Origin of the sequence: Sphingomonas folli, assembly GCF_019429525.1 — a bacterium.
In the GTDB taxonomy this organism is placed as follows: domain Bacteria; phylum Pseudomonadota; class Alphaproteobacteria; order Sphingomonadales; family Sphingomonadaceae; genus Sphingomonas; species Sphingomonas folii.
In genome coordinates this window covers 166,581-214,545 of sequence record NZ_JAHXZL010000009.1, presented here as the reverse complement: position 1 = coordinate 214,545, position 47,965 = coordinate 166,581, and the positions used below count along the sequence as shown (strand labels likewise).

Annotated in this window: 47 protein-coding genes (1 of these 47 running past the window's edge); 23 read left to right on the top strand and 24 right to left on the bottom strand. The window is 73.5% G+C overall.

Annotation, left to right across the window (positions count from 1 at the left end; genetic code table 11):
- Together KZ813_RS14870 and KZ813_RS14865 are read left to right on the top strand one after the other, a co-directional pair.
- On the top strand, window positions 1-384 hold a 384-nt coding region (locus KZ813_RS14870; protein ID WP_219755753.1), incomplete at its 5' end, for an anti-sigma factor domain-containing protein.
- Between the two features lie 125 nt (window positions 385-509).
- Window positions 510-1,946: an NAD-dependent succinate-semialdehyde dehydrogenase gene (locus KZ813_RS14865; RefSeq protein WP_219755752.1), complete on the top strand. Its 1,437-nt coding sequence runs from the start codon at window positions 510-512 to the stop codon at window positions 1,944-1,946.
- A gap of 99 nt (window positions 1,947-2,045) precedes the next feature.
- Here KZ813_RS14865 and KZ813_RS14860 read toward each other — a convergent pair whose 3' ends face one another.
- From KZ813_RS14860 to KZ813_RS14850, 3 genes are all read right to left on the bottom strand, one after another.
- Window positions 2,046-2,930, bottom strand: a complete 885-nt coding sequence (locus tag KZ813_RS14860) for a MipA/OmpV family protein (RefSeq protein ID WP_258046809.1) — start codon at window positions 2,928-2,930, stop codon at window positions 2,046-2,048.
- Between the two features lie 72 nt (window positions 2,931-3,002).
- Window positions 3,003-3,323: a DUF2141 domain-containing protein gene (locus KZ813_RS14855; protein WP_308461903.1), complete on the bottom strand. Its 321-nt coding sequence runs from the start codon at window positions 3,321-3,323 to the stop codon at window positions 3,003-3,005.
- A complete protein-coding gene (locus KZ813_RS14850) occupies window positions 3,298-4,164 on the bottom strand; it encodes a sterol desaturase family protein (RefSeq protein ID WP_219755751.1) in 867 nt (288 codons plus the stop codon). Before KZ813_RS14850 ends, KZ813_RS14855 begins: the two co-directional genes overlap by 26 nt.
- 46 nt (window positions 4,165-4,210) lie before the next feature.
- Here KZ813_RS14850 and KZ813_RS14845 point away from each other — a divergent pair, with 46 nt between their 5' ends.
- Complete coding sequence (locus tag KZ813_RS14845; RefSeq protein ID WP_219755750.1) at window positions 4,211-5,032, top strand: inositol monophosphatase family protein; 822 nt, start codon at window positions 4,211-4,213, stop codon at window positions 5,030-5,032.
- A gap of 231 nt (window positions 5,033-5,263) precedes the next feature.
- Here the strand turns inward: KZ813_RS14845 and KZ813_RS14840 are convergent, their stop codons facing one another.
- Both KZ813_RS14840 and tsaD read right to left on the bottom strand, forming a co-directional pair.
- On the bottom strand, window positions 5,264-6,241 hold the full coding sequence (locus KZ813_RS14840; RefSeq protein WP_219755749.1) for an NAD(P)H-dependent glycerol-3-phosphate dehydrogenase: 978 nt from the start codon (window positions 6,239-6,241) through the stop codon (window positions 5,264-5,266).
- Window positions 6,238-7,263, bottom strand: coding sequence for a tRNA (adenosine(37)-N6)-threonylcarbamoyltransferase complex transferase subunit TsaD (gene tsaD / locus KZ813_RS14835; RefSeq protein ID WP_219755748.1), 1,026 nt, complete (start codon window positions 7,261-7,263; stop codon window positions 6,238-6,240). The genes KZ813_RS14840 and tsaD overlap by 4 nt, the downstream gene beginning before the upstream one ends.
- A 177-nt stretch (window positions 7,264-7,440) precedes the next feature.
- Here tsaD and hemC point away from each other — a divergent pair, with 177 nt between their 5' ends.
- From hemC to KZ813_RS14820, 3 genes are read left to right on the top strand one after another with little or no spacing between them, the layout of a single operon-like run.
- Window positions 7,441-8,343, top strand: coding sequence for a hydroxymethylbilane synthase (gene hemC / locus KZ813_RS14830; RefSeq protein WP_258046808.1), 903 nt, complete (start codon window positions 7,441-7,443; stop codon window positions 8,341-8,343).
- 6 nt (window positions 8,344-8,349) lie between these two features.
- On the top strand, window positions 8,350-9,009 hold the full coding sequence (locus KZ813_RS14825) for a uroporphyrinogen-III synthase (RefSeq protein WP_219755746.1): 660 nt from the start codon (window positions 8,350-8,352) through the stop codon (window positions 9,007-9,009).
- A 43-nt stretch (window positions 9,010-9,052) separates the two neighbouring features.
- The gene (locus KZ813_RS14820; RefSeq protein WP_219755745.1) at window positions 9,053-9,883 is read left to right on the top strand and encodes a hypothetical protein; all 831 of its coding nucleotides are present in this window, start codon (window positions 9,053-9,055) and stop codon (window positions 9,881-9,883) included.
- 106 nt (window positions 9,884-9,989) lie between these two features.
- On the opposite strand, the gene KZ813_RS14815 is transcribed toward KZ813_RS14820, so the two are convergent.
- Complete coding sequence (locus tag KZ813_RS14815) at window positions 9,990-11,597, bottom strand: lysine--tRNA ligase (protein WP_219755744.1); 1,608 nt, start codon at window positions 11,595-11,597, stop codon at window positions 9,990-9,992.
- A 50-nt stretch (window positions 11,598-11,647) separates the two neighbouring features.
- Here KZ813_RS14815 and KZ813_RS14810 point away from each other — a divergent pair, with 50 nt between their 5' ends.
- The 4 genes from KZ813_RS14810 (at window position 11,648) to KZ813_RS14795 (ending at window position 18,648) form a co-directional block, all read left to right on the top strand.
- Entirely contained in the window at window positions 11,648-12,175 is a 528-nt protein-coding gene (locus tag KZ813_RS14810) for a sterol desaturase family protein (protein ID WP_219755743.1), read from the top strand.
- A 432-nt stretch (window positions 12,176-12,607) separates the two neighbouring features.
- Window positions 12,608-13,864 (top strand): efflux RND transporter periplasmic adaptor subunit, encoded by a 1,257-nt coding sequence (locus KZ813_RS14805; protein ID WP_219755742.1) that lies wholly within the window; start codon window positions 12,608-12,610, stop codon window positions 13,862-13,864.
- A 177-nt stretch (window positions 13,865-14,041) separates the two neighbouring features.
- Entirely contained in the window at window positions 14,042-17,224 is a 3,183-nt protein-coding gene (locus KZ813_RS14800) for an efflux RND transporter permease subunit (RefSeq protein WP_219755741.1), read from the top strand.
- 26 nt (window positions 17,225-17,250) lie between these two features.
- Complete coding sequence (locus KZ813_RS14795; protein WP_219755740.1) at window positions 17,251-18,648, top strand: efflux transporter outer membrane subunit; 1,398 nt, start codon at window positions 17,251-17,253, stop codon at window positions 18,646-18,648.
- Between the two features lie 23 nt (window positions 18,649-18,671).
- Here KZ813_RS14795 and KZ813_RS14790 read toward each other — a convergent pair whose 3' ends face one another.
- The 3 genes from KZ813_RS14790 to thrC all read right to left on the bottom strand — a co-directional run bounded on the left by KZ813_RS14790 (window position 18,672) and on the right by thrC (window position 21,962).
- Complete coding sequence (locus KZ813_RS14790) at window positions 18,672-19,100, bottom strand: DUF1810 domain-containing protein (RefSeq protein ID WP_219755739.1); 429 nt, start codon at window positions 19,098-19,100, stop codon at window positions 18,672-18,674.
- A 586-nt stretch (window positions 19,101-19,686) separates the two neighbouring features.
- Window positions 19,687-20,556 (bottom strand): RsmD family RNA methyltransferase, encoded by an 870-nt coding sequence (locus KZ813_RS14785; protein ID WP_219755738.1) that lies wholly within the window; start codon window positions 20,554-20,556, stop codon window positions 19,687-19,689.
- Between the two features lie 8 nt (window positions 20,557-20,564).
- Window positions 20,565-21,962: a threonine synthase gene (thrC, locus tag KZ813_RS14780; RefSeq protein ID WP_219755737.1), complete on the bottom strand. Its 1,398-nt coding sequence runs from the start codon at window positions 21,960-21,962 to the stop codon at window positions 20,565-20,567.
- Between the two features lie 98 nt (window positions 21,963-22,060).
- Here thrC and KZ813_RS14775 point away from each other — a divergent pair, with 98 nt between their 5' ends.
- On the top strand, window positions 22,061-23,287 hold the full coding sequence (locus tag KZ813_RS14775; RefSeq protein ID WP_219755736.1) for an SAM-dependent methyltransferase: 1,227 nt from the start codon (window positions 22,061-22,063) through the stop codon (window positions 23,285-23,287).
- 106 nt (window positions 23,288-23,393) lie between these two features.
- Here KZ813_RS14775 and KZ813_RS14770 read toward each other — a convergent pair whose 3' ends face one another.
- Complete coding sequence (locus KZ813_RS14770; protein ID WP_219755775.1) at window positions 23,394-23,828, bottom strand: EF-hand domain-containing protein; 435 nt, start codon at window positions 23,826-23,828, stop codon at window positions 23,394-23,396.
- Between the two features lie 119 nt (window positions 23,829-23,947).
- Between KZ813_RS14770 and KZ813_RS14765 the strand changes: the two genes are divergently transcribed.
- On the top strand, window positions 23,948-25,165 hold the full coding sequence (locus KZ813_RS14765) for an argininosuccinate synthase (protein WP_219755735.1): 1,218 nt from the start codon (window positions 23,948-23,950) through the stop codon (window positions 25,163-25,165).
- Window positions 25,166-25,288: 123 nt separating this feature from the next.
- On the opposite strand, the gene KZ813_RS14760 is transcribed toward KZ813_RS14765, so the two are convergent.
- Both KZ813_RS14760 and KZ813_RS14755 read right to left on the bottom strand, forming a co-directional pair.
- Window positions 25,289-26,326, bottom strand: a complete 1,038-nt coding sequence (locus KZ813_RS14760) for a GGDEF domain-containing protein (protein WP_219755734.1) — start codon at window positions 26,324-26,326, stop codon at window positions 25,289-25,291.
- 163 nt (window positions 26,327-26,489) lie between these two features.
- Window positions 26,490-27,035 carry a peroxiredoxin gene (locus KZ813_RS14755; protein WP_219755733.1) on the bottom strand — a complete coding sequence of 182 codons (546 nt, stop codon included), beginning with the start codon at window positions 27,033-27,035 and terminating at the stop codon, window positions 26,490-26,492.
- Between the two features lie 237 nt (window positions 27,036-27,272).
- Between KZ813_RS14755 and crtY the strand changes: the two genes are divergently transcribed.
- Window positions 27,273-28,433 carry a lycopene beta-cyclase CrtY gene (gene crtY / locus KZ813_RS14750; RefSeq protein WP_219755732.1) on the top strand — a complete coding sequence of 387 codons (1,161 nt, stop codon included), beginning with the start codon at window positions 27,273-27,275 and terminating at the stop codon, window positions 28,431-28,433.
- On the top strand, window positions 28,430-29,902 hold the full coding sequence (locus tag KZ813_RS14745; protein WP_219755731.1) for a phytoene desaturase: 1,473 nt from the start codon (window positions 28,430-28,432) through the stop codon (window positions 29,900-29,902). Before crtY ends, KZ813_RS14745 begins: the two co-directional genes overlap by 4 nt.
- A gap of 333 nt (window positions 29,903-30,235) precedes the next feature.
- Here the strand turns inward: KZ813_RS14745 and KZ813_RS14740 are convergent, their stop codons facing one another.
- The gene (locus tag KZ813_RS14740; protein ID WP_219755730.1) at window positions 30,236-30,580 is read right to left on the bottom strand and encodes a hypothetical protein; all 345 of its coding nucleotides are present in this window, start codon (window positions 30,578-30,580) and stop codon (window positions 30,236-30,238) included.
- A gap of 108 nt (window positions 30,581-30,688) precedes the next feature.
- Between KZ813_RS14740 and KZ813_RS14735 the strand changes: the two genes are divergently transcribed.
- From KZ813_RS14735 to KZ813_RS14720, 4 genes are all read left to right on the top strand, one after another.
- Entirely contained in the window at window positions 30,689-31,090 is a 402-nt protein-coding gene (locus tag KZ813_RS14735) for a hypothetical protein (RefSeq protein ID WP_219755729.1), read from the top strand.
- Between the two features lie 58 nt (window positions 31,091-31,148).
- Window positions 31,149-31,730, top strand: a complete 582-nt coding sequence (locus KZ813_RS14730) for an LOG family protein (RefSeq protein ID WP_219755728.1) — start codon at window positions 31,149-31,151, stop codon at window positions 31,728-31,730.
- 10 nt (window positions 31,731-31,740) lie between these two features.
- Window positions 31,741-32,676: a phytoene/squalene synthase family protein gene (locus KZ813_RS14725; protein WP_219755727.1), complete on the top strand. Its 936-nt coding sequence runs from the start codon at window positions 31,741-31,743 to the stop codon at window positions 32,674-32,676.
- Window positions 32,677-32,892: 216 nt separating this feature from the next.
- Window positions 32,893-33,276 carry a hypothetical protein gene (locus KZ813_RS14720; RefSeq protein WP_219755726.1) on the top strand — a complete coding sequence of 128 codons (384 nt, stop codon included), beginning with the start codon at window positions 32,893-32,895 and terminating at the stop codon, window positions 33,274-33,276.
- Window positions 33,277-33,300: 24 nt separating this feature from the next.
- Here KZ813_RS14720 and KZ813_RS14715 read toward each other — a convergent pair whose 3' ends face one another.
- From KZ813_RS14715 to KZ813_RS14705, 3 genes are read right to left on the bottom strand one after another with little or no spacing between them, the layout of a single operon-like run.
- On the bottom strand, window positions 33,301-33,675 hold the full coding sequence (locus KZ813_RS14715) for a Rap1a/Tai family immunity protein (protein WP_308461902.1): 375 nt from the start codon (window positions 33,673-33,675) through the stop codon (window positions 33,301-33,303).
- Window positions 33,672-34,568: a hypothetical protein gene (locus KZ813_RS14710; RefSeq protein WP_258046807.1), complete on the bottom strand. Its 897-nt coding sequence runs from the start codon at window positions 34,566-34,568 to the stop codon at window positions 33,672-33,674. The genes KZ813_RS14715 and KZ813_RS14710 overlap by 4 nt, the downstream gene beginning before the upstream one ends.
- A gap of 14 nt (window positions 34,569-34,582) precedes the next feature.
- Window positions 34,583-34,894: a hypothetical protein gene (locus KZ813_RS14705; protein ID WP_219755725.1), complete on the bottom strand. Its 312-nt coding sequence runs from the start codon at window positions 34,892-34,894 to the stop codon at window positions 34,583-34,585.
- A gap of 248 nt (window positions 34,895-35,142) precedes the next feature.
- Between KZ813_RS14705 and KZ813_RS14700 the strand changes: the two genes are divergently transcribed.
- Together KZ813_RS14700 and KZ813_RS14695 are read left to right on the top strand one after the other, a co-directional pair.
- The gene (locus tag KZ813_RS14700) at window positions 35,143-36,501 is read left to right on the top strand and encodes a TldD/PmbA family protein (protein ID WP_219755724.1); all 1,359 of its coding nucleotides are present in this window, start codon (window positions 35,143-35,145) and stop codon (window positions 36,499-36,501) included.
- Entirely contained in the window at window positions 36,494-37,288 is a 795-nt protein-coding gene (locus KZ813_RS14695) for a 3'(2'),5'-bisphosphate nucleotidase CysQ (protein ID WP_219755723.1), read from the top strand. Before KZ813_RS14700 ends, KZ813_RS14695 begins: the two co-directional genes overlap by 8 nt.
- 184 nt (window positions 37,289-37,472) lie before the next feature.
- Here KZ813_RS14695 and KZ813_RS14690 read toward each other — a convergent pair whose 3' ends face one another.
- The 4 genes from KZ813_RS14690 to gnd are packed head-to-tail and all read right to left on the bottom strand — an operon-like array spanning window position 37,473 to window position 40,373.
- Window positions 37,473-37,799 (bottom strand): hypothetical protein, encoded by a 327-nt coding sequence (locus KZ813_RS14690; protein ID WP_219755722.1) that lies wholly within the window; start codon window positions 37,797-37,799, stop codon window positions 37,473-37,475.
- A gap of 25 nt (window positions 37,800-37,824) precedes the next feature.
- Window positions 37,825-38,577 (bottom strand): HAD-IIB family hydrolase, encoded by a 753-nt coding sequence (locus KZ813_RS14685; protein ID WP_219755721.1) that lies wholly within the window; start codon window positions 38,575-38,577, stop codon window positions 37,825-37,827.
- Window positions 38,578-39,384 carry a Cof-type HAD-IIB family hydrolase gene (locus KZ813_RS14680; RefSeq protein ID WP_219755720.1) on the bottom strand — a complete coding sequence of 269 codons (807 nt, stop codon included), beginning with the start codon at window positions 39,382-39,384 and terminating at the stop codon, window positions 38,578-38,580.
- Window positions 39,384-40,373: a phosphogluconate dehydrogenase (NAD(+)-dependent, decarboxylating) gene (gene gnd, locus KZ813_RS14675; protein ID WP_219755719.1), complete on the bottom strand. Its 990-nt coding sequence runs from the start codon at window positions 40,371-40,373 to the stop codon at window positions 39,384-39,386. Before gnd ends, KZ813_RS14680 begins: the two co-directional genes overlap by 1 nt.
- Before the next feature lie 93 nt (window positions 40,374-40,466).
- Between gnd and wecB the strand changes: the two genes are divergently transcribed.
- Together wecB and KZ813_RS14665 are read left to right on the top strand one after the other, a co-directional pair.
- On the top strand, window positions 40,467-41,600 hold the full coding sequence (gene wecB / locus KZ813_RS14670; protein WP_219755718.1) for a non-hydrolyzing UDP-N-acetylglucosamine 2-epimerase: 1,134 nt from the start codon (window positions 40,467-40,469) through the stop codon (window positions 41,598-41,600).
- Between the two features lie 163 nt (window positions 41,601-41,763).
- Window positions 41,764-42,543, top strand: a complete 780-nt coding sequence (locus KZ813_RS14665) for a sulfite exporter TauE/SafE family protein (protein WP_219755717.1) — start codon at window positions 41,764-41,766, stop codon at window positions 42,541-42,543.
- 172 nt (window positions 42,544-42,715) lie between these two features.
- Here KZ813_RS14665 and KZ813_RS14660 read toward each other — a convergent pair whose 3' ends face one another.
- The 4 genes from KZ813_RS14660 to KZ813_RS14645 all read right to left on the bottom strand — a co-directional run bounded on the left by KZ813_RS14660 (window position 42,716) and on the right by KZ813_RS14645 (window position 46,787).
- Window positions 42,716-43,516 (bottom strand): glutaminyl-peptide cyclotransferase, encoded by an 801-nt coding sequence (locus KZ813_RS14660; protein ID WP_219755716.1) that lies wholly within the window; start codon window positions 43,514-43,516, stop codon window positions 42,716-42,718.
- 77 nt (window positions 43,517-43,593) lie between these two features.
- Window positions 43,594-43,935 (bottom strand): ferredoxin FdxA, encoded by a 342-nt coding sequence (fdxA, locus tag KZ813_RS14655; RefSeq protein ID WP_183922656.1) that lies wholly within the window; start codon window positions 43,933-43,935, stop codon window positions 43,594-43,596.
- A 54-nt stretch (window positions 43,936-43,989) separates the two neighbouring features.
- Window positions 43,990-44,280: an RNA-binding S4 domain-containing protein gene (locus KZ813_RS14650; RefSeq protein WP_219755772.1), complete on the bottom strand. Its 291-nt coding sequence runs from the start codon at window positions 44,278-44,280 to the stop codon at window positions 43,990-43,992.
- Between the two features lie 14 nt (window positions 44,281-44,294).
- Window positions 44,295-46,787 (bottom strand): helicase-related protein, encoded by a 2,493-nt coding sequence (locus KZ813_RS14645; RefSeq protein WP_219755715.1) that lies wholly within the window; start codon window positions 46,785-46,787, stop codon window positions 44,295-44,297.
- A 203-nt stretch (window positions 46,788-46,990) separates the two neighbouring features.
- Between KZ813_RS14645 and KZ813_RS14640 the strand changes: the two genes are divergently transcribed.
- A protein-coding gene (locus KZ813_RS14640; protein ID WP_219755714.1) for a M23 family metallopeptidase crosses the window boundary here: on the top strand, window positions 46,991-47,965 show its 5' portion. 495 nt of this gene lie beyond the right edge of the window; only the first 975 of its 1,470 coding nucleotides appear in the window; its start codon is at window positions 46,991-46,993; its stop codon lies beyond the right edge, outside the window.

Here is a 47,965-nt window from a genome sequence, read left to right as displayed (position 1 = left end):
CCCCCCTGCCCGGCGCCGGCGCCGGCGCGCCCCGCCCCCGCCCCGCTGCTCGCCGCGCTCACCGTGCCGGCCGGGGCCGAGGCACCCGGCCGCGCGCCGCTGGCCGCCGCGGTCGATCGCGCCAGCGGCGAGGTGCGGATCGCCGCCGCCGCGGTGCCGCGCGGTCGCAGCGCCGAGCTGTGGGCGATCGCCGAGGGCGGCGCGCCGGTCGCGCTCGGGCTGCTCGACTCGGGGCGGCCGACCCGGCTGGTGGTCGCGCCGCCGCGGCGCGCGCTGCTGCGCGCGGGGACGACGCTGGCGGTGTCGATCGAGCCGCCGGGCGGGTCGCCCGGCGCGGCGCCGAGCGGGCCGGTGGTCGCCGCGGGCGCGCTGGCGGAAGGCTGAGGACGGCCTGAGGACGGGCTGCGGCGGGAGCCGGCGGGGCGAGCCGCGCGGGGGACGAGGCGGCCTGACCTGGGCGCGCCGCGGCGCTATAGCGCGCCTATCCCCTCACGCGGACGGAAGCGACCATGACCGACTCCCCCTACGACACCCCGCTCGGCCTCTATATCGCGGGCGAGTGGATCACCGCCGGGCGCGACACCCAGGAGGTGCTCAACCCCGCCGACGGTCGCGCCGTCGGCCACGTGCCGCTCGCCACCGCGGCCGATCTCGACCGCGCGCTGGAGGCGGCGGAGCGCGGCTTCCGCGCGTGGCGCGCCACCGCCCCGCAGGAGCGCGCCGCGGTGCTGTCGCGCACCGCCGCGCTGGTACGCGAGCGCGCCGACCAGCTCGCGCGGCTCGCCACGCTGGAGGAGGGCAAGCCCTTCGCCGAGGCCAAGGGCGAGGTGCTCGCCACCGCGGCGCTGCTCGACTTCCACGCCGGCGAGGCGGTGCGGATCTACGGCCGGGTCCTGCCGCGCCCCAGCGGCACGCGCTCGCTGGTGCTGCACCAGCCGGTCGGGCCGGTCGCCGCCTTCTGCGCCTGGAATTTTCCGGTGATGAACCCGGTGCGCAAGCTGTCCCCCGCGATCGCGGCGGGCTGCTCGGTGATCCTCAAGCCGAGCGAGGAGACCCCCGGCGCGGCGGTGGCGATCCTGCGCTGCTTCCAGGACGCGGGGCTGCCCGGCGACGTCGCGCAGCTGGTCTTCGGCGTCCCCGACGCGGTGTCGCGCCACCTGCTCGCCTCGCCGGTGACGCGCAAGCTGAGCTTCACCGGCTCGGTGCCGGTCGGCAAGCACCTGCTGAAGCTCGCCGCCGACACGGTGATGAAGAGCACGATGGAGCTCGGCGGGCACGGCCCGGTGCTGGTGTTCGACGACTGCGACCTGGAGCGCACGCTCGACACGCTGGTCACACACAAGTTCCGCAACGCCGGCCAGGTCTGCGTGGCGCCGACGCGCTTCCACGTCCAGCAGGGCATCTACGAGCGATTCGCCGAAGGCTTCGCCGAGCGCACCAGGGCGCTGAGGCTCGGCAACGGGCTCGACAAGGCGACGCAGATGGGGCCGATGGCCAATCCCCGCCGCCCCGAGGCGATCGCCGGGTTGGTCGAGCAGGCGGTCGGCGCCGGCGCCAGACTGCTCACCGGCGGCGCGCGCGGCGAGGGCGAGGGATTCTTCTTCACCCCGACCGTGCTGGCCGACGTGCCGCTGTCGAGCAGCGCGATGAACGAGGAGCCGTTCGGCCCGGTGGCGCTGATCGGCGCGTTCGCCGGCGTCGACGACGCGATCGCCGAGGCCAACCGGCTACCCTATGGCCTGGGCGCCTATTGCTTCACCGAGAACGGCCGCCTGCAGAACCGGCTCGGCGACGAGATCGAGGCGGGTATGGTCGCGATCAACACCGTCCGGCTGAGCTGGGGCGACGCGCCGTTCGGCGGCGTCAAGGACAGCGGTTTCGGGTCGGAGGACGGCCCCGAGGGCATCGCGGCGCACCTCATCACCAAGGCGGTGCATATCGCCTGAGGCGCGCCGTCGGTGCTCCCGCTCACACGGGGGCACCGACGGCGTCGCGCGCGTCCGCTGGCGCTCTGGGCCCCCGCGTCCGCGGGAGCACGGCGGCCGTCAGAAGGTGTAGCCGATTCCCAGCGCGGCGAGCCACTGGTTGCGCGAGCCCGCCACCGACACCACCGGCGTGTCGCCGAAGTCGTTGAGCATGCGCTTGTAGGTCACCCCGCCGATCGCCTTCCAGCCGCGCAGCAGGTTGCCGGTGAGCGAGTAGGTGCCCGCGATCCCGACGGTGTAATGCTTCCACCCGCCGCGGGTGCGATATTGCGGCAGCCCGCTCGCGACCGACTGCGCCGCGTCGACGTCGAAATAGGTCCGCGCGAAGCCGCGTTCGACCTTCTCGGCCGAGGCGAACAGCCCCACCCCCGCCTTGAGGCTGAGCGGGGTGAAATAGTTCACCGACGGGCTCCAGATGCCGCTGTCGTGCACGCCACTGACGTCGTGACGATAGCTCAGCGAGGCCGAGAGCTTGTCGTACGGGCTGGTGAGCACGCCGGTCTTGCCCAGGCCGACATAGCCGCCGAGCTCGATCGCGGTGTCGCGCTCGCCGAGCGCGCGGACGCGCGCGTCGTCGATCGACTTGTTGTTGCTACGGTTGAAGTTGACCACGCCGATCGGCCCGGCCTGGATGTCCCAGCTCGGTCCGCTCGGGTTGGGGACGAGATCGACCGAGGCGCGGTTGCCCAGCACCGTGAACGAGAAATTGTGGAACGACCCGATCGCCGCCGGTCCCGGGACGAGGCGATAGTCGTTCGAGCCCTCATAGTCAGGGAGATACGCGCCCGCGACCGCGACGGTGACCGTGTCGCCGACAGCGCCCGGGTCGGGCGTCGGGTTGGGCTCGGCCGGGACGCTCTGCGCCTGGGCGACGGCCGCCGGCGCGGAGAGCAGCCCGCCGCCGGCGAGCGCGGCGGCGAGGACCGCGTGGTGAAGGACGCGCAAGATGGTGAACCCCTGATGTTCTGATGCTCGGCGCGTAACTGACCGGGATCAATTTGGCTCCGCGGCAGCCCCTTAGAGGATGTAGTGCATCTTCACCTGTTGCGCTTCTGCATCACTCGCCAGCGTGAAGCGCGCCGCCTTGAAGCGCGGCGGCCCGAAGCGGATCGCGGGGTTGTTGGAGAAGCCGAAGCCCTCCTTGGGGATGCCCGCGAAGGTGTCGAGCTTGGCGTTGCCGTTCTCGTCGTGGATCACCGCCACGGCATAGTCGCCGCGCGGCAGCGCCGCGAAGCGCAGGCCGTGCTGCCCGGCGGGGATCGACCGAGTCACCGCGTCGCGGTCGTCGACGCAGCGCGGGAAGTTCGCCGGGTCAGCGGTGAGGCACACCCGGATCATGCCCTTGTCCGAGCGCAGCTGCGCGATCGACACGTCGAGCGAGCCCACCGGTGCCGCGCTCACCAGCGGCGCCACCGCCAACGCCGCGAGCAACGCGCGCGCGCGCCTGCTGGTGCGCGCGCGTGAAGTCGCCCAGCCCGCCGTCCGTGCCGCAGAGACGATCCCAGAAACGGAAGTATAGCCCATAGTTGCACCCGTATCGCTCATGATGCCGCTGGTGGTGGCTGGCCGTGATGAGCCAGCCGCCGAGGCGCCCCCCCCACATGAACTTCGGGAAGATCTCCCAACCCATATGGTTGGTTACCCCCATAACCGTCATGATCGTCAGCACCAGACCGAGTGCGGCGACATGGATCGGAATCACGAGCACCAGTAGCGGAATGGCAACAGCCCCGCTCACCGCCTCGATCGGGTGGAAGGCCATCGCCGCCCAGGCGGTCGGCGGGCGGCTGGCATGGTGGACCGCATGCGCCAGCTTGAACACGCGCGGGCGGTGCATCCAGCGGTGGGTCCAGTAAAACCAGGCGTCGTGCGCGACGAGGTACAGCAGCACCGACACGGGCAGGTACCAGAGCGGATAGGCGTGGACGTCCTCGTAGATCCGAGTCCAGCCGTGCGCCTGCCAGCCCCAGGCGAGGATACCCGCGGGCACGCCGTAGATCGCGGCGGAGGCGAGGCTCCACGCGATCTCGCGGCGGATCTGCGGGTCGAGCCCGCTGTAGAGGTCGCGGTGGCGCCACCGAGTCGCCAGTGCGAAGCCGCCGCTGGCGAGCAGGTAGCGCCCCCCGACGATGAGGGTCATCGCCAGCGCCGACAGCGAGATAGCCACGATCGCGTCCATGACCGGGGCTTCTAGCCTAGCGCCGCCGCGCGCGATAGGCAGGGCCATGCCCGTCCGACCCGATGATATCGCGCTCGCCCACCGCCTCGCCGACGCCGCGGGCGCGGTGATCCGCCCCTATTTCCGCCGGCCCGCCGGGCTGGAGCTCAAGGAGGACCGCTCGCCCGTCACCCGCGCCGACCGCGAGGCCGAGGAGGCGATGCGCCGCCTGCTCGACGCCGAACGCTCGGGCGACGGCATCGTCGGCGAGGAGCACGGCGTGAAGGAGGGCGTCACCGGGCGGCAGTGGGTGCTCGACCCGATCGACGGCACGCGCAGCTTCACCGCGGGGCGCGCGATCTTCGGCACGCTGATCGCGCTGGTGGAGGACGGCTGGCCGATCCTCGGCATCATCGACCAGCCGGTGCAGCGCGAGCGCTGGATCGGCGTCACCGGCCAGCCGACGCTCCTCAACGGCGCGCCCGCGCGCACCCGCGCCTGCGCCGCGCTGGAGGGCGCGATCGTCGCCACCACCAGCCCGCACCTCTTCGCCGAGGGCGACGTGCCGCATTATCTGGCGCTGGTGGCGGCGGCGAGCGGCGGCGCGCCGCGGCAAGGGCCGGTCTATGGCGGCGACTGCTACAATTACGGGCTGCTCGCGAGCGGGCATCTCGACGTGGTGTGCGAATCGGGGCTGCAGCTCTACGATTTCGCCGCGCTGGTGCCGGTGGTGGAGGGCGCGGGCGGGCGGATGTGCGACTGGAACGGCGAGCCGCTGACCAGCGCCAGCGCGGGCCACGTTCTCGCGATCGGCGACCCCGCGCGCGCCGACGACGTGCTCGAGGCGCTGCACGGCGCGCAGGGGCACGAGCAGGGGCACGAGCACTAGCGTGAGGCGTAGGATGCAGGCTGGATCAATCCACCAACGATCCTCCCCTGCCAGCGGAGGTGGCGCGCCGAAGGCGCGGCGGAGGGGTATCGCGGCTGGCGATCGTCGACGCGCTCACCGCGGGTGACACCCCTCCGTCGGGCCTGCGGCCTGACACCTCCCCTGCCAGCGGAGGATCGATGAGCTTCTTCGCCGCAGCTCACTATCCTTCCCGAGAGCGCCGCCCCCGCCTCACCCCTCGTCGCGCAGCGGCCGCGCGAGCAGCGCGTCGATCACCGCGCGCACCGGGGCGCCGTCGAGCAGCGCGCAGACCGCCGCGGTGATCGGCATGTCCACGCCCGCCGCTTCCGCCGCCTCGCGCAGCACCGGCGCGGTATAGGCGCCCTCCGCCACGGTGCGGCGCTCGGTCAGCAGCGCGCGCGCCGGCTCGCCGCGGCCGATCCCCGCGCCCAGCGAGAAGTTGCGCGACGCCGTCGACGAGCAGGTCAGCACCAGGTCGCCGAGCCCCGACAGGCCTGCGAGCGTCTCGGCGCGTGCGCCCTTGGCGAGGCCGAAGCGGGTCATCTCGGCGAAACCGCGCGCGATCAGCGCGGCGCGCGCGTTCTGCCCGAGCCCCGCGCCCTCGACCACGCCGCAGGCGATCGCGAGCACGTTCTTGACCGCGCCGCCGATCTCGGCGCCGATCACGTCGGCGCTGGCATAGGGGCGGAAGTGCGGCGCCGCGATCAGGTCCGCGACCAGCGCGCGCGCCGCGGCGTCCTCGCCCGCCAATGTCACCGCGGTGGGCAGCCCGCGCGCGACCTCGTGCGCGAAGGTCGGGCCCGACAGCACCAGCACCGCCGACCCCGGGTGCTCGGCCGCGGCCACCTCGCTCATCAGCAGGTGGCTGCTCGCCTCGATCCCCTTGGAGCACACCACGAGCGGCTGCGCGTTGGCGGGGAGCATCGCCAGCACCGGGCGCATCGCCTGCGCCGGCGTGACCATCAGATTGACCTCGGCCTCGGCCACCCAGGCGAGATCGGCGGTGGCGCGGATCCGCGGCGACAGCGGCGCGTCGGGCAGGTAGGCGGCGTTCTCGCGGCCGGCGTTGATCGCCGCGACGAGGGCGGGATCGCGCGCCCACAGCCGCACCTCATGCCCGTTGCTCGCCGCCACCTGCGCCAGCGCGGTGCCCCAGGCGCCCGCGCCGACCACGCCGATGGTGCTCACGCCTTCACCCCCGCGCCGCGCACCTTCTCCGCCGCCGGGTCGAGCGGCCAGCGCGCGCGCGCGGCGACGTCGAGCGGGTCGGTCAGCCCGGCGGCGAGGCGCTCGGCGCCCGCCCAGGCGATCATCGCGGCATTGTCGGTGCACAGCCACGCCGGGGGCGCGACGAAGCGCAGCCCGCGCTCGCCCGCGAGCTCCTCCAGTGCCGCGCGCACCGCGCCGTTGGCGGCGACCCCGCCCGCCACCACCAGCGCGCTGGCCTCCGCGGCGCGGTCCATGGCGCGGCGCGTGCGGTCGACGAGGCAGTCGACCACCGCCGCCTGGAAGCTCGCCGCCACGTCCGCCGCGGGGTGGAGCGGTGCCATCCGCGCCACCGCCGCCTTCAGCCCGGCGAAGGAGAAATGCGGCTCGGCCGAGCCCCTGAGCGGGCGCGGCAGCGGCACCGCGCGCGGGTCGCCGGCGCGCGCGGCCGCCTCCACCGCGGGGCCGCCGGGGAAGCCGAGCCCGAGGATCTTGGCGGTCTTGTCGAACGCCTCGCCCGCGGCGTCGTCGATCGTGGTGGCGAGCCGGCGGTAGCGCGCCACGCCCTCCACCAGCAGCAGCTGGCAATGCCCGCCCGAGACGAGCAGCAGGAGATAGGGGAACCGAAGGTCGGCGTCGGCGAGCCGCGGGCTCAGCGCGTGGCCCTCGAGATGGTTGACCGCGATCAGCGGCTTGCCCGCGGCGTGCGCCAGCGCCTTGCCGGTGACCAGCCCGACCATCACGCCGCCGATCAGCCCCGGCCCCGCGGTGGCCGCGACCGCGTCGACGTCGGCGAGCGTCACGCCCGCGTCGCCCAGCGCCGCGGCGACGAGCGGCTCGAGCGCCTCGACGTGCGCGCGCGCCGCGATCTCGGGCACCACCCCGCCGAAGGGCCGGTGCGCCGCCTCCTGCCCGGCGAGGCGATGCGCCAGCACCCGGCGATCGCCGGTGACGAGCGCGGCGGCGGTCTCGTCGCACGAGGATTCGAGCCCGAGGATCAGCATGCGCGCGCTCTAGCCGCTGCGCGCGCCCTTGTCGAAGGTGTCGAAGGTGTCGAAGGTGTCGAAGGCGGCGTATCAGAGGACGATGTATACCGCGGCTCGTCGCGATCCGCTTGTGAAGCCGGGGCGGCTTCCCCTAACGAGCGCTTCGTCGAAGCTGCCGCCCGGATCACCGCTCCCTTGCCCACCGTCTTCAAGCTCGGCACCCGCGGCTCGCCGCTGGCGCTCACCCAGGCGGGGATGGTGCGCGACGCGCTGCGCGCGGCGCACGGCTGGGACACGATCGAGATCGTCGTGATCCGCACCACCGGCGACCGGGTGCAGGACCGCGCGCTCGCCGAGATCGGCGGCAAGGCGCTGTGGACCCGCGAGCTCGACCGCGCGCTGCTGGCGGGCGAGGTCGATGCCTGCGTCCACTCGATGAAGGACGTCGAGACGCTGCGCCCCGCCGCGATCGCGGTCGCGGCGATGCTGCCGCGCGCCGACGTGCGCGACCGGCTGATCGGCGCGACCAGCGTCGCCGCTCTGCCCGAGAACGCCACGGTAGGCACCAGCAGCCCGCGCCGCGCCGCGCAGCTGCGCCGGCTGCGCCCCGACCTGCGCCCGGTGCTGTTCCGCGGCAACGTCGACACGCGGCTGGGCAAGCTGGCCGCGGGCGAGGTCGACGCGACGCTGCTGGCGGCGGCGGGTCTCGAGCGGCTCGGTCGCCACGACACCGGCGCGGCGATCCCGCTCGACCAGCTGCTGCCCGCCCCGGCCCAGGGCGCGGTCGGGGTCGAGACCCGCGCCGAGGGCGCCGCCTATGACGCGGTCGCCGCGATCGACGACGCCGCGACTCACCGCGCGGTCGACGCCGAGCGCGCGCTCCTCGCGGCGCTCGCCGCCGACTGCCACTCGCCGGTCGCGGCGCTGGCGGTGTACGACGGGGACACGCTGCGGCTGCGCGCCGAGCTGCTCAGCCCCGACGGCGCCGAGCAGGTCGCGGGCGAGGCGCGCGGCGACGACCCGGTGGCGCTGGGCGCGCGGCTCGCCGCCGAGCTGCTCGGGCGCGCGCCGCCCGCGATCCGCGCGCTGTTCGGCTGAGCCGCGATGCCGCGCGCCGCGCTGGTGCTCCGCCCCGAGCCGGGCAACGCGCACACCCGCGCCGCGCTCGCCGCCGCCGGGATCGAGGCGCGCGCGCTGCCGCTGTTCCGCGTCGAGCCGCGCGCCTGGGACGTGCCCGACCCGCGCGACTATGACGCGCTGCTGATCACCAGCGCCAACGCGGTGCGCCACGCCGGCGCGGGGCTGGCGCGGCTCGCCGCGCTGCCGGTGGTGGCGGTCGGCGCGGCGACCGCGCGCGCGGCGCGCGCGGCGGGGCTGACCGTGGCGCTGGTCGGCGACGGCGACGCCCTCGCGGCGGTCGCGCAGGCGGGCGCCTACCCGCGGCTGCTCCACCTCGCCGGGCGCGACCGCGCCGGTCGGCTCGCGCTGCCCGCGGTCACGGTCTATGCCAGCGTCGCGGTGTCCCCGCCGGCGGAGGCGCTGGCGGACGCGGTCGACTCGGTGGTGCTGCTCCACTCGCCGCGCGCCGCCGGCCGCTTCGCCGCGCTCGCCGCCGCGCTGCCGCGCGACCGCGTCCGGCTGGCCGCGCTGAGCGACGCGGTGCTCGCGGCGGCGGGCTCGGGCTGGCAGGCGACCGCGACCGCGCGCGCGACGACCGACCTCGCGCTGGTGGAATGCGCCGCGGGGCTCGCGATTGACCCGTGACCCGCGCGCGGGGATAAGGATGCTCGACGGCGAGGAAGCGCGAGTGAGCGACGGGATGGACACGGCGCAGGACGCGCAGCGATCGCGGATGGGGCCGGTGCTGGTGATCGCGCTGATCGCCTTCGCGGTCGGCCTGGGGCTGATGGCCTATGCCTCGCGCAACGCCCCCGGCCTGTTCGGCCGCGCCGCCGCGCCCGCCGCGGCGCCGACGGTCGCGGCCGCGCCGATCACGCCCGACGTCGCCACGCTGGCGATGCGCGAGGCCGCGCTGGCCGCGCAGCTCGCCAATCTCGAGGCGCGCGCGGCGCGGATCGACGGCGCGAGCGCGCAGGCGGAGAGCAACGCCGGCCGCGCCGAGGCGATCCTGATCACCTTCGCGGCGCGGCGCGCGCTCGATCGCGGCGTCGGGCTCGGCTATCTCGAGGGCGAGCTGCGCCGCCGCTTCGGCGCGGCCTTCCCGCGCGAGGTCAACGGCGTGATCCGCGACTCGCGCTCACCGGTGACGCTGGAGGACCTGCGCGAGGGCCTCAACGCCGCGGCGCCGACGCTGCTCGCGCAGAAGAGCGACTGGTGGGCCGGGATCGGCAGCGAGCTCCGCAGCCTGGTGGTGGTGCATCGCGCCGGCACGCCCTCGCCGCTGCCCTCCGACCGGTTGGCGCGGGCGCGGCGCCAGCTCGGCACGGGCAACGTCGAGACCGCGCTGGCCGAGGTCGAGCGGCTGCCCGGCGCGGGCGAGGCGGGCAATTGGACCGCGGCGGCGCGTCGCTACGTCGCGGCGCGCGCCGCGCTCGACACGCTGGAGTCGGCGGCGATCACGGGCGCCGCGACCGCGGCCGCGAGCGTGGCGCGCGCGGAGATGGCGCCGGCGGGGTAGTCGGGCGAGATGGGCAGCATCTCACCCACGCCCTTCCGGCGCCCCGCGCCTCCCTCCCGCTCCCGGCGAGCGAGGGAATGGGACGTGAGGGTGACCGACGCCGCAGCTAGGCCCGCGCCAGCGCCTCCGCGATCAGCGTGCGGCTGTTCTCCACCCCGTACAGCGCGATGAAGCTGCCCATGCGCGGCCCCTGGCTGGTGCCGAGCAGCGTCTCGTACAGCGCCTTGAACCAGTCGCGCAGCTCGGCGAAGCCGCCGGCGTCGCCGAACGAGGACTTGCCGATCTCGTAGACGATGTTCTGCACGTCCTCCGCGCTCGCCCCCGGCGGCAGCGCGGCGAGCTCGGCGTCGAGCCGCTCGAGCGCGGGCACCTCGACCCCCACCGGCGCGCGGCGGTGGAGCGTCGGCGCCACGAAGTCGCGCGCGTAGGCAAGCGCGTGGCCGATCAGCCGGTCGAGCGCGGGATAGGTCGCGGGCGAGGCGTCGGGCACGTAGTTGCCGAGATAGCCCCACACCTGCTCGCGCGTGGCGTCACCGCCCATCACGCCGACCAGGTTGAGCAGCAGCCCGAAGGTGACCGGCAGCGTCTCCGCGGGCACCTTCCCGTCGTGGATATGGTGGACGGGGTTGCCGAGCCGCTGCGCGATCGGCTGCGTGGGATAGTTGCCGCGGAACTGCCAGTAATCGTCGACCGCGCGCGGGATCACGCCGAAGTGCAGCGCCTTGGCCTTCTTGGGCTCGCGATAGGCGAAGAAGGCGAGGCTCTCCTCGGGGCCGTAGCTGAGCCACTGGTCGAGGCTGAGCCCGTTGCCCTTCGACTTGGAGATCTTCTCGCCCTTCTCGTCGAGGAACATCTCATAGTTGAAGCCCTCGGGCGGTCGGCCGCCGAGCACGCGCGCGATCTTCGACGATTGCACCACCGAGTCGATCAGGTCCTTGCCCGCCATCTCATAGTCGACCCCGAGCGCGACCCAGCGCATTGCCCAGTCGACCTTCCACTGCAGCTTGGCCTGGCCGCCCAGCACCGACTGGACGATCCGCTCGCCGCTCGAGTCGATGAAGGCGATCGTCCCCGCCGCGGCGTCGACCACCTCGACGGGCACCTGGAGGACCACGCCGGTGGTCGGGCTGACCGGCAGCACCGGCGAGTAGGTGGCGCGGCGCTCGGCGCGGAGCGTCGGCAGCATCACGTCCATGATGCCCTGATAGTGGCGCAGGACGCCCTTGAGCGCCTCGTCGAAGCGACCGCCGGTATAATAATCGGTCGAGGAGACGAACTCGTAGTCGAACCCGAAGCGGTCGAGGAATTGCCGCAGCATGGCGTTGTTGTGCGCGGCGAAGCTGTCGAACTTGCCGAACGGGTCGGGGATGCGCGTCAGCGGCTTGCCGAGATGCTCGGCCAGCATCGCGCCGTTGGGCACGTTGTCGGGCACCTTACGCAGCCCGTCCATGTCGTCGCTGAAGGCGATCAGCCGCGTCGTCTGGTCGGACAGCGCGTGGAAGGCGTTTCGCACCATCGTCGTGCGCAGCACCTCGTTGAACGTGCCGATGTGCGGTAGCCCCGAGGGGCCGTAGCCGGTCTCGAACAGGATCGGCGCACCGCCTGGCTTGCCATCGGGCCAGCGCTTGAGCAGCTTGCGCGCCTCCTCGTAGGGCCAGGCCTTGGACTCGAGGGCGGCGGACGTGAGCTCGGCGGAGCGAAGATCGTCGGTCATGGTGCGCTGCGACGTAGCGAGACGCGCGCGCGATGGCTATATCGTCGCGCATGTCCTGGTGGGCCGCCCTTCTCCTGTTCCTCGTCACCGTCGCGCTGATGGAGGGCTTCGCGTACGTGATGCACCGCTGGGTGATGCACGGCCCGGGCTGGTTCCTGCACGCCAGCCACCATCGCGCGCGCCCCGGCAACTGGGAGCTCAACGACCTCTACGCCGCGATCTTCGCGGTGCCGTCCTTCGTGATGATCCTGGGCGGGGTGCAGCTCGGCTGGTGGCCGGGGTTCACCTGGATCGGCGCGGGGATCGCGGCCTATGGCGCGATCTACTTCGGCTTCCACGACGTCATCGTGCACAAGCGGCTGCCGACGCGCTACCTGCCCAAGTCGGCCTATATGAAGCGGATCATCCAGGCGCACCGGCTCCACCACGTGGTCGAGACCAAGCACGGCACGGTGAGCTTCGGTTTCCTCGTCGCGCCCAGGCCCGAGGCGCTCAAGGCCGAGCTCAAGCGCCGCGGCCGCGCCGGGGTGCGGCGCTCGACCGGCGCGGAGCTGGTCCCCGAGCGCGCCGACGGCTGAGCAGCGCCGCGGGCTCGTGACGGGCTCGTGAGGGGGCGCAAACGTTCGCGTTCCCAAGCCGCGCATTAGGTCTCGACAAAGAAAACTACCGCGCGGTACAAAAAAGCCGGTTGACCCCTGTCGGGTCGCTTTCTATACCAGACGGTATCGAAACGACGGTGGCCGCGTGCCCCCGTGCGATCGACGGAGCCGCCATGGATCCTCTTTCCATCCTTGAGTTCGCCGCGTCCTGACCGGGACCGGCGTCGCGTAACGATCTTTCCTCCAGCCGCTCGCCGGGCGCCCGCCCGCGCGACCGGACACGTCCGCCCTCGCCCGACGCGCCGCGTACCCGCGCGCCGGAACGCGGCCGGCCGCCCATCGCACAGGATTTGTCTTCATGGCCGATCGCGCCTGCCTGATCCGTCTCCCTGCCGTCGAGGAGACGCGCGCATGAACATGCACACCACCATCGACCCGGCCGGCTCGGTCGAGACCGCGCCCGCGCCGCGCGCCGGCACCGCGCGGCGTGCCGCCTGGATCGGTGTCCCGCTCGTCGCGGTGATCGGCGCGGCGACGCTGCTCCACCGCGAGCAGCCCGCGGTCGCGGCGCCGCCGGCGCCCACCGTCACCGTCGCGCAGCCGCTCCAGCGCACCGTCGCCGAGTGGGACGATTACGTCGGCCGCTTCGAGCCGAGCCGCTCGGTCGAGGTGCGCCCGCGCGTGTCGGGCGCGATCAGCGCGGTGCATTTCACCGACGGCGCCACGGTCCGCGCCGGGCAGCTGCTCTTCACCATCGACCAGCGGCCCTTCGCCGCCGCGCTCGCCGAGGCGCAGGCGGGCGTCGCCACCGCGCGCAGCGACCTGCTGCTCGCGCGCGCCAACCTCGACCGCGCCGGGCGGCTCGTCGCCGAGGACGCGGTCTCCAAGGGCGAGCTCGACCAGCTCAACGCGCGCGTCCGCGCGGCCGGCGCGCAGCTCGCCGCGGCCGAGGCGCGGGTCCGCGCGCGGTCGCTCGACATGGAGTTCACCCAGGTGCGCGCGCCGATCGCGGGGCGCGTCTCGGACCGGCGCATCGATCCCGGCAACCTCGTCGCGGGCGGCGACACCAGCGGGACCTTGCTGACCACGATCAACGCGCTCGACCCGATCTACTTCGCCTTCGACGGCTCGGAGGCGCTCTTCCTCAAGAACAAGCGCGCGCGCGCCGCGGGCGTCTCCGCGCCCGACGTCGACGTGCGGCTGCAGGACGAGGGCGACTATCGCTGGCACGGCCGGCTCGACTTCACCGACAACGGGCTCGACTCGCGCTCGGGCACGATCCGCAGCCGCGCGGTGCTGCGCAACCCGGACCAGTTCCTGACCCCGGGCATGTTCGGTAACATGCGGCTCGCCTCCGGCGCGACCACCCGCGCGCTGCTCGTGCCCGACGCCGCGGTGCAGACCGACCAGGCGCGCAAGACGCTGCTGACGGTCGGTGCCGATGGCACGGTCGTGGCCAAGCCGGTGACGCTCGGGCCCGTGCTCGCCGGCCTGCGCATCGTGCGCGGCGGGCTCGCGCCCGGCGACCGGGTGGTGATCAGCGGCACGCAGATGGCGATGCCGGGCACCAAGGTGCAGGTCCGCGCGGGCACGATCGCCCCGGCGAGCGGCGGCGACGCCCCGCCCGGCGCGGCGCCGATCACCGGCGAGGCGACGTTCACGTCCTAGCGTAAGACAACTCACCCTCAGCCTTCCGGCGCTAGGCGCCTCCCTCCCTCTCCCGCTGGGAGAGGGAAGGGGCCCGCCCGGCGCGGCCGGTGGGAAGGGTGAGGGCGACCCGACCAGACGATCCCATCCGCTGCCCCGCAGCGGCCCCCATCCATCCTCGTACCCGGGGAGCCTGCCATGCGCCTCTCGCGCTTCTTCATCACCCGCCCGATCTTCGCGGGCGTCATCGCGGTGATCATCACCATCGTCGGCGCGATCGCCTATTGGGGCCTCCCCGTCGCGCAATATCCCGACATCGTGCCCCCCACGGTGACGGTCACCGCCAATTATCCCGGCGCCTCGGCCGAGACCGTGGCGGAGACCGTCGCCGCGCCGATCGAGCAGGAGATCAACGGCGTCGACGACATGCTGTACCAGTCGAGCCAGTCGACCGGCGACGGCAACCTGACGATCACCGTCACCTTCAAGATCGGCACCAACCTCGACGCGGCGCAGGTGCTCGTCCAGAACCGCGTCGCCGTGGCGGTGCCGCGGTTGCCCGAGGAGGTGCAGCGGCTCGGCGTGGTGACGCGCAAGACCAGCCCCGACTTCCTCATGGTCGTCAACCTGATCTCGCCCGACAAGTCGCTCGATCGCGGCTATATCTCCAACTACGCGCTGACCCAGGTGCGCGACCGCCTGGCGCGCATCGACGGGGTCGGCGACGTCCGCCTGTTCGGCAGCCGCGACTATGCGATGCGGGTGTGGATCGATCCCGGCCGCGCCGCCGCGCTCGACCTCACCGCGGGCGACATCGTCGCGGCGCTGCGCGCGCAGAACGTCCAGGTCGCGGCGGGCTCGCTCGGCCAGCCGCCCTATGGCAACGGCAACGCCTTCCAGCTCAACGTCGAGACCCAGGGCCGGCTGGTCGACCCGCAGCAGTTCGCCGACGTGGTGATCCGCACCGACGCCGGCGGCCGCCAGGTGCGCGTGCGCGACGTCGCGCGGGTCGAGCTCGGCGCGCAGGACTATAATTCCAACACCTATCTCTCGGGCCAGCCGACCGTGATCGCGGCGGTGTTCCAGCGCCCCGGCTCGAACGCGCTCGCCGCCGCCGAGAAGGTGACCGCCGAGATGGAGGCGATGTCCAAGTCCTTCCCCAAGGGCCTCGAATATCGCGTCATCTACAACCCCACCGAGTTCATCGCCCAGTCGGTCGACGCGGTGATCCACACCCTGTTCGAGGCGATGGTGCTCGTCGTGCTCGTCATCCTGGTGTTCCTCCAGAAGTGGCGCGCCGCGATCATCCCGATCGTCGCCATCCCGGTCTCGCTGGTCGGCACCTTCGCGGTGCTCGCCGCGGTCGGCTACTCGCTCAACACGCTCTCGCTGTTCGGGCTGGTGCTGGCGATCGGCATCGTGGTCGACGACGCGATCGTCGTGGTCGAGAACGTCGAGCGCAACCTGGCGGAGGGGCTCTCCCCGCTCGAGGCCGCCAAGGTGTCGATGGACGAGGTGTCGGGCGCACTGGTCGCGATCGTGCTGGTGCTGTGCGCGGTGTTCGTGCCGACGCTGTTCCTCACCGGCCTCTCGGGCGCCTTCTACCAGCAGTTCGCGGTGACGATCGCCACCGCCACGGTGATCTCGCTGGTGGTGTCGCTGACGCTGTCGCCCGCGCTCGCCGCTTTGCTGCTGCGCCCGCACGAGGCGCATGACTCGGGCAATCGCGTGACCCGCGCGCTGCGCTCGGCCGGCGACTCGTTCAACCGCGGCTTCGAGCGGCTGAGCCTCCGGTACGCCGACCTCACCGCCCGGCTGGTGCGCGCGCCCAGGCGGATGATGGCGGTCTATGCCGGGCTCATCGCCGCGACCGTGGCGCTGTTCTGGGCGACGCCGACCGGCTTCATCCCGGCGCAGGACCAGGGCTATTTCCTCACCGTGGTGCAGCTGCCCGCGGGCGCCTCGGTCGAACGCACCGACGCGGTGGTGCAGAAGGTCGCCAAGCGCATCCTGCCGCTCGCGGGCGTGAAGGGCGTCGTGATGCTCGCGGGCTTCGACGGCCCGTCGCAGACGCTCGCGCCCAACACCGCCGCGGCCTATGTCCCGCTCCAGTCCTTCGCCGAGCGCGAGAAGCTGGGCGTCACCTTCGCCGGCATCATGCAGAAGACGCGCGAGGTCACCGGCGACATCGACGAGGCGCGCATCCTCGTCGTGCCCCCGCCGCTGATCCAGGGCATCGGCTCGGCCGGCGGCTACCGGCTGATGGTGCAGGACCGCCAGGGCGCCGGCTATCAGGCGCTCGGCGCGGAGGCGGGCAAGCTGATCGGCGCCGCCAACCAGACCGAGGGGCTGGCGCAGGTCTATACCTTCTTCAACACCGCCACGCCGCGCATCTTCGCCGACGTCGACCGCGCCAAGTCGGACCTGCTCGGCGTGCCCCCGGCGCGCGTGTTCGAGGCGCTCCAGGTCTATCTCGGCAGCGCCTTCGTGAACGACTTCAACCTGATCGGGCGCACCTACCGCGTCACCGCCCAGGCCGACGCGCCGTTCCGCTCGACCCCGGCGGACATCGCCAACCTCAAGACCCGCTCGGCCTCGGGCGCGATGGTGCCGATCGGCTCGGTCGCGACCTTCCAGGACCGCACCGGCCCGTACCGCGTGACGCGCTACAACCTCTACCCCGCGGTCGAGGTCGACGGCGACACCGCGCCCGGTTACTCCTCGGGCCGCTCGCTGGTGACGATGGAGAAGCTGGCGCACGACACGCTCCCCTCGGGCTATGGCGCCGAGTGGACCGGGATCGCCTTCCAGCAGAAAGCGGCGGGCAACACCGCCGGGATCGTCTTCGCGCTGGCGGTGGTGTTCGTCTTCCTGGTGCTCGCCGCGCAGTACGAGAGCCTGCTGCTGCCGCTCTCGATCGTGCTGATCGTGCCGATGTGCCTGCTCGCCGCGATGGCGGGGGTGAACCTGCGCGGCATGGACAACAACGTCCTCACCCAGATCGGGCTGGTCGTGCTGATCGCGCTCGCCGCCAAGAACGCGATCCTGGTGGTCGAGTTCGCCAAGCAGGCGGAGGAGCGCGACGGGCTCAGCCCGGTCGAGGCCGCGGTGCAGGCGGCGCAGGTGCGGCTGCGGCCGATCCTGATGACCAGCTTCGCCTTCATCCTCGGCACCGTGCCGCTGCTGATCGCGACGGGCGCGGGCGCCGAGCTGCGCCAGGCGCTGGGCACCGCGGTGTTCTTCGGGATGATCGGGGTGACCGGCTTCGGGCTGATCTTCACGCCGACCTTCTACGTGGTGTGCCGCGCGCTCGGCGCGCGGCTCGCCCGCCGCCGGCCCGGGCGCCGCGACGACGACGCCGCGCTCCAGCCCGCCGAGTGACCCCAGTTACGGAATCGAGAGAGACGATGATCAAGCATTGGCTCGCCGCCACCGCCACGCTGGCGCTCGCCGCCTGCGCCGCGGGTCCCGACTATCGCGCCCCCGCCACCGCCGCGAGCGCCGCCGCCCCCTTCCTCGGCGCGGGCGGGCCGACGCTCGCCGCCGCGCCCGACGATCACTGGTGGCGGCTGTACGACGACCCCGTGCTCGACCAGCTGGTCGAGTCGGCGCTCGCCGCCAACACCGACGTGCGAGTCGCCACCGCCCGGCTCGAGCGTGCGCGCGCGTCGCTCCGCGAGGTGCGCAACGATCGTACCCCGCAGGCGACGCTCGGCGCCAGCGGCACCTACAACCGCTTCTCGCAGGCGCAGCGCCCGCCCGGCGTGAGCGGCGAGACCTGGCTGATCGACGGCGGGCTCGACGTCTCCTACGAGGTCGACCTGTTCGGCCGCGTCTCGCGCGGGGTCGAGGCGGCGCGCGGCGACGTCGCGGCGGCCGCGGCCGACGCCGACGCGGTCCGCGTCGCGGTCGTGGCGGACACCACGCGCGCTTATGCCGACGCCGCCGCGTCGGCCGCGCGGATCGCGGTGGCGGAGCGGATCGTCGCGCTGCTCGACCGCCAGGTCGGCACCACCGAGCGCCGCGCCGAGGCGGGGCTGACCACGCCGCTCGACACCGCGCGGATCGCCGCGCTGCGCGACCAGCGCCGCGCCGACATCCCGTCGCTCGTCGCCGAGCGGCAGGCCGCTTTGTTCCGGCTCGCGACGCTGACCGGGCGCACCCCGCAGGAGCTGCCCCCGGTGGCGGGCGGGCGCGCCACCGCGCTGCGGATCGAGCAGGCCATCCCCGTGGGCGACGGCGCGGTGCTGCTCGCGCGCCGCCCCGACGTGCGCGCCGCCGAGCGCCGCCTCGCCGCCGCCACCGCGCGGATCGGGGTGGCCACCGCGGACCTCTACCCGCGAATCACTTTGGGCGGCTCGATCGGCCAGACGAGCACCGGCTTCGGCAACCTGTTCGGCGCGGGGCCGCTCAACTTCCTGCTCGGGCCGCTGCTCAACTGGGCGGTCAACCCGGGCAAGGCGCGCGCGCGAGTCGCCGGCGCCGAGGCGGACACGCGCGCGGCGCTCGCCACCTTCGACGGCGCCGTGCTGACCGCGCTGGGCGAGACCGAGACCGCGCTCTCCAACTACGCGCGCGCGCTCGAGCGCCGCGCCGCGCTCCAGCAGGCGCTGGGCCAGGCCGATCGCGCCGCGCGGATCACGCGCGCGCAGCGGCGCGAGGGGCAGATCGACAGCCTGTCGCAACTCGACGCCGAGCGCACGCTCGCCGACGCCCAGGCCGCGCTGGCGCTGCAGGACCAGCTGGTGGCAGACGCGCAGGTCGACCTGTTCCGCGCGCTCGGCGGGCGCTGGACCGCGGCGTGAGGCGTCACCGCGCGCGGCGGCGCTCAGCGATCGAGCAGCCGCAGCGTCGCGGGGTCGGGTGAAGCGAAGAAGGCGTCGAGCGTCTCGCGCACCGCGGCCGCGGCGCCCGCGCGGTCGAACAGCGTGAGCGACGAGCGCAGCTTCACGGCGTCGATCCCGCCCATGATCGCGGCGGCGTCGCTGCCGCGGTGCGCCAGCAGCGCCGCGGCGCTGTCGACGTAGCGCGCGCCGAGCAGCGGGTGCGCGAGATAGGCGCGCGCCTCGGCCAGGTCGCGGATCGCGTAGCGCCGCGCCATGTCGCTGTGGCCGAGCCCGGCGAGCTGCGGGAAGATGTACCACATCCAGTGGCTGCGCTTGGCGCCGGCGCGGAGCTCGGCGAGCGCGGTGGCGTAGCTGGTCGCCTGCGCGGCGACGAAGCGGTCGAGGGCGGGAGCGGTGGCGTCGCGGTCCATGCCGCGGCAACGCGTGCCGCGCGGCGCGGTGCCGTGATCAGGCGATCACGGCACTCGCGACGTCGACGTAGATCAGCAGCGCGGTGGTGGCGAAGCCGGCCGCGGCGAGCAGCAGCGCGTGGGCCGTCGAGGGCAGGCGGGTCATCGTCGGCACTCCGCTCAGGCGATCGGCAGGACGGGGACGGCGGCGCCCACCATCATCGCGGCGACGGTGAAGGCGGCGAGCATCGTGGCGAGCGGGCGGGCGAGGTCGGTGATGCGAGCGGTCATGCTGGGTCTCCCTGATGGGCATCGGCCGGGCCATCCGGTCGATGCTCAGGGCTTTTGCAGGGGGCGTGCCAACTCGGGAGAATGGCGGAAATACGCGGTTTTCTCCCGGAGCCGCGGGTGGAGTGGCGTATTTCGCCGAGATGGGACGGTACGATCGGCCAAAGGTTGGCAGCGGTGAATGGCTCCGCGGCGATAGCCGTCACCTCTTCCGTCATCCCAGCGCAGGTGGGGACCCGAGGCGTCAGCGCGCCTGGATCCCCGGCTGCGCGGGGATGACGATGTGGGGGAGGTGCAGCCTTCCCAGTTCGTCCCCCACCTAGCGCGACCAGCGCGCCCAGATGGCGGTCGGCAGCGCCAGGCCGCGCGCTTCCTCGCGCACCGCGAGCTCGCCCGCCTCGACCGTGCCGGGCAGGTCGGCGAAGGCCTGGCGCAGCATCTCGCCGATCGCCAGCGCGGACATGCGCACCGCGTAGACGGTGAGGAAGAGGTAGCGCGACTCGGCGTCGAGCAGCCGCCGGCAGTCGGCGATCAGCCCGGGCAGGTCCTCCTCCAGCCGCCACACCTCGCCGGTCGGCCCGCGGCCGTATTTGGGCGGGTCGAGCAGGATCCCGTCGTAGCGCCGACCGCGCCGGACCTCGCGCGCGACGAACTTGGCGGCGTCGTCGATGATCCAGCGCACCGGCGCGTCGGCGAGCCCCGACAGCGCGGCATTGCCGCGCGCCGCCTCGACCGACTTCTTGGAGGCGTCGACATGGACCATCCGCGCGCCCTCGGTCGCCAGCGCCAGCGTGCCGACCCCGGTATAGCCGAACAGGTTGAGGCACTCGGGCGTGTCGATCCCGCTGAGCCGCGCGCGCATCCACGCCCAGACCGGCGCCATGTCGGGGAAGAAGCCGAGGTGGCGGAAGGGCGTGGTCTGCGCGGTGAAGCGCACCCTGTCCCAGGCGAGCGGCCAGCCCTCGCGCGGCACCGGCTCGCTGAAGTCCCAGCGGCCGCCGCCCTCCTCGTCGCTGCCCGGCACGAAGGCGCCGTGCGCGCGCCAGTCGTCGCGCGCCGGCGCCCACAGGGCCTGTGGCTCGGGGCGGACGAAGCGGAAGCGGCCGTAGCGCTCCAGCTTGCGCCCGTTCCCCGAATCGATCAGCCCGTAATCGGCCCAGGGCTCGCCGGTGAGCGTGACGAGGTCCACGCCGCGCCTCAGCCGCGCGGCACCGCGTGCGCGGCGACGTGCGCGCTCACCGCGGCATAGGTGGCGTCGAGCGTGACGCAGCGCTCCTCGCGCTCGAACAGGTCGCCGACGCGCGCCGGCAGCGACGGGCGCACCCCGGTGGCGCGCTCGACCGCGTCGCCGAACTTGGCGGGGTGCGCGGTGGCGAGCGTCACCATCGGCACGTCGGGGGCGAGATGGCGCCGCGCCGCCGCGAGCGCGATCGCGGTGTGGGGGTCGATCACCTGGCCGTGGCGCTCGCAGGCGTGGCGCATCGCCATGGCCATGGCGTCGGGGTCGACCCGCTCGCCCACGAGCAGCCCCGCCGCGCCCTCGGCCTGCGCGTTGCTGAGCCGCATCGCGCGCTCCGCCTCGAAGCCGCGCATCTGCGCCGCCAGCGCGGCGCCGTCGCGGCCACCCAGATCGTACAGCAGCCGCTCGAAGTTGCTCGAGACCTGGATGTCCATCGAGGGCGTCGCGGTCGGCACCACCTCCCGGCTGGAATAGTCGCCGGTGGTCAGCGCGCGCGCGAGAATGTCGTTGACGTTGGTGGCGACCACCAGCTTGGCGACCGGCAGCCCCATGCGCGCCGCGACATAGCCGGCGAAGACGTCGCCGAAATTGCCCGTCGGCACGCTGAACGCCACCGCGCGCGCGGGCGCGCCGAGCCGGACCGCGGCGTAGAAATAATAGACCACCTGCGCCATCAGCCGCGCCCAGTTGATCGAGTTCACCGCGGAGAGGCGGAAGCGCGCGGCGAAGGCGGCGTCGTTGAACATCGCCTTGACCAGCGCCTGCGCGGTGTCGAAGTCGCCGCGGATCGCGATATTGTGGACGTTGGGCGCGCCCACCGTGGTCATCTGGCGGCGCTGCACCTCGCTGACCCGGCCCTCGGGATGGAGCATGAAGATGTCGATCCCGGCGCGCCCCGCCACCGCGTCGATCGCGGCCGAGCCGGTGTCGCCGCTGGTCGCGCCGATGATCGTGAGATGCTCGGTGGTGCCGTTGAGGAAGCGCTCGAACAGCAGCCCGAGCAGCTGGAGCGCGACGTCCTTGAACGCCAGCGTCGGCCCGTGGAACAGCTCGAGCAGCCACTGGTCGTGGTCGAGCTGGACCAGCGGCGTCACCGCGTCGTGCGCGAAGCGGCCGTAGGCGGTGTCGCACAGCGCGCGCAGCTCGCTCTCGGAGAGCGATCCGGCGACGAACGGCGCCATCACCGCCGCCGCGGTCTCGGCGTAGCTCCTGCCCGCCAGCGCGGCGATCTCCGCCTCCGAGAGCGTCGGCCACGCGTCGGGGACGTAGAGGCCGCCGTCGGCGGCGAGGCCGGCGAGCGTCGCGCCCGCGAAGTCGAGCGTGGGGGCGGTGCCGCGGGTGCTGACGTAGCGCATGGGGCAGTTCGCCTAGAGCGCGACGCGCGCGCGCGCAACGCTCGCCGGCTCATCGAGGCTATGGATTGCGCGATGCAACCTTATTAGCAGGGGGCGATATGGCACTCATCGACGTCTTCCTCAGCCGCGCGATCAAGCGCGGGCGCCTCACCCTCTCCAAGCCCGACGGCACCACCGCCACTTTCGGCAGCGACGATCCCGCGCTCAAGCCCGTCGCGATCCGCATCACCGACCGCTCGGTGTACCGCGCGCTCGCCGCCGACCCGGCGCTCGGCGCGGGCGAGTCGTTCATGGACGGCACGCTGATCGTGGAGCAGGGCGACATCCTCGACCTGCTGCTGCTCGCCACCGCGAACAGCCGCTGGGAGAACGGCGTCAACCGGCTCGCCGCCAACCGCTGGCGCACGCTCAAGGGGCAGATCCGCCACCGCCTGACCGGCAACCAGGCCAGCGCGTCGAAGCGCAACGTGGCGCATCACTACGACCTCTCCGACCGGCTGTACGACCTCTTCCTCGACGCCGACAAACAGTACAGCTGCGCCTATTACACCGATCCGACCAACGCGCTGGAGCAGGCGCAGGCCGACAAGAAGGCGCATATCGTCGCCAAGCTGGCGATCGGGCCCGGCATGCGCGTGCTCGACATCGGCTGCGGCTGGGGCGGCATGGCGCTCTACATCCATGCCAAGACGGGTGCCGAGGTGCTGGGCATCACGCTCTCCGAGGAGCAGCTGAAGGTCGCGCGCCGCCGCGCCGAGGAGGCGGGCGTCGCCGACAAGGTGCGGTTCGAGCTGGTCGACTATCGCGCGCTGGAGGGGCCGTTCGACCGGATCGTCTCGGTCGGCATGTTCGAGCATGTCGGCAAGCGCAACTTCCGCACCTATCTGAGCAAGTGCCGCGACCTGCTGACCCCCGACGGCGTCATGCTGCTGCACACGATCGGGCGCGCCGACGGGCCGAACTTCACCGATAAGTTCACCGACAAATACATCTTCCCCGGCGGCTATATCCCCGCGCTGTCCGAGGTGCTGGAGGCCAACGAGTTCATCCGCTGGTTCGTCACCGACGTCGAGGTGCTGCGGATGCATTACGCCATGACGCTGCGCGCCTGGTACGAGCGCACCGTCGCCGAGCGCGACGCGATCGTCGCGCTGTACGACGAGCGCTTCTTCCGGATGTGGACCTTCTACCTGGCGGGGGCGATCGTCTCCTTCACCAACGGCCCGCTGGTGAACTACCAGATCCAGTTCAGCCGCGACCGGCTCGGCCTGCCGCTGACGCGCGACTATATGTTCGAGGAGGAGCGCAGGCTGCGAGGCGGCTGAGAGCGGTCGCTCGCCATGCCGGCGTGCTCCTGCGTGCGCGGGAGCCCAGGACGGCGAGCGCCACGTGCGTGACTCCGGGCTCCTGCGGGCGCGGGAGCACGGGAACTCACTTCTTCGGCGCCGCCCCGCCCTTGGCGACGCCGTCCGCCGCGGCGCGGGCGCGCGCGGCCTCCGCGGCGTCGACCTTCCCGTCGTGGTTGAGGTCATAGGCCGAGAAGACCGCGCCCATCAGCTGGTCCGACTCGGCGCGGCTCAGCCGCCCGTCCTTGTCGAGGTCGCCGCGCGCCATCACCAGCGCCGCGACGCGCTTGGCGTGCACCGCGTCGAGCGCCTTGCCGCGGATCTTCATCTTGGCCATCCGCGCCTCCAGCTCGGCGAGCGAGAGATAGCCGTCCTTGTTCGTGTCCGAGGCGGCGAACTCGGTGTCGAGCTTGGCGGTCGCGCTGGCGCGGGTCTCCTGCCCCAGCGCGGCGACCGTGAGCGCCGGCGTGGCGAGCAGAGCGACGAGCGCGGCGGCGAGCGTGGTGGGCGTCCTGAACATGGCGTGCGGCTTGGCGGCGGCCGCTTGTACGCGCGGTGAACGGTCTCGCCCGCGCGCCGTAGCGGTTGCCTCGCGCGGCACGCTGGCGTAGCGCCCGCCGCGCGAAAGGAGCCTGCCCCATGACCGACCAGATCAAGCGCGTCGTCCTCGCTTATTCCGGAGGACTCGACACCAGCGTGATCCTGAAATGGCTCCAGACCGAATATCAGTGCGAGGTGGTCACCTTCACCGCCGATCTGGGCCAGGGCGAGGAGCTGGAGCCCGCGCGCGCCAAGGCCGAGCTGATGGGGATCAAGCGCGAGCATATCTTCATCGACGACCTGCGCGAGGAGTTCGTGCGCGACTATGTCTTCCCGATGATGCGCGCCAACGCGCTGTACGAGGGGCTGTACCTGCTCGGCACCTCGATCGCGCGCCCGCTGATCGCCAAGCGCCAGATCGAGATCGCGGCGCAGGTCGGCGCCGACGCGGTGAGCCACGGCGCCACCGGCAAGGGCAACGACCAGGTCCGCTTCGAGCTCGGCTATTACGCGCTCAACCCCGACATCAAGGTGATCGCGCCGTGGCGCGAGTGGGACCTCACCAGCCGCTCCAAGCTGATCGAGTTCGCCGAGGCGCACCAGATCCCGGTGAGCAAGGACAAGCGCGGCGAGGCGCCCTTCTCGACCGACGCCAACCTGCTCCACACCTCGTCCGAGGGGAAGGTGCTGGAGGATCCGTGGGACGAGGTGCCCGACTACGTCTACTCGCGCACCGTCAACCCGGAGGACGCGCCCGACCAGCCCGAGACGATCACGATCGACTTCGAGCGCGGCGACGGGGTGGCGCTCGACGGCGAGGCGTGCTCGCCCGCGACGCTGCTCGCCAGGCTCAACGAGCTCGGGCGCAAGCACGGGATCGGCCGGCTCGACCTGGTCGAGAACCGCTTCGTCGGCATGAAGAGCCGCGGCATGTACGAGACCCCGGGCGGCACGATCTACGCGCTGGCGCATCGCGGGATCGAGCAGATCACGCTCGACCGCGGCGCCGCGCACCTGAAGGACGAGTTGGCGCCGCGCTACGCCGAGCTGGTGTACAACGGCTTCTGGTTCTCGCCCGAGCGCGAGATGCTCCAGGCCGCGGTCGATCACTCGCAGGCCAAGGTGACGGGCACGGTGCGGCTCAAGCTGTACAAGGGCCAGGCGGTGGTGACCGGCCGCCGCTCGCCGCACTCGCTCTACTCGGAGAAGGTCGTCACCTTCGAGGACGACCAGGGCGCCTATGACCAGCGCGACGCGGCGGGCTTCATCAAGCTCAACGCGCTGCGCCTGCGGCTGCTGGGGCGGCGCGACCGATAGGAACTTCCAGGTCGCCCTCACCCTTCCCATCGCCTCCGGCGATGGGCCCCTTCCCTCTCCCGGCGGGAGAGGGAGGAAGGCGCGTAGCGCCGGAAGGGTGAGGGTGACCCGCTCGCTTCCTCGCTACCCCGCCACGATCGTCCGCGCGCGGCCCTGCTCCTTGGCGCGGTACAGCGCGGCATCCGCGCGCGCGACCAGCGCGGCACGCCCCTCGCCCGCCACGCCCTCCGCCACCCCCGCCGAGAAGGAGACCGTGCCGATCGGCTCGCCCGTCTCGCGCACGCGCAACCGCCGCTCCGCGATGTGCGCGCGCACGCGGTCGATCCGCGCCGCGGCCTCGGCGGGCGTCACGCCCTCGAACAGCATCGCGAACTCCTCGCCGCCGTAGCGCGCCACCAGGCAGCCGCCCTCGTCCGCCAGCGTGCGCGCGACGGTGCGGATCACGCGGTCGCCCACGGGATGACCGAAACTGTCGTTGATCCGCTTGAAATGGTCGATGTCGCACATCGCCAGCGTCACGCGCGCGCCCGGCGCCAGCGCGGCGAAGGCCTCGTCGAAGGCGCGGCGGTTGGGCAGCTCGGTGAGCGGGTCGGTGCGCGCCGAGCCGCGCGCCTCGTCGAGCGCGGCGCGCAGCTCCTCGGTCTCGCGCCGCGTGCTCTCCAGCTTCGCCTCGGCGTGCTGCACCCGCTCGATCATCGCCGCGGTGAGCCGGCCGATCTCCTCCACCCCCGCGTCGGCGCCGACGTCGCGCATCTGCGCCGCCGAGCGCGCCAGGTCGCGGCCGAAGTCGTTGGCCTCGGCGTGCGCGATCCGCATCGTGTCGCCGAAGCCGTCGAGCTGATGCATCATCCGCTCGATCATCGCCTCCTGCGTGGCGGCGTCGGCGGTCATCTCGGCATCGTCGGCCGGCCCGGCCGGTGCCCCCGCCAGCGCGGTGCCGCCGAGCTGCTCGATGTCGCGCGCGCTCAGCCGCACGCCGCCGTCGGTCAGCTCGGCGACGCGGCGCGCGATCAGCCCCTCGGGCTGCGCGATCACCGCATAGGCGAAGGCGTAATGCGCCGGGTCGGGGCTGAGCCGGTGCGCCGACAGGAACGCGCCGACGCGGGTGAACAGGCGGTCGCCCGCCGTCCCCTGCCGCACGTCGACCGCCTTGCTCGCCACCCGCTCGCCCCCGATCGGCCCCCGCGGGCCACGCCTCGTCCGGACCGACGCGCCCCCACGCGCCGGCCGCGCGCCGCCCGTCGCGACCCGCCGGACGGGGACGCTAGCGCCCGACTCGCTAAGATATGGTGACTCGGCGTTGACCGCGCCGAGTCACGCCCGCTCAGCCGCGCTTGAGCTTCTGCACCGCCGCCAGCGTCAGCGCGACATGCTCGGCCGGGTTCATGTCGTCGTGGACGAACACCACTTTGCCGTCGCGACCGATCACGTAGCTGGTACGGCTGGTGACGCTCTTGCCCTTCACCGCGCGGCCGAGCGCGACGTCATAGCCCGCCACCACCTTGGGGCCGGCGCTGGCGACCGCGAACTTGCCCGCGCACTCGCTCGACGAGAAGCGCTGCAGGTCCTCGACATTGTCGGCGGACATGCCGATCACGGTCGCCCCCGCGGCGCGGAAGGCGTCGACCTTCTCGGCGAAGGCGCGCGCCTCGGCGTTGCAGCCCGAGGTGAAGGCGGCGGGGAAGAAATACAGCACCACCGGGCCGCGGCGGAGCTGCTCGTGCAGGCTGATCGGCACGACCTTGCCCGCGACCGCGCCGCGGGTCGCGAAGTCCGGCGCGGTGGCACCGGGTTTGAGCGTCGCCGCGGCCGGGACGGCGAGCGCGGCGGTGAGGGCGACGGTGACGGCGGTGATGACGGCGCGGCGCATGGCGGTCGGCTCCAGCAGGTGAGGCGCGTCTTGTAGCGCGGCGAGGGGCGGTAGGACAGGGGCGGTAGGACAGGGGCGCTAGGACAGGGGTGGGGCGGCGGTGCGGCTCTCCCCCGACGATCGCCGTGCCGGGCGTGAGCCGGGAGGACGGCGGAGGGGCGTGCTTCCGTCCCCGTCGCGCGTCACCGCCACCGCGCCGGGCTTCCCCGCGCGGCTGCGATAGGTTAGCGCCGGACCATGCCCGCGACCCACAGATGCGACCTCGCGATCGTCGGCGGCGGGCTGGCCGGGGCGCTGATCGCGCTCGCGGTGCACGCGCGCCATCCCCTGCTCGACGTGCGGCTGATCGAGGCGGGCGAGGCGATCGGCGGCAACCATCTCTGGTCCTTCTTCGGCGGCGACGTCGCGCGCGGCGACCGCCACCTGATCGCGCCGCTCGTGGCGCATGCCTGGCCGAGCTACGACGTGCGCTTCCCCGCGCACGCCCGCCACCTCGCGCAGGCCTATTATACCGTGCGCTCGGCCGGGCTCGACTCGCACGCGCGCGCCACGCTGCCGCGCCGCGCGCTGATGACCGGGCGGCGCGTGCTGGCGTGCAGCCCCACCGCGGTGGTCTTCGCCAACGGCGACCGGCTCACCGCCGCCGGGGTGATCGACTCGCGCGGCGCGGGCGACCTGGCGGCGCTCGACTGCGGCTGGCAGAAGTTCGTCGGCCACGAGCTGCGCGTCGCCGGCGCGCACGGCGTGGCGCGGCCGGTGGTGATGGACTCCACCGTGGCGCAGCTGGACGGCTATCGATTCGTCTACCTGCTGCCCTTCGCGGCCGACCGGCTGCTCGTGGAGGACACCTATTACAGCGACTCGCCCGCACTCGACGTCGCCGCGGTCACGGCGCGAGTCGAGGCCTATGCCGCCGCCAAGGGCTGGAGCGTGACCGAGACCGTCCACCGCGAGCAGGGCGTGCTGCCGGTAGTCTATGGCGGCGATTTCGAGACCTATTGGCGGAGCGGCGGGAGCAAGCTGGCCAAGGCGGGCGTTCGAGCAGGGCTGTTCCATCCCACCACGGGCTATTCGCTGCCCGACGCGGTGCGGCTGGCGCAGCTGATCGCGGCGCAGCACGACTTCTCGGGTGCGGCGCTCCACGACCTGACCTATGCCTATGCGGCGCGGCTGTGGGCGGCGCGGCGCTTCTATCGGATGCTCGACCTCATGCTCTTCAAGGCCGCCGACCCCGACCAGCGCTACCGCGTGCTGGAACGTTTCTACCGCCTGCCCGCACCGCTGGTGGCGCGCTTCTACGCGGCGCGCTCGACCGCGCTCGACAAGGCGCGCGTGCTGAGCGGGCGGCCGCCGGTGCCGCTCGGCCGCGCCATCGCCGCGCTGCGGGGTGCGGCATGACGCGCGCGGTGGTGGTCGGCGCCGGCTTCGGCGGGCTGGCGCTGGCGATCCGGCTGCAGTCGGCCGGGATCGAGACGATCGTGCTCGAGTCACGCGACAAGCCCGGCGGCCGCGCCTATGTGTGGCAGCGCGACGGCTTCACCTTCGATGCCGGCCCGACCGTGATCACCGATCCCGCCTGTCTCGAGGAGCTGTGGGGCCTGTCGGGCCAGACCATGGCGACCGACGTCGCGCTCGAGCCGGTCCAGCCCTTCTACCGGCTCAACTGGCCCGACGGCACCAACTTCGACTATACCAACGACGACACGGTGCTGCACGGCGAGATCGCCAAGCTCAACCCCGCCGACGTGGCCGGCTACGCGCGCTTCCTCGATTATTCCGCCGGCGTCTATCGCGAGGGTTATGAGAAGCTGGGCCACGTCGCCTTCCTCGACTTCGCGTCGATGATCAAGGCGGCGCCGGCGCTGGCGAAATACCAGGCGTGGCGCTCGGTCTACTCGATCGTGTCGAAGTTCGTGGCCGACGAGCGGCTGCGCCAGGCGCTGTCGTTCCACACCCTGCTGGTCGGCGGCAACCCGATGACGACCAGCGCGATCTACGCGCTGATCCACAAGCTGGAGCGCGACGGCGGCGTGTGGTTCGCGCGCGGCGGCACCAACCGGCTGATCGCGGGCATGGTCGCGCTGTTCGAGCGGCTCGGCGGCACGCTGCGGCTGAACGACGCGGTCACCCGGATCGAGACTTTGGGCGACCGCGTCACCGCGGTGGAGACCGCGAGCGGGTGGAGCACGCCCACCGACATGCTCGCCGCCAACGCCGACATCATGCACGTCTACAAGGACCTGCTGCCCGGCTCCGGGGCGGCGAAGCGGACCGCGGCGCGGCTCGGGCGCAAGCGCTACTCGCCGTCCTTGTTCGTGGTGCATTTCGGGATCAAGGGCAGCTGGCCCGGCATCCCGCACCACATGATCCTGTTCGGCCCGCGCTATAAGGGGCTGCTCGACGACATCTACGAGCACGGCGTGCTGAGCGAGGACTTCTCGCTCTACCTCCACCACCCGACGGTCACCGACCCGAGCCTGGCGCCCGAGGGCTGTTCGACCTTCTACGCGCTGGCGCCGGTGCCGCACATGGGCAAATATACCGGCGACTGGGAGACGGTGCGCCCGATCCTGGAGAAGCGCATCCTCGACGAGATCGGGCGCCGGCTGATCCCCGACATCCACGACCGGATCGTGACGAAGTTCAGCTACGCGCCGAGCGACTTCGCCGCCGACCTCAACGCGCATCTCGGCAGCGCCTTCTCGCTCGAACCGGTGCTGACGCAGAGCGCGTACTTCCGCGTCCACAACCGTGACGATTCGATCCCCAACCTGTATTTCGTCGGCGCGGGGACCCACCCGGGGGCGGGCATCCCGGGCGTGGTCGGCAGCGCGAAGGCGACCGCGGCGCTGATGCTGGGGCGGTAGCGCGCCGCTGGCAGGCCCCTGCCGCCGTCGGCCCGCGCTGCTCCCGCGCAGGCGAGACCTCTGCGAGAGGGCCGCTGCCGCCCGTCGCGCTGGCGTTCTCCCGCGAACGCGGTAGCCCCGGGGCAGAGCAGGACGACGGCTCGTGACTCCCGGGCCCCCCGCGCGGGCGGGCGGTCGCGAATGTTGCGAATGTTGAGTCGATAGGAGCGACGTCGAGCCGCCCGCGCCGGCGCAGGCGCGCGCGGGCGGCGATCGCGCCGAGCGGATCGCGGGTGGGCGGCGGAGGGCGCATCGCCGCGCCCTACCGCGCCCCCATCGGCGTAGGACAGCGGCTCACGGCCGCTCGCCGCGCGCGCGGCGCTGCGTGGCCGAGGCGCGATCCCACCAGGCGCGCTCGAGCAGCAGCGCGATCCGCTCGTCGGCGGCGGTGCCGTAGCGGACGAGGACGGCGGGCCAGCTGCGATAATGGTCGGTCTCCCAGAAGGTGGCCGGGTCGGTCTCGATCAGCACCTCTTTCTCGATCGTCGCGACGCGGAGCACGAAGCTGCCGGGATCGGGCGCGGAGGCCGCCGCGATCATCTTGCCGCGCAGGAGCAGCGCCGGCCGGCCGTAGCTCGTGCCCGTCACCACCGCGGGCAGCGCGGTGCCGGTCGCGACGACATGCTCCCAGTCCCTCATGGCGCGGCTCCTCCCGTCGCGGCGAGAATAGGCCGATCGCCCCGATCCGGCGACACCGGGGTGACAGGCGCCGCCGCGCCTGCTCGGCTGCGCGGCGAGGAGAAGCCGATGACCCTCCCGCTGTCGCTCGCCGCGCTCCTGGCCGCCGCGTCCCCCGCCGCCCCGCCCCATTGCGGCGCGCGCGGCGCCTCGGTCGAGACACTGCGCGCGCTGCCCGCGGCGGCGCGGCTCGAGCTGGCGCGCTATCTCGCGCCGGACGGTATCGCCGACGCGGGCGAGCGGCGCGACACGATCGACGTGCGTCACCCGGGCGTGCCGCGCCACCGACTCGTGCGCGCCGACCGGGTCGGCGACGATTGGGTGGTCCGCTACGAGTCCGCCGGCATCGCCGCGCGCTGGGACACGGTCACGCTGGTGCCGGTCGCGGCGGGGGACCGGCCGGCGCGCTACGTCGCGCGCGCGGGCGACCGCTGCGCCCGCGGCGTCGCGGTGCCCGACGCGAGTCGCTGAGCCGCGCGGCGGCAGCGCGATATTGCCCCCGCGGCGCGCTTCCCCTAGCGCTCGCGCGATGAAGCGCCTCGCCATCTACTGCGGCTCCGCCACCCCCGCCGACCCCTTCTACCTCGAGCTCGCGCGCGAGGTCGGCCGCACGCTCGCCGAGCGCGGCATCGGCGTGGTCTACGGCGGCGGGCGGCTCGGGCTGATGGGCGCGATCGCCGACTCGGCGCTGGCCGCGGGCGGCGAGGTGATCGGCGTGATCCCGCAGGCGCTGGTCGACGCCGAGGTGGCGCATCGCGGCCTCACCCAGCTCCACGTCGTGCCCGGCATGCACCAGCGCAAGCAGCTCTTCACCGACCTCGCCGACGGCTTCGTCACCCTGCCCGGCGGCACCGGGACGATGGACGAATTGTGGGAGGCGCTGAGCTGGGCGCAGCTCGGCTACCACGCCGACCCGGTCGGGCTGCTCAACGCGCGCGGCTATTACGACGAGCTGGTCGCCTTCTGGGCGAAGATGGGAGAGGTCGGCTTCCTGCGCGCGCAGCACCGCGCGCTGCTGATCGTGGGTGAGACGCTGGAGCAGCTGCTCGACTCGATGGCGGCGCACGCGCCGACCCAGCCGATCGTCCGCATGGCCGCCGGCGACCTGTGAGCGCCAGCGCGTGACCGGCTCGCGCGCCGCGCTGGTGGCGACGGCGCGCGACTCGATCGCGCGCGGCTCGAAGAGCTTCGCCGCGGCGTCGCAGCTGTTCGCCCCCGAGGTGCGCGAGCGTGCCTGGCTGCTCTATGCCTGGTGCCGCCGCTGCGACGACCTGGTCGACGGCCAGGACCATGGCCACGACCGGCGCGCGGTCGCCGACGCCCCCGCGCGGGTGGCGGAGGTGCGCCGGCTGAGTGCCGCCGCGCTCGCCGGAGCGCCGACCGGCGACCCCGCCTTCGACGCGCTCGGCCTGGTCGCGCGCGAGACACGGCTGCCGCACCGCTTCGTCGCCGACCTGATCGACGGCTTCCAGCTCGACGCCGACGACTGGCGCCCCCGCTCCGAGGCCGATCTGTACCGCTATTGCTACCATGTCGCGGGCGCGGTCGGCTGCATGATGGCGGTGGTGATGGGGGTGCCGCCCGAGGACGAGGCGACGCTCGACCGCGCCTGCGACCTCGGCCTCGCCTTCCAGCTCGCCAATATCGCGCGCGACATCGAGGAGGACGACCGCGTCGCGCGCTGCTACCTCCCCGACGAGTGGCTCGCCGAGATGGACGTGCCGCCCGGCCAGCACATGAAGCCGCCGTTCCGCGACCGGCTGGTGGTGCTGGCACGGCGGCTGGCGGCGCGCGCCGAGCTGCACGAGGCGAGCGCGCGCGTCGGCACCAAGGCGCTGTCGTATCGCTCGGCCTGGGCGGTGCTGGCGGCGGCGGGGATCTACGGCGACATCGCGCGGCGCGTGGCGGCGCGCGGCGCGCACGCCTGGGACCATCGAGTCACCACCAGCAAGCCCGAGAAGCTGGCGTGGATCGCGCGCGCGGCCTGGCAGGCGGCACGGCGGCGGCGGATCGCCGACATTCCGCGCGACCCGCGGCTGTGGACTCGCCCGCGCTAGGGTCTGATCCATTTCCCTCGATCCGTGCTCCGGCGAACACGGGAGCACCCCGCTGGCACCAGCTGGATCAGCCTCTAGAGCGAGACGTAGACCGTCTCCGTACGCCCAGGTTCGCCGTGACGCTCACCCTCACCTGACCAGGGACAGTCCGGCACCAAGCCACCGCAACCAACGCGGACTCGAATCATTCTGCCAGCTGAGAGGAGACCGCACCCGATGACGAGATTCGCCCTGATCGCCCCCCTCGCCGCGCTCGCCCTGGCCGGGTGCGGCGACCGAGTCGAGGAGCACGCCGACCGTACCGGCAACGCCATCGCGGGCGAGATCGGAGAGGCCGCGGACAATGTCGCCGCCAGCGTCGACTCGCTCACCGACACGATGGCCAACCAGGTCGACGGTGTCGCCGCGCACTCGCTCGATCGTGCCGCCGACCGCATCGACGGCGCCTCGCGCCGGCTCGAGGACGAGGTGCGCCGCCACGCCGATCGCGCGCGCGATCACGCCGGCGCCGCGCTCAGCGACGCGGGCGAGCGGCTGCGCGACCGCGACGCGCCGGCGGATCGTCGCGCCGACGTACCCGTCGAGGACGAGCGGCGCTGAACCGGGCCGCGCCGGCGGCGGTCGTCACCGTCGCCTGCGCGTCGGCTTCGCGGTGGCCTTGGGCCTGGGCTTCGGCTCGGCCTTGCACGGGAACGCGTCCTTGAGGCCCTGGCGCACGACGAAGGCGGGTGCCGCGCTCGATTTCTTCCCTTTTTTGCGCAGATACTTCCGTGCCGCCGCGGTGACCGCGAGGTTGGAGGCTTTCTCCGGCGAGGGGCAGATCTGGCGCGCGCTCGACAGTGCGTCGAAGGCGGCGAGCATATAGCCGGTGCAGAAATCGGCGGTCGGATCGTCGTCCTTCCCCTGGCACAGCTCGATCAGCTGCGGCGTCGTCAGCGAGCTGACCACCACCGGCCGGTCCGCGGCGGCCAGCAGGGCGGCGAGCAGCAGCGCGCTCACCGCGCGGCGCCCGGGCCCGCGGTGTCGGCGGCCGCGAGATAGGGGAGCAGCCGCACGCGCGGGAACACCTCGTCGAGCGGCTTCACGTCGGGGGTGATATAGACCACGCCGCCGCGCTTCTCGAACTGCGGGCGCAGCTTGCCGTTGTAGAAGCGCGCGCCGACGTTGATGCAGCCGAACGAGATGCGATTGTCCTCGGGCGAGGGCGACAGCAGCCGCTCGACGCGATGCTCGTTCTTGTGGAGGCTGGTGACGACGTGCATCGCCACCGCATTGGCATAGTCGACCCACAGCACGCGCTGGCGCCCGAAGGCGCGGCCGAACTTGGCGACGAAGCGGCCCGCGGGCGTGGTGCGCTCGGCCGGTCCGATGTCGTCGAGGTTCTTGGCACCGATCCCGGGCGTCGAATCGTCGCCGATGCCCACGCCGAGCAGCACCGGCGTCTCGCCGAGATAGTCGCCGTTCGCGGCGAAGAGATAGAGCGTCGCGGCGGGCTTATCGATCACCGCATAGGGCAATCTGCCATTGTCGTGCGCCGCGGCGACCCAGGCGATGAGGCGCTCCGCCGCCTCGGAGCGCGGCATCTCGGGCACGGGCTCGGGCGGCGGCGCGGTAGGCTTGGCCGCCTTGCCGGCCTTGCGCGCGGTCTTCTTCGCCGCGGCCTTCGCGGCGGCGGCCCTGCCCGCGCCCGCCTTGCTGGTGCTGGCCTTGCTGGTGCCGGCCTTGGCGGCCAGCGCGGGCTCGCGCGGGGACGACGCCGGCGGCGCGCCGAGCGCGACCGCGGGCATCGCCAGCGCGATCGCCGCCGCGACGAGAAGGCGCCCCGCGCCGCGGGACGGTCGCCCGACCGTGTCGATCATGTCGGGCAGTGCCGTCCCGCGACGCGCGCGCATCGATTCGACGTGGCTCAGCCGCGCGGACGACGCGCGCGCTGCTGCTGCATCTGCTGCATCTGCTGCTCGGCCGAATCGACGCGACCGCCGAGCTGATCGATGCGCTGGCTGTTCTGCTGCGCCTGGGCGGCGGCGGCCTGCGCCTGGGTGAGCGCCTGACCCGAGGTGCCCTCGACCGTGCGCAGGCGGCCGTCGAGGCCGTCGATGCGCTGGTTCACGGTGGCGATCTGGTCACGGACGAAGCCCTTGGAGGCGCAGCCGCCGAGCCCGACGGCGCCGACCGCGATCAGCGTCAGGGCCGTGTAGCGGGGAAGGTTCGAACGCATCTACTTACCTCTCGTACCAAAATGGACAGATAGCGCGAATGCGCACGGGCAGGAGAACGTTCCGGCGCCTGAACGAAACGTTAATAGATGGTAAACGACGCGCTGGCCCGAGGCGGGACGATCGCCGGGGTGAGCACGCGATCGGCCGCGGCCCGGTGCCTCGACACCCCTTCCCCGCATCCATTCCGCGGCGCGGCGCGTTGCCCTCGGGCTAGCCACTGACCCGACCGCAGGCCTACAGCGACCCGATGCTCACCCCCGACCAGGCGCAGGAACGCGCCACCGACATCGTCCGCCGCGCCCGCGCCGCGGGCGCCGACGCCGCCGACGCGGTGTACGCCGCCAACGCCTCGAGCGAGGTGTCGGTGCGGCTCGGCGCGCTCGAGGACGTCGGCCGCTCCGAGGGTGCCGACCTGGGGCTGCGGGTCTTCGTCGGCCAGCGCTCGGCGAGCGTCTCCACCTCCGACCTGTCGGCCGAGTCGGTCGGCGTGCTGGTCGATCGCGCGGTGGCGATGGCCCGTGAGGCGCCGGAGGATCGCTGGGCCGGGCTCGCGCCCGAGTCGCGGCTGCTGCACGGGGCCGCGCCGCTGCTCGACCTCGCCGACCGCGACGAGCCCGATCCCGAGGCGCTGCGCGACGCCGCCGCGCGCGCCGAGGCGGCGGCGCGCGCGGTGGCAGGGGTCACCAACAGCGAGGGCGCGGGCGCGGCCTGGGGGCGCAGCGTCTGGGCCCTTGCCACCAGCCACGGCTTCGCCGGCGCCTATGAGGCGACCAGCCACACGCTCTCCGCCAGCGTGATCGCGGGCGGCGGGGGGGCTGGCGGCGGCGCGATGCAGCGCGACCACGGCTTCCACGCGACGCGCCACCGCGCGCACCTCGACTCGCCAGAGGCGATCGGCGCGCTGGCGGGCGAGCGCGCCGCGGCGCGCGTCGGCGCGGGTCGCGCGCCCAGCGGGGCGATGCCGGTGGTGTTCGACCCGCGCGTCGGCGCCAGCCTACTGGGCCATCTGAGCGGCGCCATCTCGGGCAGCGCGGTCACGCGGCGCACCAGCTTCCTGCTCGACTCGCTGGGCAGCGCGGTCTTCGCCCCCGGCATCACCGTGATCGACGACCCCCACCGCCCGCACGGCCTGCGCTCGCGCCCGTTCGACGGCGAGGGACTGCCGGTCTCGCCCGTGGCGATCGTCAGCGACGGGATGCTCGAGACCTGGCTGCTCGACAGCGCCTCGGCGCGCCAGCTCGGGCTCGAGCCGACCGGCCATGCCGCGCGCGGCATCGCCGGTGCGCCCGGGGTGACGACCAGCAACCTCTACATGGAGGCGGGGCACGTGCCGGTGGAGACGCTGATCGAGGACATCGTCGAGGGGATCTACGTCACCGAGCTGATCGGCCAGGGCGTCAACCCGGTCACCGGCGACTATAGCCGCGGCGCGGCGGGCTTCCTGATCGAGCGCGGCGCGCTCGGCCGGCCGCTCACCGAGTTCACGATCGCCGGCAACCTCAGGGACATGTTCCGCGCGCTGACGCCGGCCAACGATCTCGTCTTCCGCCACGGCGTCAACGTGCCGACGCTGCGGGTCGAGGGCATGACGGTGGCGGGTGGCTGACGCCGCGCTGGCCGACGCGGTCGCGGCGATCGCGCGCGAGGCGGGGCAGATGGCCTTCGCGCGCTGGCGCACCGATTTCGCGCGCTGGGAGAAAGCGCCCGGCAGCCCGGTGTGCGAGGTCGACCTCGACGTCGACCGCATGCTGCACGCGCGGCTGGGGGCGCTGCTGCCCGAGGCGGGCTGGCTCTCCGAGGAGACCGCCGACCGGCCCGATCGCCTCGCGCGCGAGCGGGTCTGGGTGGTCGACCCGATCGACGGCACGCGCGACTATATCCGCGGGCGCGCCGGCTGGTGCGTCTCGATCGCGCTGGTGGAGCACGGGCGGCCGGTGATCGGCGTGCTCGACGCGCCCGCGCGCGGCGAGGTGTGGCGCGCGCGCGACGGCGCCGGCGCCACCCTGGTGCGCGAGGACGGCAGAGGCTTCGATCTGGCGGCGGGCGATCGGCGCGACTTCGAGGGCGCGCGCGTGCCGGTGGACGCGCTGCCCAAGACGGATCGCACGCTGGTCGCGGTGGAGAAGCCCAACTCGATCGCGCTGCGGATCGCGATGGTGGCGAGCGACCGCGCGGACCTCGTCGCGACGCTGCGCTGGGGCAATGAATGGGACATCGCCGCGGCGGTGCTGGTGGCGAGCGAGGCCGGCGCCTCGGTGAGCGACGCGCTCGGCGCGCCGATCCTGTTCAACAAGCCCGACCCGCGCGCCTATGGTGTCCTGGTCACCGCGCCGGGCATTCACGCCGCGGCCGTGCGGCACCTCGCCGGCCGCGCGCGCGCGGTGATCGGGTAGCGGCGGTCGGGCGAGGGCGCGCATATCGCCGCGCACGAACCTCCGTCATCGCGGACTTGCTCCGGGATCCACCGACCCGCACACGCCGCGCTGTCCGCTCCCGCGGAAGAGTGGATCCCGGACCAAGTCGCGCCATTCAGACGGCGAGGGCGACGAGCGGGCAGGAAGACTCCCCTCTCCCAGCTCACCGCCGCTGGTCGCGCCGGTGCATCGGGCGCCAGCGCACCGCGGCGCAGATCACCGTCGGCCAGAACAGGGTGTTGATCACGTCGGGGATCGTGTCCCACCAGCGCCACGAGTGATAGTGGAGCCGGTCGAGCACCTCGTTGCCCAGTTCGGCGAGCGCGACCACCGACAGCGGCACGAAGGTGCCGAGCGAGCGCCGCGTGACCAGCCGCGCCAGGATCAGCACCGCCATACCCGCGTGGATGTGCAGCACCGTGTCGGTGGTGCCGGTGCCGTCGCCGATCCAGTGGATCACGCGCGCGTACAGCGCGGGGACGTCGAGCATCACGCGCGTCCCCGCGGCGTCGCGCTCAGCCCTGCTTCTGGCACGCGACGATCGCGGTCACCACGCTGATCGTCTCCTGCGGGTCGCGCACGCGGACGCAGTCCACGCCCGCCTCATGCGCGGGATAATCGTTGCCGCCCGGGAAGATCGCGTCGCCGATGAAGAGCATCTCGCCGAGCTGGATGCCGCTCTCCGTCGCCAGCTTGCGCAGGCCATAGCCCTTGTCGACGCCCTCGCGCGTGATGTCGATCGAGGTGGCGCCGCCCATGTTGATCGCCAGCCCGGGGAGACGCTGGCGCAGGTCCGCCTGGATCACCTTGCGCTTGGCGAAATCGGGGTCCCAGCTCTCCTTGGCCTCGAGCGGCGCCTGCTGGCCCAGCGCGGAGAAGGTGATCTGGCTGCCGCGATCCTCGATCCGCTCGCCCCAGGTCTGCTCGGGGACGAAGCCGGTCGCCTCGAGCGACTGGCCGAACGCGTCGATGATCTTCTGCTTCTCGGCGTCGTCGAACAGCTCGGCGTAGACCGTCTTCCACGCGCCGTCGCGATGGACGTACAGCTTGGTGCCGGTGGTGGGCATCAGCCACAGCCGGTCACGGTCGGCGCGCTCGGGCAGGCGGCTGGCCACCTGCTTCTCGAACTGCGGCCAGTCGCCGCCCGAGATCACCGCGACGTCGGCGACCGTCAGCAGATCCGCCAGCGTCTCGCCCATATCGTCCTTGAGCGCCTGCTTGCTGAGCGCGAGCGTGCCGTCCAGATCGAAGGCGACGAGCTTCTTCATTCACTGTCTCCGCGGCAGGATGATCGTTTCGATGGCGTGCGCTACGCCATCCTGGTCGTTCGCGCGAGTCACCTCGTGCGCGGCCTGTTTCACCGCGTCGGGCGCGTTGCCCATCGCGATCGCGAGGCCGGCGCGGCGCAGCATCGGCAGGTCGTTGGCCTGGTCGCCGATCGCCGCGGTGTCCGCCAGCGCGATGCCGAGCGCCTCGCTGAGCGCGCGGATGCCGTCGCCCTTGTTGGCGCCCTTGGCGGTGACGTCGAGGTAATAGACCTGCGACTGCGCCACCGTCGCGCGGTCCCCGATCGCGGTGTGGACGCGCGCGTAGAGCGCGTGGAGCATCGCCTCGTCGTCGCTGACGAAGGTGAGCTTGTCGGCGCGGTCGAGCAGCGCGCCCAGGTCCTCGGCCACCACCGGCTCCTGCGCCGAGCTGCGCCGCTCGCTCCGCGTGTGCGGCCCGTCGGGGTCGGTGGCATACCAGCGGTCGTCGGCGAACAGCCAGGTGTCGACCTCGAACTCGGCCGCGATCGTCAGCGCCTCGCGCGCGACGTCGGCGGGCAGCGTCTCGTGGTGGACGATCGTGCCGTCGCGGCGGAAGACGATGCCGCCGTTGAACGCCGCCACGTCGCCGTCGAAGCCGAGCTGGTCGAGCAGCGGGCGGATGCCCGACATCGGCCGCGCGCTGATCAGCGTGAAGGCAACGCCCTCGTCCTGCAGGCGGTGCACCGCGGCGATCGTCGCCGCGGTGAGCTGCTTCTCCTTGTCGACGAGCGTGCCGTCGACGTCGGACACCAGCAATCGGATCGGCATTACTGCGGCATCTCGACGTGGCCGCCGAAGCCGAAGCGCATCGCCGACAGCACCTTCTCGCCGAAGGTGTGCTCGACGCGGCTGCGATAGCGCGCGAACAAGGCCGTGGTCAGCACGTTGGCCGGCACCGCCTCCTCCATCGCGGCCTCGATCGTCCACTGCCCCTCGCCCGAATCGGCGACGTTGCCGCTGAACTTCTCGAGGTGCGCGTCGCCCGCGAGCGCCTGCGCGGTGAGGTCGAGCAGCCAGGAGGAGATCACGCTGCCGCGCCGCCACACCTCGGCGATATCGGCGAGGTTGAGGTCGTAGCGCTCGTCCTCGGGCAGCTTCTCCGAGGCCTTGCCCTTGAGCACGTCGAAGCCCTCGGCATAGGCCTGCATCAGGCCATATTCGATGCCGTTGTGGATCATCTTGACGAAATGGCCCGCGCCCGCCGGGCCGGCGTGGATATAGCCCTGCTCGGCACGGCCATCGATGCCCTCGGCGCGACCGCGGGTGCGCTCGATCGAGCCGAGCCCCGGCGCCAGCGCGGAGAAGACCGGGTCGAGGTCACGCACCACCTGCTCGGGGCCGCCGATCATCATGCAATAGCCGCGCTCCAGCCCCCACACGCCGCCCGAGGTGCCGACGTCGACATAGTGGACCTGCTTCTCCGCCAGCGCCTTAGCGCGGCGGATATCGTCCTTGTAGAAGCTGTTGCCGCCGTCGATCACCACCTCGTCGGGGCTGGCGCCGGCGGCGATCTGGTCGATCACGCCGTCGGTCACCGCGCCGTGCGGCAGCATCACCCACCAGATCGCGGCGCCGCCGCCCTCGCGGCAGCGCGCGCGCGCCTCGTCGAGCGAGCCCGCGGCGATCGCACCCGCGTCGGCGAGCTTGGCGACGGCATCGGTGTCGCGGTCGTAGGCGACGATCTCGTGCCCCGCCTGCATCAGCCGACGCGCCATGTTCCCGCCCATCCGGCCGAGGCCGATCATCACCAGTCGCATTCTGCTACCCTCCTCGCTCGCCGCTGAATCGCGCGGCATGCCCGCTAGGTTCCGCGCCGCAGCATGCCCCGCCCCCCGCTACAATAAGAGGACATGCGCGCGGCGCCCCGCATCCTGCTCCTATTCGGCACCCGGCCCGAGGCGATCAAGATGGCGCCGGTGATCGCCGCGCTGCGTCGGCGACCGGGGTTGGCGGTGCGCGTCGCGGCCACCGGGCAGCACCGCGCGTTGCTCGACCAGGCGCTCGACGCACTGGGTCTGGCCCCCGACGTCGACCTCGACCTGATGCGCGCGGGGCAGCCGCACCGGCGGCTGCTCGGCGCGATGATCGACTCGGTCGCGGCGCTGCTCGAGTCGGAGCGACCGGCGCGGCTGGTGGTACAGGGCGACACGTCCAGCGCCTGGGCGGGGGCGATGGCGGCGAACCTGTGCGGCGTGCCGCTCGCTCACGTCGAGGCGGGGCTGCGCAGCGGCGATCTGGCCGCGCCTCGGCCCGAGGAGGGCTGGCGCCGCGCGATCAGCGCGGTGAGCGACTGCCATCTCGCCCCCACCGCCACCGCCGCCGCGGCGCTCGCCGCCGAGAACGTGCCGTCGGCGGCGATCCACGTCACCGGCAACAGCGGGATCGACTCGCTGCTGGCGATGGCCGCGCGGGTCGCCGCGACGCCGTCGCTCGGCCGGGCGGTGATGCCGTTCGTGGGGGCGGCGGGGAGGCGGCGGATCGTCACCGTCACGGTGCATCGGCGCGAGAAGGACCGGGCGGCGATGCGGCGGGTGGCGGAGGCGGTGTCGACGCTGGCGCGGCGCGACGACGTCGCGGTCGCGCTGCTCTCGCACCCGGCGCCGCAGGCGCGCGCGCTGGCGCGGCGACTCGCGCGCGACCCGCGCGTGAGGGTACTGCCGCCGCTCGACTATCCCGCGATGGTCCGGCTGCTGGGGAGGAGTCACCTGCTGCTCACCGACTCGGGCGGGCTGCAGGAGGAGGCGCCCGCGCTCGACCTGCCGGTGCTGGTGCTGCGCGACACCACCGAGCGGCCCGAGGGCGTGACGGCCGGCTGCGCGCGGCTGGTCGGGAGCGATCCGGCGCGGATCGTCGCGGCGGCGCACCGGCTGCTCGACGACGCCGCGGCGCATGCCGCGATGGCGCGCGCGCGCAACCCCTATGGCGACGGGCACGCGGGCGAGCGGATCGCGGCGATCCTCGCGCGGCTGCACGGCGCGGCGTGAGCGGGTCGGCGCTGGTGGCCCCCAGGGCGACCGCCGGGGTGCGCTAACCCCGATGCGCCCGCCGCCGCGGCGGTCCCAAGCATTTCTGCGCTTGCCGCATGGCCCCTCGGCGTCGCACATCGGGCGCGATGACGCCGGGACATGCGACAGGGGGACGCGCGACATGGACTGGTTGAGCACGCTCGCGGGCTTCCTCGTGGGCGCCATCGTCGGGCTCACCGGCGTCGGCGGCGGCTCGCTGATGTCGCCGGTGCTGATCCTGCTGTTCGGGATCGCGCCCGCCACCGCGGTCGGCACCGACCTGTGGTTCGCCGCGGTCACCAAGATGGTCGGCGGCGCGATCCACCACCGGCAGGACAATGCCGACTGGACGGTGGTGCGTCGCCTCTGCATCGGCAGCCTGCCCGCGGTGGCATTGACCCTGTGGTGGCTGTGGAGCCACCACGAGCGCGCCGAGAGCGGCGGGCTGATCGTGCGCGTGCTCGGCGCGACGCTGGTGATCTCGGCGCTGCTCACCCCCTTCCGCGCCGCGCTGGCGCGCCGCTTCGCGCGACGCGAGGGCGCGCGCACCGAGACGCTGCTGCGCTTCCAGCCGGCGCTGACGGTCGCGGCGGGGGCGCTGCTCGGCACGCTGATCACGCTGACGTCGGTGGGCGCGGGCGCGCTGGGGGCGACGCTGCTGCTGCTGCTCTACCCGTTCCGGCTCACCGCCAAGAAGCTGGTCGGCACGGACATCCTCCACGCCGTGCCGGTCGCGCTGCTGGGTGGGATCGGCCACGCGCTGATCGGCAACATCGACCTGCGGCTGCTCGGCGCGCTGCTGCTCGGCTCGGTCCCGGGCGTGATCCTCGGCGCGCGGCTGACCGACCGGCTGCCCGAGCGCGTCGTCACGCCAGCGCTGGCGCTGGTGCTGCTGATCGTGGGCGTGCGGCTGCTCGCCTAGGCGCGGTGCCGGACGAGGTCACGCGCGGGGCGCGGAGACGCCGCGGTGCGCGCGGCGCGGCGGAGGGGAGCTCGGCCGCGTCGACCCTCGTCCCACCGCGCTTCGGTGCCGCGACGCCGGCCCGAGACCGGAGGATCGACGATCCGACATACAGGCATGACGCGGGCGCGCCTCAGCGGGGCAGCCGGATCTCGAACATGGTCGGCCAGCGCTTGCCGGTGACGAACAGGCGGCGCTTCGCCGCGTCCCAGGCGATGCCGTTGGCGACCGCCTCGGGGTCGCGCGCGCCCACCTCGGCGACGATCGCGCGCAGGTCGATCACCTGGGTCACGCGCCCGCTCGCCGGATCGATCCGCACGATCATCGGCTGGTGCCAGACGTTGGCGAGGAGCGCGCCGTCGACCCATTCCAGCTCATTGAGCTGATCGACCGGCTGGCCCATGTAGGTCACCGCGAGCCTCCGCCGCACCGCCAGCGTCGCGGGATCGTGGAAGGTCAGCGTCGCGCTGCCGTCGGAGCGGATCAGCGCGGTGCGGTCGCTCGTCAGCCCCCAGCCCTCGCCGCTGTAGCGCGCGGTGCCGAGCGGGCGCAGCGTCGCCGCCGCCCAGCGATGCGCGACGCCGTCGTGCCAGGTGAGGCTGACCAACTGGTCCTTCCACGCCGCCAGCCCCTCGCCGAACTGCGCCGGCGGGATGGCGGCGCGCTTCACCGCCTTGCCGGTGGCGAGATCGACGCGGCGGACGTCGGAGCGGCCCTCCAGCCCGACGCTCTCGTAGAGCGCGCCGCCGTGCCAGATCAGCCCCTCGGTGAAGGCCTCGCGGTCGTGGGGGAAGCGCGCGACCACGGTCGGCACCACCACCGGCGGTCGCGCCTCGGCGACGGCGGACGCCGCCTGGGGCGCGGGCGCGGCGGGCGCCGCCGCGGCGAGCGAGACGAGCAGCGCGAGGAGCGCGGGGACGGGCCGGCGGGTCATGGTCGCAGCGGTACGCGCGCGCGCCGCGGCCGGCAACCGCGCACGCCCGCGCGTCGCCCCGATTCAGTCGCCCCGATTCAGTCGCCCTTGCCGGGCTCGGGCGAGAAGAACTTGTCGAACTTGCCGTCCTGGCCCTTGAACGAATCGGCGTCGGGCGGGGTCTGGTCGAGCTTGCGCGTGACGTTGGGCCATTGCGCCGAGAAGGTGTTGTTGAGCTCGAGCCACTGCTCCAGCCCGCTCTCGGTGTCGGGCAGGATCGCCTCGGCCGGGCATTCCGGCTCGCACACGCCGCAGTCGATACACTCGGACGGGTTGATGACGAGCATGTTCTCGCCCTCGTAGAAACAGTCGACCGGGCAGACCTCCACGCAGTCCATGTACTTGCAGCGGATGCACGCGTCGGTGACGACGTAGGTCATGATCGGGATATCCTCGCTTCTCGCGCGCCGCTTTTGCGCCGCATCACGCCCGCGTCAACGCTCGTCGCCGCGTTGCGACCCGTTCTCACCCGCGCCGGCGACCAGTTCCTGGTAGCAGGCCTGCGCCTCGGGCGCCGGCCCGCGACGACCCGGCAGCGCCTCGACTCGCAGCACGCGGACGCGCCCGGCATGGTAGAAGGTGAGGATGTTGCCGACGCGCACCGGCGCGTGCGCGCGATCGACCGCGCGACCGTCGATGCGCAGCCGGCCGTCGCAGGCGAGCGCCTGGGCGACGTCGCGCGTCTTGGCGAGACGCGTGAACCACAGGTAGCGGTCCAGCCGCATCGCCTCGCCGCCGCTCACCGCCGCACCAGCTCGGCCAGCGCGGCGAAGGCATTGTCGGAGGGCGGGCGCGACTCGCGCGCGCGGGCGCGGCCGCGCCACACGTAATGCGGCGGCCCCTCGACGACGGGGGCGGGGCGGAAGCCCAGCTCGGCCATCAGCCGCGCGGTCGTCGCCGGCTCGAGCCCGATCGAGACCGCCAGCGCCGGGTCGGGCGCGAAGGGCGCGCGCCCGTCGGCGCTGCGCGCGTCGTGCGCGGCGCGCGCGACCCGCTCGACCAGATCGATCCGCACCGCCTGCGCGCCGAGCGGTCGATAGCCCATCAGCGGCACCGCGCCCGCGCTGCCGCGCGGCAGGGTCGTCGCGCCGGGCGGCGGCAATGGCGGCACGGGCGCGCCCGCCGCGGCGAGCAGCGCGCGGCGCCACGCCTGCGCGGCCGGCTTGAGCAGCCGCGCGTCGAACAGGTCGAGCGCGCCGATCGTCACGCCCTGTCGCCGCAGCCACTGGCGGTCGGCGGCGCCGAGCGCCTCGATCGCGGCGCGCAGCGGCAGCCGCTCGGCGAAGCCCGCGCCGCTCTCCAGCGCCGCGGCGACGCTGCGCAGCGCCGGACTCGCCGCGGGCGCGCGCGCCGCCTCGGCCGCCGCGGCGACGCTGCGCAGCGCTCGACCGATCGCCCCAGTCAGCCAGGCGCGCAGCCGAGTCGCGATCGACTCGCGCACCGCGGGATCGAGGCAGTCGAGCGCCGGGTCCAGCGCGAGCTGCGGCCGCGCCAGCGAGGGCCCCCGCCTGATCCGCGCCACCGCCAACCCGTCGGCCAGGACCGACCCGTCGCCGTCGAGCGCGAAGCCCGAGTCGTCGCTCGCGACCAAGGCGTCGGCGCGGCGCCGCCGCTCGGCGCCGAGCCGCTTCTCGGCGGTGGCGAGCAGCAGGCGCTTGTCCGCGGCGGTGGCGTCGGGCGCGACCACGAAGCGGAAGCCCTCCAGCCGCCCGATCGCGTGCGTGTCGATCGTCACCTCGCCCTGCGCATCGATCTCGACCGGCAGCGCGCCGACGCCGCTGCCGATCTTCTTGGCCAGCGCGGTGGTGCGCTTGTCGACGAAGCGCTGGGTGAGCTTCTCGTGGAGCGCGTCGGACAGCCGCTCCTCCACCGCCAGCGTGCGCGCGGCCCAGTGCGCCGGATCGGCGAGCCAGTCGGGGCGCTGCGCGATATAGGCCCAGCTGCGGATCGCCGCGATCCGCCCCGCGATCGTCTCGACGTCGCCCTCGACGCGGTCGAGCCGCGCCACCTCGTCGGCGAACCACTGGTGGGGCACGTAGCCCTGCGCGAGATAGCCGAAGACGCGCCCGACGAAGCGCGCGTGCGGGTCGATGCCGAGCTTGGCGAAATCGGGGATGCCGCACGCCGCCCACAGCCGCGCCACGTTGCCGCGCGCGCGGTCGCGCACGCCGGCTTCCTCGGCCAGCCGCCTGAGCACGCGCAGGTCCGTCGCCTCGGGCGCGGCGCGGAGCCGCTCGTGCTCGGGTCGGCGCGCGAGCGAGGCGAGCAGCGCGTCGACCGAGGCGAGGTCGGGCGTGCCGTCGCGCCAGTAGAGCCAGTCGAGCCGCGGGAAGCGGTGCGCCTCGATCGCGGCGACTTCCTCGGGCTCGAACGCGTCCGGGCCCTCCTCGGTCAGTCCGCCGAACGTGCCGTCGCGCTGGTGGCGCCCCGCGCGGCCCGCGATCTGCGCCATCTCGGCGACGGTGAGGCGGCGGCGCTGCTGGCCGTCGAACTTGGACAGGCCGGCGAAGGCGACGTGGCCGACGTCGAGGTTGAGCCCCATGCCGATCGCGTCGGTGGCGACGAGATAGTCGACCTCGCCCGCCTGGAACATCGCCACCTGCGCGTTGCGCGTCCGCGGGCTGAGCGCGCCCATCACCACCGCCGCGCCGCCGCGCAGCCGGCGCAGCATCTCGGCGGTGGCGTACACTTCCTCGGCCGAGAAGGTGACGATCGCCGAGCGACGGGGCAGGCGGGAGAGCTTCCTGGCGCCGGCGTAGCTCAGCGTGGAGAAGCGCGGCCGCTGGACGATCTCGGCCTCGGGCACCAGCGCGCGCAGCACCGGGCGCAGCGCCTCCGAGCCGAGGATCATCGTCTCCTCGCGGCCGCGCGCGCGCAGCAGCCGGTCGGTGAAGACATGGCCGCGCTCGCGGTCGGCGCCGAGCTGCGCCTCGTCGAGCGCGACGAAGGCGACGTCGCGCTCCAGCGGCAGGCTCTCCGCGGTGCACAGGAACCAGCGCGCGTCCTTGGGGACGATCCGCTCCTCGCCCGTGATCAGCGCGACCCGCTCGGGCCCCTTGATCGCGACGACGCGGTCGTACACCTCGCGCGCCAGCAGCCGCAGCGGGAAGCCGATCATGCCGCTGGCATGCGCGCACATCCGCTCGATCGCGAGATGCGTCTTCCCGGTGTTGGTCGGACCCAGCACCGCGATCACGCGCGAGCCGTCGTGCGGGCGGGGGGTGAGCGACATGACCCAGACTACATCGGGTCTGTGGCGGCGCGATGCAATCGCGCTCAGTCCGCGCGCGCGGCCCGCCGCTGGACACGACCGTCCCGCCGCAGCGATCGCCGCGGCGAGGCGCGGTTAATTTGACTTTAGCACCTCTTCTCCACAACGCTCGCACCCAAGCGCCGGGGGGTAGGTTCGGCGCGTGACGGAAGGCGGCGGCCGGCGTGTTCTTGCGCGACGATCAGGGGTTGGAGCTGGCGGGCGCCGGCGGGCGCGGCACCGGCCGCGCGTTCGGACGCCAGCTGGTGCCGCTCGCCGAGCGCGGCGCGCTCGATCGCGCCCGGGTCGCACTGGCGCGCACCGACTGGACCCCCGACCTCGGCCAGGACATCGGCAGCCGCACCTGGTGGCGCGGGCTCGCCACCTGCGCGGCCCTGTGCTGGGGCGCGTGGCAGCTCAACCCCGGCCTGCCCGCGATCACCGGCGACCTCGCCGCGGCGGGCGACCGCGCCAGCCTGGAGGAAGCCCGCACCCAGGGGATCGCGCCGCTCGCGCTCGGCGCCACGACGGGGCGGCGGATGGCGGCGAGCGCGCTGGTGCGCCCGCTCGCCGAGACGCCCGAGCGCCCGCAGATCGACCTCAGCGCCGCGCTCGCGGACGGCGACACGCTGCGCACCGCGCTCCAGCGCGCCGGCGTCGGCGGCGGCGAGGCGGGGCGGATTGCCGGGCTGGTCGGCGACGCGGTGGCGCTCGACTCGCTCAAGCCGGGCACGATGCTGGCGCTGACGCTCGGCCGCCGCCCGACCAAGTTCCAGCCGCGCCCGCTCGAGCGACTCGCCTTCCGCGCCGCGTTCGACCTCCGGCTGGTGGTGCAGCGCGCCGGCGAGGGGCTGGTGCTCGACCGCCAGTCGATCGCGATCGACCGCACCCCGCTCCACGTCACCGGCACGGTCGGCGCGGGATTGTATCGCTCCGCGCGTGCCGCGGGCGTGCCCGCGCGCGTGGTCGAGACATTCATCAAGGCGATCGCGGCGCAGCTGCCGATGGGGCAGCTGGCCAGCGACGACCGCTTCGACATCGTCGCCGACCAGGCGCGCGCCGCGACCGGCGAGGTCGAGGTCGGCCAGCTGCAATATGCCGGGCTGGCGCACGGCCGCCGCCAGGTGCGGCTGGTGCGCTGGGGCGACCGGGACGGCGAG

Coding starts and splice junctions, on each gene's coding strand:
- KZ813_RS14865 (WP_219755752.1), top strand. CDS start 510: ATGACCGACTCCCCCTACGACACCCCGCTCGGCCTCTATATCGCGGGC.
- KZ813_RS14855 (WP_308461903.1), bottom strand. CDS start 3,323: ATGATCCGGGTGTGCCTCACCGCTGACCCGGCGAACTTCCCGCGCTGC.
- KZ813_RS14850 (WP_219755751.1), bottom strand. CDS start 4,164: ATGGACGCGATCGTGGCTATCTCGCTGTCGGCGCTGGCGATGACCCTC.
- KZ813_RS14845 (WP_219755750.1), top strand. CDS start 4,211: ATGCCCGTCCGACCCGATGATATCGCGCTCGCCCACCGCCTCGCCGAC.
- tsaD (WP_219755748.1), bottom strand. CDS start 7,263: ATGCTGATCCTCGGGCTCGAATCCTCGTGCGACGAGACCGCCGCCGCG.
- KZ813_RS14825 (WP_219755746.1), top strand. CDS start 8,350: ATGCCGCGCGCCGCGCTGGTGCTCCGCCCCGAGCCGGGCAACGCGCAC.
- KZ813_RS14815 (WP_219755744.1), bottom strand. CDS start 11,597: ATGACCGACGATCTTCGCTCCGCCGAGCTCACGTCCGCCGCCCTCGAG.
- KZ813_RS14810 (WP_219755743.1), top strand. CDS start 11,648: ATGTCCTGGTGGGCCGCCCTTCTCCTGTTCCTCGTCACCGTCGCGCTG.
- KZ813_RS14805 (WP_219755742.1), top strand. CDS start 12,608: ATGAACATGCACACCACCATCGACCCGGCCGGCTCGGTCGAGACCGCG.
- KZ813_RS14800 (WP_219755741.1), top strand. CDS start 14,042: ATGCGCCTCTCGCGCTTCTTCATCACCCGCCCGATCTTCGCGGGCGTC.
- KZ813_RS14795 (WP_219755740.1), top strand. CDS start 17,251: ATGATCAAGCATTGGCTCGCCGCCACCGCCACGCTGGCGCTCGCCGCC.
- KZ813_RS14790 (WP_219755739.1), bottom strand. CDS start 19,100: ATGGACCGCGACGCCACCGCTCCCGCCCTCGACCGCTTCGTCGCCGCG.
- thrC (WP_219755737.1), bottom strand. CDS start 21,962: ATGCGCTACGTCAGCACCCGCGGCACCGCCCCCACGCTCGACTTCGCG.
- KZ813_RS14775 (WP_219755736.1), top strand. CDS start 22,061: ATGGCACTCATCGACGTCTTCCTCAGCCGCGCGATCAAGCGCGGGCGC.
- KZ813_RS14770 (WP_219755775.1), bottom strand. CDS start 23,828: ATGTTCAGGACGCCCACCACGCTCGCCGCCGCGCTCGTCGCTCTGCTC.
- KZ813_RS14765 (WP_219755735.1), top strand. CDS start 23,948: ATGACCGACCAGATCAAGCGCGTCGTCCTCGCTTATTCCGGAGGACTC.
- KZ813_RS14755 (WP_219755733.1), bottom strand. CDS start 27,035: ATGCGCCGCGCCGTCATCACCGCCGTCACCGTCGCCCTCACCGCCGCG.
- crtY (WP_219755732.1), top strand. CDS start 27,273: ATGCCCGCGACCCACAGATGCGACCTCGCGATCGTCGGCGGCGGGCTG.
- KZ813_RS14745 (WP_219755731.1), top strand. CDS start 28,430: ATGACGCGCGCGGTGGTGGTCGGCGCCGGCTTCGGCGGGCTGGCGCTG.
- KZ813_RS14740 (WP_219755730.1), bottom strand. CDS start 30,580: ATGAGGGACTGGGAGCATGTCGTCGCGACCGGCACCGCGCTGCCCGCG.
- KZ813_RS14735 (WP_219755729.1), top strand. CDS start 30,689: ATGACCCTCCCGCTGTCGCTCGCCGCGCTCCTGGCCGCCGCGTCCCCC.
- KZ813_RS14730 (WP_219755728.1), top strand. CDS start 31,149: ATGAAGCGCCTCGCCATCTACTGCGGCTCCGCCACCCCCGCCGACCCC.
- KZ813_RS14720 (WP_219755726.1), top strand. CDS start 32,893: ATGACGAGATTCGCCCTGATCGCCCCCCTCGCCGCGCTCGCCCTGGCC.
- KZ813_RS14710 (WP_258046807.1), bottom strand. CDS start 34,568: ATGCGCGCGCGTCGCGGGACGGCACTGCCCGACATGATCGACACGGTC.
- KZ813_RS14705 (WP_219755725.1), bottom strand. CDS start 34,894: ATGCGTTCGAACCTTCCCCGCTACACGGCCCTGACGCTGATCGCGGTC.
- KZ813_RS14700 (WP_219755724.1), top strand. CDS start 35,143: ATGCTCACCCCCGACCAGGCGCAGGAACGCGCCACCGACATCGTCCGC.
- KZ813_RS14690 (WP_219755722.1), bottom strand. CDS start 37,799: ATGCTCGACGTCCCCGCGCTGTACGCGCGCGTGATCCACTGGATCGGC.
- KZ813_RS14685 (WP_219755721.1), bottom strand. CDS start 38,577: ATGAAGAAGCTCGTCGCCTTCGATCTGGACGGCACGCTCGCGCTCAGC.
- KZ813_RS14680 (WP_219755720.1), bottom strand. CDS start 39,384: ATGCCGATCCGATTGCTGGTGTCCGACGTCGACGGCACGCTCGTCGAC.
- gnd (WP_219755719.1), bottom strand. CDS start 40,373: ATGCGACTGGTGATGATCGGCCTCGGCCGGATGGGCGGGAACATGGCG.
- wecB (WP_219755718.1), top strand. CDS start 40,467: ATGCGCGCGGCGCCCCGCATCCTGCTCCTATTCGGCACCCGGCCCGAG.
- KZ813_RS14665 (WP_219755717.1), top strand. CDS start 41,764: ATGGACTGGTTGAGCACGCTCGCGGGCTTCCTCGTGGGCGCCATCGTC.
- KZ813_RS14660 (WP_219755716.1), bottom strand. CDS start 43,516: ATGACCCGCCGGCCCGTCCCCGCGCTCCTCGCGCTGCTCGTCTCGCTC.
- fdxA (WP_183922656.1), bottom strand. CDS start 43,935: ATGACCTACGTCGTCACCGACGCGTGCATCCGCTGCAAGTACATGGAC.
- KZ813_RS14650 (WP_219755772.1), bottom strand. CDS start 44,280: ATGCGGCTGGACCGCTACCTGTGGTTCACGCGTCTCGCCAAGACGCGC.
- KZ813_RS14645 (WP_219755715.1), bottom strand. CDS start 46,787: ATGTCGCTCACCCCCCGCCCGCACGACGGCTCGCGCGTGATCGCGGTG.